The 57,340-nt window shown below is 67.1% G+C and carries 49 protein-coding genes and 1 riboswitch (1 of these 50 cut by a window edge); of the genes, 26 read left to right on the top strand and 23 right to left on the bottom strand.

The features are described from left to right. The 6 genes from DI041_RS06525 to DI041_RS06500 form a co-directional block, all read right to left on the bottom strand. Positions 1-90, bottom strand: partial view of a TonB-dependent siderophore receptor gene (locus DI041_RS06525; protein ID WP_136638486.1) — the 5' end (the start) only. It extends 2,100 nt beyond the left edge of the window; 90 of the gene's 2,190 nt are visible here — the first part of the coding sequence; the start codon lies at positions 88-90; the stop codon falls past the left edge of the window. A gap of 70 nt (positions 91-160) precedes the next feature. After that, a riboswitch (TPP riboswitch) is annotated at positions 161-256 on the bottom strand. Between the two features lie 109 nt (positions 257-365). Further along, positions 366-1,490 carry a phosphotransferase enzyme family protein gene (locus DI041_RS06520; RefSeq protein ID WP_136638487.1) on the bottom strand — a complete coding sequence of 375 codons (1,125 nt, stop codon included), beginning with the start codon at positions 1,488-1,490 and terminating at the stop codon, positions 366-368. Positions 1,491-1,619: 129 nt separating this feature from the next. After that, complete coding sequence (locus DI041_RS06515) at positions 1,620-2,027, bottom strand: glycine zipper 2TM domain-containing protein (RefSeq protein ID WP_005411889.1); 408 nt, start codon at positions 2,025-2,027, stop codon at positions 1,620-1,622. A gap of 247 nt (positions 2,028-2,274) precedes the next feature. Next, positions 2,275-4,266 carry a peptidoglycan-binding domain-containing protein gene (locus tag DI041_RS06510; RefSeq protein WP_136638488.1) on the bottom strand — a complete coding sequence of 664 codons (1,992 nt, stop codon included), beginning with the start codon at positions 4,264-4,266 and terminating at the stop codon, positions 2,275-2,277. 111 nt (positions 4,267-4,377) lie between these two features. Continuing rightward, positions 4,378-5,148, bottom strand: a complete 771-nt coding sequence (locus tag DI041_RS06505; RefSeq protein WP_136638489.1) for a hypothetical protein — start codon at positions 5,146-5,148, stop codon at positions 4,378-4,380. A 377-nt stretch (positions 5,149-5,525) separates the two neighbouring features. Then, positions 5,526-6,164 carry a response regulator gene (locus DI041_RS06500; protein ID WP_046985354.1) on the bottom strand — a complete coding sequence of 213 codons (639 nt, stop codon included), beginning with the start codon at positions 6,162-6,164 and terminating at the stop codon, positions 5,526-5,528. Positions 6,165-6,239: 75 nt separating this feature from the next. Between DI041_RS06500 and DI041_RS06495 the strand changes: the two genes are divergently transcribed. After that, positions 6,240-9,839 carry an ATP-binding protein gene (locus tag DI041_RS06495; RefSeq protein ID WP_136638490.1) on the top strand — a complete coding sequence of 1,200 codons (3,600 nt, stop codon included), beginning with the start codon at positions 6,240-6,242 and terminating at the stop codon, positions 9,837-9,839. Here the strand turns inward: DI041_RS06495 and DI041_RS06490 are convergent. Next, positions 9,833-10,234, bottom strand: a complete 402-nt coding sequence (locus DI041_RS06490; RefSeq protein ID WP_136638491.1) for a c-type cytochrome — start codon at positions 10,232-10,234, stop codon at positions 9,833-9,835. The genes DI041_RS06495 and DI041_RS06490 overlap by 7 nt on opposite strands. 65 nt (positions 10,235-10,299) lie before the next feature. Continuing rightward, entirely contained in the window at positions 10,300-11,976 is a 1,677-nt protein-coding gene (locus tag DI041_RS06485; RefSeq protein WP_046985351.1) for an electron transfer flavoprotein-ubiquinone oxidoreductase, read from the bottom strand. A 306-nt stretch (positions 11,977-12,282) separates the two neighbouring features. Here DI041_RS06485 and DI041_RS06480 point away from each other — a divergent pair, with 306 nt between their 5' ends. Further along, positions 12,283-13,446 (top strand): acyl-CoA dehydrogenase family protein, encoded by a 1,164-nt coding sequence (locus DI041_RS06480; RefSeq protein WP_136638492.1) that lies wholly within the window; start codon positions 12,283-12,285, stop codon positions 13,444-13,446. Positions 13,447-13,563: 117 nt separating this feature from the next. Here DI041_RS06480 and DI041_RS06475 read toward each other — a convergent pair whose 3' ends face one another. Further along, positions 13,564-14,043 carry a tRNA (cytidine(34)-2'-O)-methyltransferase gene (locus tag DI041_RS06475; protein WP_046985349.1) on the bottom strand — a complete coding sequence of 160 codons (480 nt, stop codon included), beginning with the start codon at positions 14,041-14,043 and terminating at the stop codon, positions 13,564-13,566. 69 nt (positions 14,044-14,112) lie between these two features. Then, positions 14,113-14,589: an XAC0231 family protein gene (locus DI041_RS06470; RefSeq protein WP_046985348.1), complete on the bottom strand. Its 477-nt coding sequence runs from the start codon at positions 14,587-14,589 to the stop codon at positions 14,113-14,115. A gap of 415 nt (positions 14,590-15,004) precedes the next feature. Between DI041_RS06470 and DI041_RS06465 the strand changes: the two genes are divergently transcribed. The 4 genes from DI041_RS06465 to DI041_RS06450 all read left to right on the top strand — a co-directional run bounded on the left by DI041_RS06465 (position 15,005) and on the right by DI041_RS06450 (position 20,484). Further along, complete coding sequence (locus tag DI041_RS06465) at positions 15,005-17,854, top strand: M16 family metallopeptidase (protein ID WP_046985347.1); 2,850 nt, start codon at positions 15,005-15,007, stop codon at positions 17,852-17,854. A gap of 177 nt (positions 17,855-18,031) precedes the next feature. Then, the gene (locus DI041_RS06460; RefSeq protein WP_046985346.1) at positions 18,032-18,349 is read left to right on the top strand and encodes a DUF4156 domain-containing protein; all 318 of its coding nucleotides are present in this window, start codon (positions 18,032-18,034) and stop codon (positions 18,347-18,349) included. A gap of 103 nt (positions 18,350-18,452) precedes the next feature. Next, entirely contained in the window at positions 18,453-19,469 is a 1,017-nt protein-coding gene (locus DI041_RS06455; RefSeq protein ID WP_136638493.1) for a 3-oxoacyl-ACP synthase III, read from the top strand. 124 nt (positions 19,470-19,593) lie between these two features. Continuing rightward, positions 19,594-20,484 (top strand): alpha/beta fold hydrolase, encoded by an 891-nt coding sequence (locus DI041_RS06450; protein WP_136638494.1) that lies wholly within the window; start codon positions 19,594-19,596, stop codon positions 20,482-20,484. Between the two features lie 88 nt (positions 20,485-20,572). On the opposite strand, the gene DI041_RS06445 is transcribed toward DI041_RS06450, so the two are convergent. Further along, positions 20,573-21,004, bottom strand: coding sequence for a YkgJ family cysteine cluster protein (locus DI041_RS06445; RefSeq protein WP_046985344.1), 432 nt, complete (start codon positions 21,002-21,004; stop codon positions 20,573-20,575). 104 nt (positions 21,005-21,108) lie between these two features. Here DI041_RS06445 and oleC point away from each other — a divergent pair, with 104 nt between their 5' ends. The 3 genes from oleC to DI041_RS06430 all read left to right on the top strand — a co-directional run bounded on the left by oleC (position 21,109) and on the right by DI041_RS06430 (position 24,028). Continuing rightward, positions 21,109-22,767, top strand: coding sequence for an olefin beta-lactone synthetase (gene oleC, locus DI041_RS06440; protein ID WP_136638495.1), 1,659 nt, complete (start codon positions 21,109-21,111; stop codon positions 22,765-22,767). Continuing rightward, complete coding sequence (oleD, locus tag DI041_RS06435) at positions 22,764-23,750, top strand: 2-alkyl-3-oxoalkanoate reductase (protein WP_046985342.1); 987 nt, start codon at positions 22,764-22,766, stop codon at positions 23,748-23,750. Before oleC ends, oleD begins: the two co-directional genes overlap by 4 nt. A 122-nt stretch (positions 23,751-23,872) precedes the next feature. After that, entirely contained in the window at positions 23,873-24,028 is a 156-nt protein-coding gene (locus tag DI041_RS06430; RefSeq protein WP_004153593.1) for a DUF1328 domain-containing protein, read from the top strand. Positions 24,029-24,145: 117 nt separating this feature from the next. On the opposite strand, the gene ddlA is transcribed toward DI041_RS06430, so the two are convergent. Continuing rightward, positions 24,146-25,240: a D-alanine--D-alanine ligase gene (gene ddlA, locus DI041_RS06425; RefSeq protein ID WP_136638496.1), complete on the bottom strand. Its 1,095-nt coding sequence runs from the start codon at positions 25,238-25,240 to the stop codon at positions 24,146-24,148. A 456-nt stretch (positions 25,241-25,696) separates the two neighbouring features. On the opposite strand from ddlA, the gene DI041_RS06420 reads away from it, so the two are divergent. The 4 genes from DI041_RS06420 (at position 25,697) to DI041_RS06405 (ending at position 29,398) form a co-directional block, all read left to right on the top strand. Next, entirely contained in the window at positions 25,697-26,332 is a 636-nt protein-coding gene (locus DI041_RS06420) for a ubiquinone biosynthesis accessory factor UbiJ (protein ID WP_046985340.1), read from the top strand. Then, positions 26,329-27,984 (top strand): ubiquinone biosynthesis regulatory protein kinase UbiB, encoded by a 1,656-nt coding sequence (gene ubiB / locus DI041_RS06415; RefSeq protein ID WP_136640065.1) that lies wholly within the window; start codon positions 26,329-26,331, stop codon positions 27,982-27,984. The genes DI041_RS06420 and ubiB overlap by 4 nt, the downstream gene beginning before the upstream one ends. A gap of 5 nt (positions 27,985-27,989) precedes the next feature. Continuing rightward, positions 27,990-28,568 (top strand): O-methyltransferase, encoded by a 579-nt coding sequence (locus DI041_RS06410; RefSeq protein ID WP_046985338.1) that lies wholly within the window; start codon positions 27,990-27,992, stop codon positions 28,566-28,568. A gap of 86 nt (positions 28,569-28,654) precedes the next feature. Next, on the top strand, positions 28,655-29,398 hold the full coding sequence (locus DI041_RS06405) for a pseudouridine synthase (RefSeq protein WP_136640064.1): 744 nt from the start codon (positions 28,655-28,657) through the stop codon (positions 29,396-29,398). A 75-nt stretch (positions 29,399-29,473) separates the two neighbouring features. Here the strand turns inward: DI041_RS06405 and DI041_RS06400 are convergent, their stop codons facing one another. Further along, the gene (locus DI041_RS06400; protein ID WP_046985336.1) at positions 29,474-30,001 is read right to left on the bottom strand and encodes a DUF2059 domain-containing protein; all 528 of its coding nucleotides are present in this window, start codon (positions 29,999-30,001) and stop codon (positions 29,474-29,476) included. Positions 30,002-30,135: 134 nt separating this feature from the next. On the opposite strand from DI041_RS06400, the gene arfB reads away from it, so the two are divergent. The 3 genes from arfB (at position 30,136) to dcp (ending at position 33,442) form a co-directional block, all read left to right on the top strand. Next, a complete protein-coding gene (gene arfB, locus DI041_RS06395; RefSeq protein ID WP_004135621.1) occupies positions 30,136-30,567 on the top strand; it encodes an alternative ribosome rescue aminoacyl-tRNA hydrolase ArfB in 432 nt (143 codons plus the stop codon). A 4-nt stretch (positions 30,568-30,571) separates the two neighbouring features. Next, the gene (locus DI041_RS06390) at positions 30,572-31,174 is read left to right on the top strand and encodes a lysophospholipid acyltransferase family protein (protein WP_012509731.1); all 603 of its coding nucleotides are present in this window, start codon (positions 30,572-30,574) and stop codon (positions 31,172-31,174) included. 111 nt (positions 31,175-31,285) lie between these two features. After that, positions 31,286-33,442: a peptidyl-dipeptidase Dcp gene (gene dcp, locus DI041_RS06385; RefSeq protein WP_046985334.1), complete on the top strand. Its 2,157-nt coding sequence runs from the start codon at positions 31,286-31,288 to the stop codon at positions 33,440-33,442. A 355-nt stretch (positions 33,443-33,797) separates the two neighbouring features. On the opposite strand, the gene DI041_RS06380 is transcribed toward dcp, so the two are convergent. Continuing rightward, complete coding sequence (locus DI041_RS06380; RefSeq protein ID WP_004153636.1) at positions 33,798-34,244, bottom strand: 3-dehydroquinate dehydratase; 447 nt, start codon at positions 34,242-34,244, stop codon at positions 33,798-33,800. A gap of 3 nt (positions 34,245-34,247) precedes the next feature. Continuing rightward, on the bottom strand, positions 34,248-34,649 hold the full coding sequence (locus DI041_RS06375) for a hypothetical protein (RefSeq protein WP_136640088.1): 402 nt from the start codon (positions 34,647-34,649) through the stop codon (positions 34,248-34,250). Positions 34,650-34,898: 249 nt separating this feature from the next. On the opposite strand from DI041_RS06375, the gene lepB reads away from it, so the two are divergent. Continuing rightward, complete coding sequence (lepB, locus tag DI041_RS06370; RefSeq protein WP_136640087.1) at positions 34,899-35,525, top strand: signal peptidase I; 627 nt, start codon at positions 34,899-34,901, stop codon at positions 35,523-35,525. A gap of 124 nt (positions 35,526-35,649) precedes the next feature. Next, complete coding sequence (locus DI041_RS06365; protein ID WP_136640086.1) at positions 35,650-36,906, top strand: MFS transporter; 1,257 nt, start codon at positions 35,650-35,652, stop codon at positions 36,904-36,906. A 117-nt stretch (positions 36,907-37,023) separates the two neighbouring features. Here DI041_RS06365 and DI041_RS06360 read toward each other — a convergent pair whose 3' ends face one another. Both DI041_RS06360 and DI041_RS06355 read right to left on the bottom strand, forming a co-directional pair. After that, positions 37,024-37,932, bottom strand: a complete 909-nt coding sequence (locus tag DI041_RS06360; RefSeq protein ID WP_014645561.1) for a LysR family transcriptional regulator — start codon at positions 37,930-37,932, stop codon at positions 37,024-37,026. Between the two features lie 330 nt (positions 37,933-38,262). After that, positions 38,263-39,231: a LysR family transcriptional regulator gene (locus DI041_RS06355; RefSeq protein ID WP_065724111.1), complete on the bottom strand. Its 969-nt coding sequence runs from the start codon at positions 39,229-39,231 to the stop codon at positions 38,263-38,265. A gap of 110 nt (positions 39,232-39,341) precedes the next feature. Between DI041_RS06355 and aceB the strand changes: the two genes are divergently transcribed. From aceB to DI041_RS06335, 4 genes are all read left to right on the top strand, one after another. After that, complete coding sequence (aceB, locus tag DI041_RS06350; protein ID WP_136640132.1) at positions 39,342-40,964, top strand: malate synthase A; 1,623 nt, start codon at positions 39,342-39,344, stop codon at positions 40,962-40,964. 64 nt (positions 40,965-41,028) lie between these two features. Then, positions 41,029-42,330, top strand: coding sequence for an isocitrate lyase (aceA, locus tag DI041_RS06345; protein WP_004153647.1), 1,302 nt, complete (start codon positions 41,029-41,031; stop codon positions 42,328-42,330). Between the two features lie 420 nt (positions 42,331-42,750). Further along, entirely contained in the window at positions 42,751-43,794 is a 1,044-nt protein-coding gene (locus DI041_RS06340; RefSeq protein ID WP_046984329.1) for a GGDEF domain-containing protein, read from the top strand. A 42-nt stretch (positions 43,795-43,836) separates the two neighbouring features. After that, a complete protein-coding gene (locus DI041_RS06335) occupies positions 43,837-46,326 on the top strand; it encodes a putative peptide modification system cyclase (RefSeq protein ID WP_136639971.1) in 2,490 nt (829 codons plus the stop codon). A 4-nt stretch (positions 46,327-46,330) separates the two neighbouring features. Here the strand turns inward: DI041_RS06335 and DI041_RS06330 are convergent, their stop codons facing one another. After that, on the bottom strand, positions 46,331-46,618 hold the full coding sequence (locus DI041_RS06330; RefSeq protein ID WP_136639972.1) for an NHLP-related RiPP peptide: 288 nt from the start codon (positions 46,616-46,618) through the stop codon (positions 46,331-46,333). A gap of 119 nt (positions 46,619-46,737) precedes the next feature. Between DI041_RS06330 and DI041_RS06325 the strand changes: the two genes are divergently transcribed. After that, positions 46,738-47,934: a putative peptide maturation dehydrogenase gene (locus DI041_RS06325; protein ID WP_136639973.1), complete on the top strand. Its 1,197-nt coding sequence runs from the start codon at positions 46,738-46,740 to the stop codon at positions 47,932-47,934. Positions 47,935-47,952: 18 nt separating this feature from the next. Here the strand turns inward: DI041_RS06325 and DI041_RS06320 are convergent, their stop codons facing one another. From DI041_RS06320 to DI041_RS06310, 3 genes are read right to left on the bottom strand one after another with little or no spacing between them, the layout of a single operon-like run. Continuing rightward, positions 47,953-49,953, bottom strand: a complete 2,001-nt coding sequence (locus DI041_RS06320; RefSeq protein WP_430543789.1) for an acetyl/propionyl/methylcrotonyl-CoA carboxylase subunit alpha — start codon at positions 49,951-49,953, stop codon at positions 47,953-47,955. An 8-nt stretch (positions 49,954-49,961) separates the two neighbouring features. Further along, on the bottom strand, positions 49,962-51,572 hold the full coding sequence (locus tag DI041_RS06315) for a carboxyl transferase domain-containing protein (protein ID WP_136639975.1): 1,611 nt from the start codon (positions 51,570-51,572) through the stop codon (positions 49,962-49,964). Positions 51,573-51,582: 10 nt separating this feature from the next. Further along, positions 51,583-52,746, bottom strand: coding sequence for an isovaleryl-CoA dehydrogenase (locus DI041_RS06310; protein WP_136639976.1), 1,164 nt, complete (start codon positions 52,744-52,746; stop codon positions 51,583-51,585). Between the two features lie 159 nt (positions 52,747-52,905). Between DI041_RS06310 and DI041_RS06305 the strand changes: the two genes are divergently transcribed. The 3 genes from DI041_RS06305 to DI041_RS06295 all read left to right on the top strand — a co-directional run bounded on the left by DI041_RS06305 (position 52,906) and on the right by DI041_RS06295 (position 55,879). Beyond that, positions 52,906-53,514, top strand: a complete 609-nt coding sequence (locus DI041_RS06305; protein WP_025875794.1) for a TetR/AcrR family transcriptional regulator — start codon at positions 52,906-52,908, stop codon at positions 53,512-53,514. 205 nt (positions 53,515-53,719) lie between these two features. Beyond that, positions 53,720-54,238, top strand: a complete 519-nt coding sequence (locus tag DI041_RS06300) for a c-type cytochrome (RefSeq protein WP_025875793.1) — start codon at positions 53,720-53,722, stop codon at positions 54,236-54,238. 201 nt (positions 54,239-54,439) lie between these two features. Next, on the top strand, positions 54,440-55,879 hold the full coding sequence (locus DI041_RS06295; protein WP_136639977.1) for an ExeM/NucH family extracellular endonuclease: 1,440 nt from the start codon (positions 54,440-54,442) through the stop codon (positions 55,877-55,879). 48 nt (positions 55,880-55,927) lie between these two features. On the opposite strand, the gene DI041_RS06290 is transcribed toward DI041_RS06295, so the two are convergent. Beyond that, complete coding sequence (locus DI041_RS06290; protein WP_136639978.1) at positions 55,928-56,305, bottom strand: DUF3011 domain-containing protein; 378 nt, start codon at positions 56,303-56,305, stop codon at positions 55,928-55,930. A gap of 156 nt (positions 56,306-56,461) precedes the next feature. Continuing rightward, positions 56,462-57,319, bottom strand: a complete 858-nt coding sequence (locus DI041_RS06285; RefSeq protein WP_136639979.1) for an EamA family transporter — start codon at positions 57,317-57,319, stop codon at positions 56,462-56,464. Positions 57,320-57,340: the final 21 nt, after the last annotated feature.

Genomic DNA, 57,340 nt, shown 5'->3' with positions numbered 1-57,340 from the left:
ATCGGGGGACGCCTCGGCTTCGCTGGCGTGCAGCGGCAGCGCGGCGCAAAGGGCGAGGGAGAGCAGGGTGGGGCGCAGGCAGCGGTTCATTCGGTTCGTCTTCGGACAACAAGGGAGACGAAGCGACGGCGCGCAGGTGCACCGGCCCATGACGGGGGTGTGGCTGCGGCTCAAAGCTCCCTACGCCGGTGCAAACCGGATCAGGTTCCAAGGGACTCTCTCAGCCTGGCAGATCCAGGCACCCCCGCTTCAGGTGACCATTTCACTACAAATGGTACGGATTTGCGAGCCGGTGCCCTTCAGGCAGCGGGGTCAGAGCCCTTTCCGCAGGAAAGGGCTCTGACCCCAACGGTGCGCCAACCGGGTCACGCCGCTGCGTGCAACGCCTGCAGCAGTGCCTGTCCCGGCGCGCTGTGGAACCACGCCGGATGCCCCAGCATGAACGGATGCCACGCCACATCCGCGTTTGCGGTGGAGCCGGTGATGCCTTCGAAGTATTCCACTTCGGACAGTGCGAAGTCGAAATGCACCATCGGCAGCAGGTCGGCCAGCAGCTGCACGCGTGCTTCCGACAGTGGCTGTACCTCGCGGTAGCCGTCGAGCAACGCCAGTGCGATGTCGATGCGCACCGCCTCCAGGCCGCGCTCCAGTTCCAGCCAGGCCACCGCGTTGCGCTCGATCGCGGTGGCGAGGTCGAACAGTGCGCTGGTGGGCGAGGCCAGGCCGAAATCCAGCACGGTGCTGACCTGCCCATCGCGCCACAGCAGGTTGGAAACATGCCAGTCGTTGTGCGCCCACAGCCGCGGTTCGTCGCGCAGGCGCTGGGCCAGGCCGGCGTGCCACGGCAGCACCTCGCGGCGAAGCTGGGTTTCCCACGGAATGCGCGCGAGGTAGCGGGCCAGACCCGGTCGTGTGGGCAGTTCGGCTTTGATCGCGGCGATCGGATCGTCGGCGCGGATCAGGTCGTCGCGCGCCACCAGCAGATGGGTACTGCGTTGTGGCGCGTGATAGCTGGCGGCGGCACAGTGCAGCCGGGCCAGCATGCGGCCGGCTTCGCGGGCCTGCGCGACATCGGTCAGCAACGACCACGACACGGCATCGCGGTACAGGTCCTCGCCCACGCCCACGGCATGCAGCTCGAAGGTCCATTCGCCGTGCTCGACTGCGGTGCGGCCATCGGCTGCCGCAAGCACCTGCACCACCGGTACGCCGGCGGCAGCGAGATGGACGATGAAGTGGTGTTCTTCTTCCAGGCAGGCGGCGCTGCGCACGCTGTGGTGGTGGCGCTTGATGAACACCGGTCCGCGCGTGCCATTGACGATGGCGGCGGCCGACAACGGCCGAGGACTGTGCCAGTGCGGCTGGCTGTCCGCATCCAGCTGCGGAAAGCGCTGGCGCAGCCACGCGAGGTCTGCGGTGCTGATCGGCGGCCAGTCGGCAGCGACCTCGTCGTTGTTGAGGCCCTGCACCCGGTGGGAAGAAGAAGTCATGCCGCAGCCCCAAGGGGGAAAATCACATCCAAGGCTGCGCATTCAACGCCATGGCCGCCCGCAACGCAAACGGGCGGGTCATCGACCCGCCCGTCGTCACATGGTCATCGGCGGTACCGCCGCGCCGGGTTACCAGCCGCGATGGCGGCCGCGGTCGTGGTAGTAGCGGTTGTCGTAGTAGCGCTCGCGCTGCCAGCGACGGTCGTCACCGCGGTCGTAGTAGCCGCTGCGGTAGTAGCCACGGTCGTAACGGCGATCGTAGCGGTCGTCGTAACGGCGATTGTCGTAGTAACGACGGTCGCGGCGGTCGGAGGTGGTCAGGTTGCCGATCGCGCCGCCGGCCACGGCACCGCCGACAGTGGCAGCGGGATCACCGTTGGAGAGCAGGTTACCGGCCACGCCACCGACCACGGCGCCGACCAGGGTGCGCTTGTCCTTCCTCGACATCGCGCTGGCATCGCTGACCACGGCCACACCGGCCACCAGTGCCAGAGCCATCGCCAGACCACGGAAGCTGAGTGCGGAAGTACTGAGCATGTTCGTTCTCCTGTGAGGTGCATGCCACGCTGGGCAGGGAGGGCGCGGGGCGCCCCGGCTGCCGTGATGTCCACGCTGGCGTTCCAACATTGCCGGAACATTGCCTGGTCCACCGTGCGGCTTGCGCATTCATCTAGCGGCAGGCGGCATGAAGCAAGGCTGAAAGCGGCCTCGGCCGCTCAGCTGGCAGAAAGGGAAAAGGGCCACGCGGACGTGGCCCTCCCTTCTCTCCCAAGGCGCCGCGGGCTTAGACGCCCATCGCCTTCTGGGCCTGCCGGGCCTGCTCCTGCTGGGCATCCTGCTGCTGGTGCAGCACGTTCGGGGCGCCCTGCACGGCACCGCTGCTGAGTGCCAGGCTCTGCTCGCTGGCCGTACGGGTGTCCACCGCCGCGCGAATGGCGGCCGGGTCGCCGATGGTGCCCTGCACGGCGAACAAGCGCTCACCGTTCGGACTGGGTACCACCGAATTGATGCGCTGCAGGCCGGCGGCATGCGCCTCCTTGGTCAGTGCCGCGGCGGCGCTTTCCAGCGCATGCCGATCCTTGAAGGTGCCGGCCGGCATCAGCTCCAGGCCCTTGCTGGCCTGGATGAACAGCGGATTGCGCGGGTGCCGCTCGTCGTTCAGCAGCGGCCGCTCGCGAGCCTCCCTGATCGCCTCCAGGGTCTTCGCGCCGACGACGCCGTCAGCGACCAGGCCGTTGTCCTTCTGCAGCTGGCGCACCGCCGCGTCGGTGTTGCGGCCGAAGCGACCGTCTTCGACCAGCGGCTTGCCATCGGCCCCGACATAGCCGAGGTGGCCCAGCTGTTCCTGTACCTTGCGCACGCCCTCGCTGTGTGCGCCCTGCTTGTACAGTTCGGCGTGCGGCGTGGCAGCTGCCTTGTGCTCGGCCGCGGGCCTGCCCTGGGTCTGCTCGTGCGACTGGGTGCGGTTCTCCAGCAGATCGCGGGCCCTGGACAGCGGGTCGGAGGCGTACAGCTTCCAGTTCGGATGGTCCTTCACCTGCTTCAGGTAGTCCTCGACCGGCATGGTGTGCACGCCCTTGCTGCCGGTGGACTGGCTGATCAGCAGCTTGTCGGTGTTGGGATCGCGCACCACCATCACGATGTGGTCGATGCCGTTCCAGTGCTCGTGGCGGGTCTTGGCCGTATCCAGGCCGATGATCATGCCTTCCTTCAACGCATCGGGCTTGAGGATCGCGTCGCGGTCAAGCAGCACGCCGGACTGGTCGAACGCCTTGCGCACGATGCCGCCGGAACCGAGGTTGCCCAGGTCGATGCGATCAGCCTTGCCGAACACCGCGTGCCCGGCCTTCTGGTTGATCTCGTCCATGGTCCGGTTCTGCAGCGTGCCGACCCAGCCGGAACAGTCGATGTAACCCTGCTCGACGTTCTTGCCGGTCTTGCCCGGTACGTACAGCGCGTGGCCCGGAATGTTGATGGCGTACCTTACGTCGTCGTACTTCACGCCGGCCTCGTAGGCGGCCTGCAGTTCAATGCCCGGCTTCGGCGTGGCAGCCGCCGTTGCGGTTGCCGCCAGCGTGGCTGCACCAGCCGCCACGGCTGCGCTGGCCTGTGCAGGCGCTGCCGGGGTCTGGCCCTGGCCCTGCGCCACCGCCTGCGGTTCGATGTTCTTTTCCGGAATGCTGATCGCCGCGTACTTGTGGATGTAGTAGCTGGAGAACGTCCGCGCCAGGTCGCCATCGTCCATGCCGCGCATCTCGGCCAGGGTGTGGCCGGTCAGCGCCTTCGCGTCGGAGCCGATCTGGTTGAGTACGTTGCGGCGCATGTTGATTTCTTCGCCGTGGCTGTTGCGGACCACGCCGAAGGTGCCGGTGGCAATGGCGGTCTGTACCGAGCCATAGCCGGCGCTGCCCTGCTGGTGGGCCAGGTACAGGTCCAGGCCGGTGGGCGTGTTGCCCCCGGACAGGTAGGGATTGCCGGTGCGCTCGTTGCGGCGCGCCATCGAGTCCAGGTTGTCCTGGTACATCTGTGCGGCCGCTTCGGTGTTGCGGGTCGGATCGAACTCGTGGCCGGTCAGGTGGTACTGGCGCGCGGAACCGGGCACGAACTGGAACAGGCCCTTGGCACCGGACGAGGTGTTGTGCGCGCGCTCGTTGAAGCTGCCGCCGGTCTCGATATGCGCGAAGCGCATGAAGTCATCCACGGGGATGCCCTTCTGCCTGGCGACCTGCTCGACGATGTCCAGGACTTCCTTTCTGCTGTAGTCATGCTGTGCCATGACGTTTTCCTCGGGGTTGATGGAGCGGCGGAAGCCGCGAATCGCCAACCGGACTCATCCGTGAGTCAAGAACATGTCGGTCAACAGGTAACCCGCGTGTGCGGGTGGGAATCAGCGCGCCAGGTACTTCTGGGTCACGCTGTCGAAGCGGTAGTGCATGGCGTCGCCGACACCCAGTGCGCGGGTCTTGCCCGGGCTATCGATGGTGGTGCCCTTGAAGCTCACGGTCAGCTGCGGCAGGCCGTTGCCGTCGGCAATGAAGGCCAGTTCGCCATCGCTGTCGGTGCACGGCATCACGTTGCCGTCGTCGCAGGCGGCGCTGTTGTCTTCGCCGGTGCGTACCGAACCGACATAGCGCCAGACCTTGCTGTCCACGTCGTCTTCGCTGCGCTTCGGGTTGAACAGCAGCAGGGCATAGCCGCTGCCGCTGATGCCGCGGTCGAAACTGCTGGTCGGCACCGCCAGCAGCAGGCGGCCATCGGCCGTGCGATGTTCGAGCGGCTTGCGCCGGGTGTCGATGTCGTCGGCCTTGTCGTAGGCGCCGAGCGCGCCGATGGTCCATTCCTGGCCACGGAACTTCCACGGCTTCTTCGCATCGCCGCCGGCCAGCACGAAGGTGGCCTCGGCCAGGTTGGCGCGGTCATCCGGGCCGGCCGCTTGCTGCTCGCCGGGCTTGCCGTAGTGCTCGCGGGTATCCCACGAGAAACCGGTGTAGTAGGTGGTGCCGTCGAGCGTGAACTGATGGCCGAACCAGAAGGTCGCCACGCTGCCGTTCTGGACCTCATAGGAGGTCGCGCCATCGCCGTCCTGCTGGTAGGTGAAATACATCACGGTCGGCGCATCTGGCGGGGTGACGGCGGTATCGGGGGAAGTGTTCTGCATCGGGGCAACATCCTGTCGGGGCGCATTGGCAGCCTGCGCGTGCGCGCCGGGCTGGGAGGACGAGGGGGCCGGGTCGGCGGCGCTGCAGGCGGCAGCGGAAAGAGAGACGAGCAGGCACGCCGCGAATGCGCGCAGGGGCGGCAATGGCAGGGTCCAACGTGGTTTTGGGGGGTGATGCATGCGCCTCTCCATGGTCAGCGTTGCCGGGCCAGACGGCCGGCAGGAAACCGCACCCCATCCACCGGGGACAGGAGCGAGGACATGAGCCGGTCGATTCCTTCGACCTCGCATTGAGAACCCATGCCCGGCAATCTTTGCACAGAATCGCGACGCATCAAAGAGGGCAGCACGCCGCGCCCTCTTATGTGAACGGCATCTCAGATATTGCCATCGCGCAGGTAGTCGAACAGCTCGGCGTCGCCCTTCAGACCCAGTTTGAGCATGGCGTCACCCTTCTGCCGGCTGATGGTGCTGACGCTCTTGTGCAGCTGCAGCGAGATCTCCTTCACCGTCATGCCAGTGCCAAGCAGCCGCAGCACCTCCACCTCGCGCGGCGACAGTGGCTTGCCGTCGCCCTCGCGCATGCGCCAGCTGCCCGCCGCCTCGACCCGCTCGCGCAGGCTGCGGCTGATATAGGGCTGGCCGCGATAGACCGCCTGGATGGCCTGCGGCAGTTCGTCCATCGACGAGCTCTTGTCGACCAGGCCGAGCACACCGCTGTCGAGCACCATGCGCAGGATCGCCAGGTTGTTGGAGACGCTGAGCATGAGTACCGGCAGGTCGGGATGGCGGCGGCGGATCATGCCGATCATGGCGAAGCCGTCGGCCTGTGGGCTGCCCGGCATGGAGTAGTCGGTGACCAGCAGGTCACAGGGCTGGCTGCCCAGCAGGGTCATCAGCGCCTGCGCGCTGTCCGCCTCGCCGACCACGCGGCCCACCCCGCTCGACTCGATGACGGCGCGGGTACCGATACGGACCACCGGGTGGTCGTCTGCGATGATGATGCGCAAGCTCATGCTCTAGTATGGCCACCGGGCACGCCGGACCGCGACCATCGCGGTTCCTGGCAGGATTCTAGGAGATCGACGCCGATGCGTAGCTGGGCTGTTCGCGGGCTGGTCCTGCTGCTGGCCGTGCTGGTGCTGCCTGCCGCACCGGCACAGGCCGTGCCAGGACCGCTGCCGCTCACTCCCCTGCAGCGCGAGTACCTGGCCGCGCATCCAAGCATCGTCGTGGGCCAGTATGACAGCGGCTGGCCGCCGTTCGAGTCCCTCCGTGATGGTCGGCAGATCGGGCTGGGGCCGGATTATCTGTCGCTTCTTGCCCGTCAGCTGGGTGTGAAGGTCGAAGCCCGTCGTTATCCAGATTGGACTTCCGTGCTGGATGCGGCGTGCCGTGGCGAAATCGACGTGGTGATGAATGTCGGTCTCAGTGCCGACCGTACCCGCTGCATGGTCTACACCGCCGCCTATGGCGAGGCGCCGCTGGCCCTGGTCGGACGCCCGGGCGACCTTCGTGCCTCCGACAATCCCGACCTGGATGGGCTGCGGGTAGTGATCGAGCAGGATTTCCTGACCGGCCCGCAGGTACGCGCGCGTTTCCCGCGCGCCCGGCAGCTTGTCGCAAACAGCTCGATTGCGGCGCTGCAGATGGTCAGAGACGACAAAGCCGATGTCTATATCGGCAATGCCTATGTCGCCACCGAGCTGATCGCCAGCCAGCGTCTGCAGGGTGTGGTGCTGCTGCGGCCCAGTGACCTGCCTCCCGAGCGCCTGCACTTCGGCGTTCCCAACAGCAAGCAGCCGCTGGCCGAAGCACTGGACCTGGCCCTGGCCGCGACCAGCCAGGCCCAGCGCGACGCGTTGGTGCAGCGCTGGCTGCCGTTGCCGCAGTGGTCGGCATCGGCACGGCTGGCGCTGAGCCAGGCCGAGAAGCGGGTGCTGGAGCAGCCGCTGAAGATCGGCTTCGCGCCGAACGCGGCGCCGTTGTCGTTCGCCGACAAGGAAGGCAAGCCCAGTGGCCTGGCCGGCGAGTATCTGCGACGGCTGCTGCAGGCCGGTGCCAATCTTCAGCCGGAGAACAGCCACGACTGGTATGAGGTGCGCGAGAAGGCGCGCCGCGGCGAGCTGCAGGCGGTGATGGGCATTCCCGCCGATTCACGCTATCTGGGGCCGGACTGGGTGTTCAGCCAGCCCTTCATCAGCGTACCGAACGTGATCGTCAGCCGCGTCGACAGCCCGGCGCTGCTGGGCCTGTCGGACCTGCAGGGCAAGCGCGTACTGCTGTCCGATCCCGAGCGCATACGCGGCTACGTGCTGCAGCAGGCCCCCAGCGCGCGGATCATCGCCGCACGCAGTACCGAGCAGGCGCTGCAGCGCCTTGCCGCTGGCGAGGCCGATGCCTACGTGGGCAACCTGGCACTGGTTGATCACCTGCTGCGCAGCAGCTTCCCGGGGCACCTGCAGGTGGCCGCCCCTGCAGGCTTCAACGACCAGCTGGTGTTGGCCGTGGAACGCCGCCATGCCGCCCTGGCGACCACCTTCGACCGCCTGCTGCTGCAGATGACGCCGCGCAAGCGCGAGGCGTTGCGGGGCGACTGGCTGGCCGTGGAGTATCGCAATGGCATCGACTGGAGGGACGCGCTGCGCTGGGGGGTGCCGCTGCTGCTGGTGCTGCTGACCGCGCTGCTGGTACATGGCATCGGGTACTGGCGCCTGCGTCGCGAGGTGGCCGGGCGGCGTCATCTGGAGCAGCGCCTGGCCGAGGTCACCGACAACCTTCCCGCCGTGGTCTACCAGGCACGGCGCGATGCCGATGGCACTCTCGGTTTTCCGTTCATTGCCGGTGACCTGCAGGCGTTGTTCGGCATTACCCGGCAGCAGGCCGAGCAGGACGCGAAACTGCTGCTGGAACGCATCGAGGAGGAGGATCGCGAACGCATCCTGCAGGCGGTCGAACAGGCCGCACGCCAGTTCGCGCCATTGATCCTCGAGTTCCGCCTGCGTGCCGATGCGGGCGGCGCGCGCTGGGTCCGCAGCCAGGCCCATCCCTATGCGGCAGAGGCAGGGGCGGTGACCTGGAGTGGCTACTGGGTGGACGTCAGCGAGGCACGTGCGCAGGCCGAGGCCCTGACCGCGGCCAAAGCCGAGGCCGAGCAGGCGGCGGAAGCGAAGTCACGTTTCCTGGCCACGATGAGCCATGAGATCCGTACTCCTATGAGTGGCGTGCTGGGCATGCTGGAAGTGCTGGCGCATTCGCCGCTGGATGCCGAGCAGCAGCGCATCCTCGGCGTGATCGAGGATTCGGCGCAGATGCTGCGGCAGATCCTGGATGACATCCTCGATTATTCGCGGCTGGAGGCCGGTGCGCTGCGCCTGGAACCGGTGCCGCAACCGCTGCGGCCGCTGCTGGAAAGCGTGTGCCGGTTGTTGTCGGCGCAGGCCAGTGCACGTGGGTTGGCGTTGCTGGTGGAGATCGATCCACAGCTGGCACCGGCACACGAAGTGGATGGCGTGCGCCTGCGCCAGATCGTGTTCAACCTGCTCAGCAACGCCATCAAGTTCACGGCGCGCGGCGAAGTGCGGCTGCAGCTGGAGGTGCTGGGGCCTACCGCGGAGGATGGCAGCCAGCCGTTGTGCCTGAGCGTGACCGACACCGGCATGGGCATCGCGCCGGAGCAGCTGCAGCATCTGTTCGCGCCGTTCACCCAGGCCGGTGCCTACATCCAGCGCGACCATGGTGGCACCGGTCTTGGCCTGAGCATCAGCCAGCGCCTGGTGCAGATGATGGACGGCGAACTGACCCTGCACAGCACGCTGGGCGAAGGCACTCGTGCCGAGGTGCGGTTGTCGCTGGTGGAGGCCGGCAGCGGTGATGTCGAAGCGCTGGTGGCTGAGCAGGAACAGGCTTCGCTGCTGCCGCAGGCGCTGCGCCAGGCGCGGGTGCTGGTGATCGAGGACCACCCGACCAACCAGGCGATGATGGCCTGGCGCCTGCAGCAGCTGGGCGTGCCGCACGTGATGGTCGGTGATGGCCAGCAGGGGCTGGATCGGCTGTTGTCGGAAAGCTTCGACCTGGTGATCACCGATTGCCGGATGCCGGTGCTCGATGGCTTCGGCTTCACCCGGCTGCTGCGCGAGCGCGAGGGCCGCAATGGCCAGCCGCGCCTGACCGTGCTGGCGCTGACCGCCAGTGTGTTGGACGACGATGCGCGCCGTTGCCGCGAGGCCGGCATGGACGAAGTGCTGGCCAAGCCGTTGTCACTGGCCACATTGCGCGCGGCGCTGCTGCGTTGGTTGCCGCAGGCACAGGGCCAGTCGTTCGCCGAACCGGTGACGGAGGTGGTTGCCGACGACGGCATGGCGCTGCCGGATCTGTCCACGTTGCAGCAGCGCTTCGGCTCACGCGCAGTGGCAATCCAGCTGCGCGACAGCCTGCTGCAGGCCAGCGAAGGCGATCTTGCCGCCGTGCAGCGCGCGCTGCAGGCCGGAGATCGCGAGGCAGCCGCGCTGCACCTGCACCGGCAGGCCGGTGGCCTGGGCGCAATAGGCGCGACGGTGCTGGCCGGGCAGGCCAATACGCTGGTGGAGCGCCTGCAGGATGCGGCCGACACCGATCCGACCGCGGTGTTCGCAAGCGTGGCGGAATTCGTGGCGCGGCTGCAGCAGCAACTGCAGCGCCTGGCTCACTGAGTCGACTGCTGCTGCAGGTAGGCGATCACCAGCGCACGGCGTTCGGCACTGGGGAAGGCGTTGTACATGCGCGTACCCGGCACCACGTGGGTGGGCGACTGCAGGAAGGCATCCAGGGTCTGCGCGCTCCAGGTGATGTCGGCGCGGCGCATGCCGTCGGAGTAGCCGTAATCGGGCAGGCTGCCGGCACGGCGGCCGATCACTCCATGCAGGTTCGGCCCGAAGCGATGGATGCCGCCGGGCTGCACGGTGTGGCAGCCCGCACACAGTTCAAACGCGCGCTGCATGGCCTGCTGGCGCGCCTGTTCGGGCGTGGCGGGTGCTGACGGCGGGCGCTGGCAGGCCGTGGCCGCAAGGGCCACGACGACGGCAATGAGCAGGCAGGCAGCGCGCATGGGCGGGCAGGATAGCGATGCAACGGGGCAGGTGGGCTGCGACACGCAGTCGCAGCCCGTGGCGATCACATGCCCGAGTAGTTCGGGCCGCCGCCGCCCTGCGGGGTCACCCAGACGATGTTCTGGGTGGGGTCCTTGATGTCGCAGGTCTTGCAGTGCACGCAGTTCTGCGCATTGATCTGCAGGCGCGCGTCGTTACCGTCGCCGACGAACTCGTACACGCCTGCCGGGCAGTAACGCGCTTCCGGGCCGGCGTACTCGGCCAGGTTCACCTTCACCGGAATGCTCGCATCCTTCAGCGTCAGGTGGCTGGGCTGGTCTTCGGCATGGTTGGTGCTGCTCAGGAACACCGAGCTGAGGCGATCGAAGGTCAGCACGCCATCCGGCTTCGGGTAGGCGATGCGGGTGTGCTTGGATGCCGGCTCCAGGCAGGCGTGGTCCGGGATGCTGTGGCGCAGGGTCCACGGCGGGTTGCGCACGCCCAGCTTCGGCAGCAGCCACTGCTCGATGCCGGTCATCAGCGTGGCCACGGTCTGGCCCTTCTTGAACCACTGCTTGAAGTTCTTCGACAGCTTCAGCTCGTCATGCAGCCAGCTGGCTTCGAAGGCCTGTGGGTAGGCGCTCAGTTCGTCGTGCTGGCGATCGGCGGCCAGCGCATCGAATGCGGCATCGGCGCACAGCATGCCGGTCTTGATCGCGGCATGGCTGCCCTTGATGCGGCTGACGTTGAGGTAGCCGGCTTCGCAGCCGACCAGCGCACCACCCGGGAACACCGTCTTCGGCAGCGACATCAGGCCGCCGGCGGTGATCGCGCGCGCGCCGTAGCCGATGCGGGTGCCGCCTTCCAGATGCTTGCGGATGGACGGGTGGGTCTTGAAGCGCTGGAACTCTTCGAACGGGCTCAGCCACGGGTTCTTGTAGTCCAGGCCGACCACGTAGCCGATGGCGACCTTGCCGCCATCTGCGTGGTACAGGAAGGCACCGCCGTAGGTGTCGCTGTCCAGTGGCCAGCCGGCGGCGTGCACGACCAGGCCCGGCTCATGCTTGGCTGGGTCGATCTGCCACAGCTCCTTGATGCCGATGCCGTAGGCCTGCGGGTCCTTGCCGTCATCCAGCTTGAAACGGCTGATCAGCTGGCGGCCGAGATGACCGCGCGCGCCTTCGGCGAACACGGTGTACTTCGCCTGCAGGGCCATGCCGCGTTCGAAGGCGGGGCCGCGCGTGCCGTCCTTCTCGATGCCCATGTCGCCTGTGGCCACGCCGATGACTGCGCCGTCGTCGCCGTACAGCACCTCGGCGGCAGCGAAGCCGGGGAAGATCGCTACTTCCAGCGCCTCGGCCTGCTGCGCCAGCCAGCGGGTCACTTCACCCAGGCTGATGATGTAGTTGCCTTCGTTGTGGAAGCACTCCGGCAGCAGCGCATGGGGCGTGCTGCGTGCGCCGGTTTCGCTGAGGAACAGGAATTCGTCGCGGGTGACCTTCTGCTTCAGCGGTGCGCCGCGCTCGGCCCAGTCCGGGAACAGTTCGGTCAGCGCGCGCGGGTCCATCACCGCACCGGACAGCACGTGCGCGCCCGGCTCGGAGCCCTTTTCCAGTACGCACACCGACAGCTCGCGACCGGCTTCGATCGCGCGCTGGCGCAGGCGGATCGCGGTGGCCAGGCCGGCGGGGCCGGCGCCGACGATCACCACGTCGAACTCCATTACTTCACGCGGGGGCAGGGCGTTGGCTTCAGCGCTCATCGATTGCATGACTCGTGGGTAGTGCCGGCATCGGGGCCACCGGCGGTTGCCTGGGAATCGCGCGTGCAGCCACGAGCGAAACGGTTGTTTGAATGTGTCAGGGTACCGGGCCGCGCGTGATCGAGCTAGATCGCCGATGTTCACATCCGGATTGCTGCAATGCAGCGTAATGCGCGTGGTCTGGTAGGTGCCAACCTTGGTTGGCGTGAGCGGAAACACCAGCGCCGACCAAGGTCGGCCTCTACCCGCACACCAACTCCGCCCGGATGACCGACAATGGTCGGGTCCTGACTGCGTGTGAGTGCCATGGCTTTGGATCCGTACGACCTGTTCGATGTCCGTTCCCTGCTCAGCGAGGAAGAGCGCGCGGTCCAGGAGAGCGTCGCCCGCTTCACCAACGAGCGCGTGCTGCCGATCATCGGCGATGCCTTCGACCAGGCACGCTTCCCTTCAGAGCTGGTGCCGGAGATCGCCGCGCTGGGCCTGCTCGGTGCCACCCTTCCGGCCGAATACGGCGGCGGCGACCTCGGCGCGGTCAGCTACGGCCTGATCTGCCAGGAACTGGAACGCGGCGATTCCGGCCTGCGCAGCTTCGTATCGGTGCAGAGCTCGCTGTGCATGTACCCGATCTACGCCTACGGCAGCGAGGAACAGCGCCGGCAATGGCTGCCGGCGATGGCGCGCGGCGAGCTGATCGGCTGCTTCGGCCTGACCGAAGCGCACGGCGGCTCCGATCCGGCCAGCATGAAGACCCGCGCCGTGCGCGATGGCGACGACTGGCGCATCAACGGCAGCAAGATGTGGATCACCAGCGGCCCGGTGGCCGACCTGGCCATCGTCTGGGCGCAGACCGAGGACGGCATCCAGGGCTTCGTGCTGGAAAAGGGCATGCCGGGGTTCACCACGCAGGAGATCAAGCACAAGATGAGCCTGCGTGCGTCGCTGACCGGTGCGCTGTTCTTCGACGACGTGCGCGTGCCCGACAGCCACCGCCTGCCCAACGTGAAGGGCCTGAAGGGGCCGCTGGGTTGCCTGACCCAGGCCCGTTTCGGCATCAGCTGGGGCCCGATCGGTTCGGCCATTGCCTGTCTGGATGAAGCGCTGGGCTATGCCAAGGAGCGCGTGTTGTTCGGCCGCCCGCTGGCCGCGACCCAGAGCGCACAGATCAAGCTGGCCGAGATGGCCCGCCGCATCACCATGGCGCAGCTGCTGGCGTTGCAGCTCGGGCGCCTGAAGGAAGCCGGCCAGCTGCAGCCGCAGCAGGTCAGCCTGGCCAAGTGGAACAACTGCCGCATGGCCATCGACATCGCCCGCGAATGTCGCGATCTGCTGGGCGGGGCCGGCATCACCACCGAGCATGTAGCGATCCGGCATGCGCTGAACCTGGAATCGGTGATCACCTATGAAGGCACCGAGACCGTGCACCAGCTGGTGATTGGGCGTGAGCTGACCGGCATCAACGCGTTCTGAAACCTGTTCCCGGTGGGTGCCAACCTTGGTTGGCACATTCCTTCAGCGTGCGACGCAACATCTGTGCGGACCAAGGTCCGCAACCACCAGGATCGGTTCACACTTACCTGAGGCGGTTTACGCCCCGCCGGCAAACCCGTGCTGGCGCCACGCTTCGTACATCACCACCGCAACGGTGTTGGAAAGATTGAGGCTGCGGTTGTCCGGCCGCATCGGCAGGCGCAGGCGGCGGCCATCGGGCAATGCATCAAGCACGTCCTGCGGCAGGCCGCGGCTTTCCGGGCCGAACAGGAACGCATCGCCATCTTCGAACGCCACGCTGTCATAGCGGACGCTGGCCCGCGTACTCAGGGCAAACAACCGCTTCGGTGCGACCCGCGCCAGCGTCGTGTCCAGATCGGGGTGCACCTGCAGGCGCGAGTACTCGTGGTAGTCCAGCCCGGCGCGCTTGAGCTGCTTGTCTTCCAGTGCGAAACCGAGCGGCTCGACCAGGTGCAGCTGCGCGCCGGTGTTGGCGCAGAGCCGGATCACATTGCCCGTGTTGGGCGGGATTTCCGGTTGGAACAGGATCACATGGAACTGGGGCGCGGCATTCATCGGCGCAGTGTACCTGCGACGACCGCCGCCTTTACGGCGCACGCCCCGCACGGGGCAGGGCGGCACCGGTTACGGGCGCAGCAGGACCTGGGCGGTTTCGGTGGCCAGGGCCTGCAGGTCGGCGGCGCTCGGGCGAACCTGCAGGGCCGGCAGGTTGGTGATGACCTGGTTGGCGACGCTGGTGGCGGCGGCAGCCAGGGTGGCGGCGTAGCGCTGGGCTTCCTGCTCGGCGACCAGGGCGACACGCTGCTCCAGGCTCGGGCGAACTTCCACCGAGGCCAGGGTGGTGATCGGCATCGCGGCAGCAACCGGGGCGGCGAGGTAGCCGTTGCGCTCGGCCAGCTGGTCGCTGCTCGGGCGAACTTCCACCGTGGCCAGGGTCGGGATGCCGCTGGCCTGTTCCCAGGCCTGCTGGGCCAGCTGGTCGGCGGCCGGACGAACCTGCACGGTGGACAGGGTCTTGATGGATTCGGAGGCCTGCACCGACGAAACAACCGCGGTGCCGGCGATCAGGGCGATGGCGATGGCAATGGTCTTGGCGTTCATGACGGGGCCTGTTTAGTGTTGGTGGGCAGTGGTGTGGTAGTAAGGTAGTACACCAATTCTGGGCATGCAAGGAAAATTTTCCATTTCCTGCATTTGTTCAGTCTTCAGTCAGCTTTTGTCTGAAGCCCTTCTTGGCGCAGGAAGTACCAAGCAATCCCCGTGCCAACTTTTAATGATTGATTTAAAAGGATTTTTGTCGGCCAAAAAGTGTCCGGTGGGCGGACACCTGTCCATTCCATGTGCTGCGGACACTGTCCGGACGATGGCTGCCGGTGCATGTGACAGCCCAGAACTCGGCCGTGAGGGGCCGCGGATGGTGCACAGGGGCAAACACCCCCAGTGACTGGCGACCGATTCCTGCCGTTGCCTGCGCAGGCTAGGATCGGGGTTCACCTATGTGACCAAGGATCCGGATATGTCTCTCGCCCTTCGCCCGCGCGCTGCATTGCTGGCCGTCGCCCTCAGCACTGCCCTGGGTACGCTTGCGCCCACCTCCGCGCTTGCCGCCAAGCCGGCGGCACCGGCCAAGGTCGATATTCCGTTTGAGCAGTTCACACTGCCCAACGGCCTGCGCGTGATCGTGCATACCGATCGCAAGGCGCCGATCGTCGCGGTCAATGTCTGGTACCACGTGGGTAGCAAGGACGAGCCGGCCGGCCGCACCGGCTTCGCGCACCTGTTCGAACATTTGATGTTCCAGAGCAGCGAAAACCACGACGGTGAGTACTTCGAGCCCTTCAAGCAGGTGGGTGCCACCGGCCAGAACGGCACTACCAACACCGACCGCACCAACTACTTCGAGAACGTGCCGACCACCGCGCTGGACATGGCGCTGTGGATGGAGTCGGACCGCATGGGCCACCTGGTCGGTGCGATCGACCAGGCCGCGCTGGACGAGCAGCGTGGCGTGGTGCAGAACGAGAAGCGCCAGGGCGAGAACCAGCCTTATGGCCAGGCCTGGGATCAGCTCAACAAGGCGCTGTACCCGGTCGGCCACCCGTACCACCACGGTGTGATCGGTTCGATGAACGATCTCAACGCCGCTTCGCTGGACGACGTGAAGACCTGGTTCCGCACCTGGTACGGCCCGAACAACGCGGTGCTGGTGCTGGCCGGTGACATCGACCTGGCCACCGCCAAGGAAAAGGCTGCCAAGTACTTCGGCAGCATCCCGGCCGGCCCGAGCATGGCGCAGCCGGCAGTGAACGTGGCCAAGCGCAGCGCCGATACCCGCGAGACGATGACCGACAAGGTGCCGCAGGCGCGCATCTACCGCGCCTGGAACGTGCCGCAGGTCGGCACCGCCGACATCGACCAGCTGCAGTTGTTCGCCGAGGTGTTGGGCGGTGCCAAGTCCTCGCGCCTGAGCCAGCGCCTGCAGCACCAGGACAAGCTGGTGGACAGCATCGGTTCGGGCCTGTCGGCCTCGCAGCTGGGCTCCAACTTCGTGATCGTGGCGACCGTGAAGCAGGGCCAGGATCCGGCCAAGGTCGAGAAGATCATCGACGAGGAACTGGACCGCCTGATCAAGCAGGGCCCGACCGCGGCCGAGCTGGAGCGCGCCAAGACCGGCGCCCGCGCCGGCTTCATCCGTGGCATCGAGCGCATCGGCGGCTTTGGCGGCAAGGCCGATGCGCTGGCCGAGTGCGCGGTGTTCACCGGCGACCCGGGCTGCTTCCGCACCTCGCTGGCCAACATCGACAAGGCCAGTGCCGCCGATCTCAGCCGCCTGGGCGCCCAGTGGCTGGACAAGGGCAGCCATACCCTGGTGATCGCACCGGGTGAGCGCGTGGCACTGAAGGAGGAACCAAGCCAGGCACCGAAGCCGTTCAACGTGCCGGCGGTGGACCCGAAGTACAGCACCCTGCCCGAACAGGTGGACCGCAAGGCCGGCGTGCCGCAGACCCGCGAGTTCCCGCAGCTGAAGTTCCCGGCCCTGCAGCGCGCCACGCTGAAGAATGGCACCCAGGTGATCCTGGCCGAACGCCATGAGATTCCGGTGGTGCAGTTCAGCTACCAGTTCCCGGGCGGCTTCAGCGCCGACCAGGGCCGCAAGCCGGGCACCGCCAACTTCACCATGAGCCTGATGACCGAAGGCGCCGGCAAGCTCGGCTCGCTGGCCTTCGCCGATGCTGCCGATGCGCTGGGTGCCAGCCTGGATGCCTCGGCCGGCTTGGACTCGATGAGCGTGGACCTGTCGGCACTGAAGGAAAACCTGGCGCCGTCGCTGGCACTGTACCGCGACCTGCTGCGTGAGCCGCGCTTCGAGCAGGGCGAGATCGACCGGGTCAAGGCGACCTGGATCGCCGGCATCCAGCAGGAGAAGGTCAACCCGGGTGCGGTGGCGATGCGCGTGCTGCCGCCGCTGCTGTACGGCAAGGGCCACCCGTATGCCATTCCGTTTACCGGCAGCGGTGACGAGGCGGCGATCAACGGCCTGACCCGCGAAGACCTGGTCGACTTCCACCACGATTGGCTGCGTCCGCAGAACGGCACCCTGATCGTGGTCGGTGACACCACCCTGGCCGAGATCGTGCCGCTGCTGGACAAGCAGCTGGGCGACTGGAAGGCTGCCGGCGACGCCCCGCAGGTGAAGGCGGCCACCGACGTCGCATTGCCGAAGGGCCCGCGCGTGTTCCTGATCGACCAGCCGGGCGCGGTGCAGGCCAACCTGTTCGCCGGCCAGGTGGTGGCGCCGTCCAGCGCCACCAGCTCGACCCGCTTCGACATCGCCAACGGCGTGATCGGCGGCGACTTCACCTCGCGCCTGAACATGAACCTGCGTGAGGACAAGCACTGGTCGTACGGTGCGCGCAGCAGCGCGATCAACTCGGTGGGCCAGCGCCCGTGGATGGCCAGCGCGCCGGTGCAGATCGACAAGACCGGCCCGGCGATGGCGGAAATGCGCAAGGAAATTGCCGCGTTCGCCGATGGCAGCAAGCCGGCCACCGCCGCCGAGGTCAACCGCATCCGCAACATCCAGACCCTGAGCCTGCCTGGTGCCTACGAGACCGCCAGCGCGGTGGCGTCGACCATCGGTTCGATCGTGCAGTTCAAGCGCCCGGACGACTACGTGCTGCGTCGCAAGGCCGAGATCGAGTCGATGACCCCGGCACAGGTGCAGCAGGCCGCCGCCGAGATCAAGCCGCAGGCGCTGACCTGGGTGGTGGTGGGTGACCTCAAGCAGACTGAAGCGGCGGTGCGTGCGCTGAATCTGGGTGAGGTGACGGTGATCGACGCCGAAGGCAATCCGGTCAAGAAATGAAATAAGGCAAGACCCGGCCCGCCATGTGGCGGGCCGGCTCCCCTTGGTAGTGCCGGCCGTTGGCCGGCAACTCTGAAGGGGTCAGAGCCCCCTGCGGGGGATCTGACCCCGCCCACGGGCTACCCCCGATTCAGGCTGTTCAGGCAGAATCCCCCCATACCCTTCCAGGATCTGCCCATGCGCGTTCTGCTGCTTTCCTCCCTGCTGCTCACCGTCACCGCCTGTACCTGGGTGCCGATCGAACCGGCGGGCAAGACGACCCGCGTGCTGCCGGCAGGCCCGGTTCCGGCCGGTTGCATCGCCAAGGGCGAGGTGGTGGTCACGGTGAAGAGCAAGGTCGGTTTCTACAACCGCAACCCGCTGCGCGTGCAGGAAGAGCTGGAAACCCTGGCCCGCAACGAGGCCCCGAGCGCCGGTGCCAATGCCGTGCAGGCCGCTGCCGCACCGGCCGAGGGCAGCCAGCGCTTCGCCGCATTCCAGTGCCCGCCGCGCTGAATGCTTCACCATACGGCCAAGCCTGAATTCGTAAAGATGCGGTGAAGGCCCCGGGAGTTATAGAATAGCGCCCCCTTTTGCCTGAGCCTTGGCGCTAACCTCGATGCTCTTCAAGAATGTCTCGATCGCCGGCCTGGCACACGTTGATGCGCCGCATACGCTGACGACCAAGGAAATCAACGAGCGGCTGCAGCCGACGCTGGATCGCCTTGGTATCCGCACCGACGTGCTCGGCGATATCGCCGGCATCCATGCCCGCCGCCTGTGGGACAACGGCGTGCTGGCCTCCGACGCCGCCACCATGGCCGGCCGCAAGGCGCTGGAAGACGCAGGCATCAATGCGACGCAGGTGGGCCTGCTGGTCAACACCTCGGTCAGCCGCGACTACCTGGAGCCGTCCACTGCGTCGATCGTCTCCGGCAACCTCGGCGTCAGCGACGAGTGCATGACCTTCGACGTCGCCAATGCCTGCCTGGCCTTCATCAACGGCATGGATATCGCGGCGCGCATGATCGAGCGCGGTGACATCGACTACGCGCTGGTGGTGGACGGCGAGACCGCCAACCTGGTGTACGAGAAGACCCTGGAGCGGATGACCGCCCCGGACGTCACCGCCGACGACTTCCGCAACGAACTGGCCGCCCTGACCACCGGTTCGGGTGCCGCCGCGATGGTGATGGCGCGCTCGGAGCTGGTGCCGGATGCACCGCGCTACAAGGGCGGCGTGACCCGCTCGGCCACCGAGTGGAACCAGCTGTGCCTGGGCAACCTGGACCGCATGGTCACCGACACCCGCATGCTGCTGATCGAGGGCATCAAGCTGGCCCAGAAGACCTTCACCGCCGCCAAGATCGCACTGGGCTGGGCCGTGGAAGAGCTGGACCAGTTCGTCATCCACCAGGTCAGCCAGCCGCACACCGCGGCGTTCATCAAGAATTTCGGCATCGACCCGAAGAAGGTCATGACCATCTTCGGCGAGCACGGCAACATCGGTCCGGCCTCGGTGCCGATCGTGCTGAGCAAGCTCAAGCAGCTGGGCAAGCTGAAGAAGGGCGACCGCATCGCGCTTCTGGGCATCGGCTCGGGCCTGAACTGCTCGATGGCTGAAGTGGTCTGGTAAAAAAGTCACCGCTGACCTGCTGCGCGCCGTCCGCACGTGCCAGCCAACCGCTCGCGACGGGCAGCGATGATTTTCCAAGTGTCCAAGGGCCGGTTCTACCGGCCCTTTCTACAGGTGCGATCCGATGTCCCAGCTTCCCGGTTACCCCGCCCACCCGCAGCGTTTCGAGGTCCGCCCTGGCCTGTCGATGAACTATCTCGACGAAGGTCCGAGCGATGGCGAGGTGGTGGTGATGGTGCACGGCAACCCGTCGTGGAGCTATTACTGGCGCACGCTGGTGTCCGGACTGTCGGACACGTACCGCTGCATCGTGCCGGACCACATCGGCATGGGCCTGTCGGACAAGCCCGATGACAGCCGCTACGAGTACACGCTGCAGTCGCGCGTGGATGATCTGGACGCGTTGCTGAAGCACTTGGGCATCACCGGTCCGGTGACGCTGGCCGTGCACGACTGGGGCGGCATGATCGGCTTCGGCTGGGCGCTGTCGCACCATGACCAGGTGAAGCGCCTGGTGGTGCTCAACACGGCCGCGTTCCCGATGCCGGCGGCGAAGAAGATGCCGTGGCAGATCGCGCTGGGCCGCCACTGGAAGATCGGCGAGTGGATCATCCGCACCTTCAACGCGTTCTCGTCCGGTGCCTCGTGGCTGGGCGTGGAGCGGAAGATGCCGGCCGATGTGCGCCGCGCCTACGTGTCGCCGTACAACAACTACGCCAACCGCATCAGCACCATCCGCTTCATGCAGGACATTCCGCTGTCGCCGGCCGACAAGGCCTGGTCGCTGCTGGAACGCGCCGGCAAGGCGCTGCCGTCGTTCGCCGACCGCCCGGCCTTCCTCGGCTGGGGCCTGCGCGACTTCGTGTTCGACCACCACTTCCTGAAGGGTTTCCAGGCCGCGCTGCCGAAGGCCCAGGTGCACGCCTTCGAGGATGCCGGGCATTACGTGCTGGAAGACAAGCACGACGTGCTGGTGCCGGAGATCCGGGCGTTCCTGGACGCCAACCCGATCTGATCGGATCCCGGTAGTGCCGGCCGCTGGCCGGCAAGCGCGCAATGCGCGCCGGGTTCATGAAGTTGCCGGCCAGTGGCCGGCACTACCACTACGCCGCGATCGGCGCCTGCGGCGGCGAAGACGGGCTGTTGCCGTTGTCGTCCGGATGGTCGTCGTCGTTGCCCGCTTCGTCGCGCCAGCGCCAGTCGGCCAGGGTCAACGGATCCAGCCCATAGGCGATACGGGCCTTGTCGCACTGCGGGCTGGCCTTGCCGTATTCCCACGACGCATCCACCTCGCGGCACACGCTGGGCCGGTTGGGGTGGATGGTGCAGCGTGAATACACGCCGATCTGCGCATCCAGCGCCACGCAGCGCACCGGCTTGGAGTGGGTGCCGCGCATGCACAGCCGGTGCGGATCGAGCACCTCGGTCAGCTGGTGGGGGACGCCACCGGGAGTGACCTCGTCCGATTCCATCCAGTGGAAGGCCACGCGGTATTGAGTGCAGCAGGCGCCGCAGGTCATGCAGGGATGTTGCATGGGCAAGCCGCCCCGGGCGGCAGTCGGAATCAGGAACGAGGGTGCGGATTTTCCACGAAGTGGGCCGCCGCGCAAGAAATTCCGTAAGCGGCGACAATGAACGGATGAACCGACCCTGCAATATTTCGGCCCGTTTGCCTGAACTGGCGCGTGAACGCCCCGACCAGATCGCCATCCGCTGCCCTGGCCGCCGCGGCGCCGGCAACGGCATGGCCGCCTACGATGTGACCCTGGATTACCGCCAGCTGGACGCCCGCAGCGACGCCATGGCCGCCGGCCTGGCCGGCTATGGGATCGGCCGCGGGGTGCGCACGGTGGTGATGGTGCGGCCGTCGCCGGAGTTCTTCCTGCTGATGTTCGCGCTGTTCAAGCTGGGCGCGGTGCCGGTACTGGTCGACCCGGGCATCGACAAGCGCGCGCTGAAGCAGTGCCTGGACGAGGCGCAGCCGGAAGCCTTCATCGGCATTCCGCTGGCCCATGTGGCGCGGCTGGTGCTGCGCTGGGCACCGTCGGCAACCCGTCTGGTCACCGTCGGTCGGCGCCTGGGCTGGGGCGGAACCACTCTGGCCGCGCTGGAACGCGCTGGCGCCAACAGGGGGCCGATGCTGGCCGCTACCGATGGCGAGGACATGGCCGCGATCCTGTTCACCAGCGGCTCGACCGGCGTGCCCAAGGGCGTGGTTTACCGCCACCGCCACTTTGTCGGCCAGATCCAGCTGCTGGGCAGCGCCTTCGGCATGGAAGCGGGCGGCGTGGACCTGCCGACCTTCCCGCCGTTTGCCTTGTTCGACCCGGCGCTGGGCCTGACCTCGGTGATTCCGGACATGGACCCTACCCGGCCGGCGCAGGCCGACCCTGCGCGGCTGCATGACGCGATCCAGCGCTTCGGGGTGACCCAGCTGTTCGGCTCGCCGGCGCTGATGCGGGTGTTGGCCCGCCACGGCCGGCCCCTGCCAACGGTGACCCGGGTGACCTCGGCCGGTGCGCCGGTGCCGCCGGATGTGGTCGCTACCATCCGCAGTCTGCTGCCCGCCGATGCGCAGTTCTGGACCCCGTATGGCGCCACCGAATGTTTGCCGGTGGCGGTGGTGGAGGGCCGCGAGCTGGAGCGCACCCGTGCTGCTACCGAGGCCGGCGCCGGTACCTGCGTGGGCAGCGTGGTCGAGCCGAACGAGGTGCGCATCATCGCCATCGATGACGCACCGCTGCCGGACTGGTCGCAGGCGCGTGTGCTGGCGGTGGGCGAGGTGGGCGAGATCACCGTGGCCGGACCGACCGCCACCGACAGCTACTTCAACCGCCCGCAGGCCACCGCGGCGGCGAAGATCAGCGAGACCTTGGCTGATGGCAGCGTGCGCGTCGTGCATCGCATGGGCGACGTCGGCTACTTCGATGCGCAGGGTCGTCTGTGGTTCTGCGGCCGCAAGACCCATCGGGTGGAAACCGCGCATGGGCCGCTGTACACCGAGCAGGTCGAGCCGGTGTTCAATACCGTGCCCGGGGTTGCGCGCACGGCGCTGGTCGGTGTTGGTCCGGCCGGTGCGCAGGTGCCGGTGCTGTGCGTGGAACTGCAACGTGGTCAGTCAGACAGCCCGGCGCTGCAGGAAGCGCTGCGTGCGCACGCAGCAGCCCGCGCGCCAGAAGCCGGCCTGCAGCACTTCCTGGTGCATCCGGCGTTCCCCGTTGATATCCGTCACAACGCCAAGATCGGCCGCGAGAAGCTCGCCGTCTGGGCCAGCGCCGAACTGGAGAAGCGCGCATGAAGATCCTGGTCACCGGTGGTGGTGGTTTCCTTGGCCAGGCGCTGTGCCGCGGTCTGGTCGAACGTGGCCACCAGGTGCTGGCGTTCAACCGCAGCCACTACCCGGAACTGCAGGCCATGGGCGTGGGCCAGATCCGCGGCGATCTGGCCGATGCGCAGGCGGTGCTGCACGCGGTGGCCGGCGTCGATGCGGTATTCCACAACGGTGCGAAGGCCGGCGCCTGGGGCAGCTATGACAGCTACCACCAGGCCAACGTGGTCGGCACCGACAACGTCATCGCGGCCTGCCGTGCACATGGCATCAGCCGCTTGGTCTACACCTCCACGCCCAGTGTTACCCACCGCGCCACCCATCCGGTGGAGGGCCTGGGTGCCGACGAAGTCCCGTACGGCGAAGATTTCCAGGCGCCGTATGCGGCGACCAAGGCGATTGCCGAACAGCGCGTGCTGGCGGCCAACGACGCCTCGTTGGCGACGGTGGCGCTGCGCCCGCGCCTGATCTGGGGCCCGGGCGACCAGCAGCTGGTGCCGCGCCTGGCCGAACGTTCACGGCAGGGCCGCCTGCGCCTGGTCGGCGATGGCAACAACAAGGTGGATACCACTTACATCGACAACGCCGCGCTCGCGCACTTCCTCGCTTTCGAGGCATTGGCCCCGGGTGCAGCGTGTGCGGGCAAGGCCTACTTCATTTCCAACGGCGAACCGCTGCCGATGCGCGAGCTGGTCAACAAGCTGCTGGCCGCTGTGGGTGCACCGACGGTGGACAAGGCGATCAGCTTCAAGACCGCTTATCGCATTGGTGCGGTCTGCGAACGGCTGTGGCCGCTGCTGCGCCTGCGCGGCGAGCCGCCGTTGACCCGCTTCCTGGCCGAGCAGCTGTGCACGCCTCACTGGTACAGCATGGAACCGGCGCGCCGCGATTTCGGCTACGTGCCGCAGGTCAGCATTGAAGAAGGGCTGCGCAGGCTGAAGGCTGCGTCATGACGTCAGGCTCACGGCGCTGAAGACTTCATCACGCGCAGAGCCTGCCATCACTGGTTGCACACCGCCGAATCGGGAGGATGGACCCACGCCATCCAACGGCCCGGACATCTGCGAGGAGCACCATGCTGCATTACGCCGTTATTTTCTTCGTCATCGCCATCATCGCCGCCGTGCTCGGCTTCTCCGGCATCGCCGGTGCCGCCAGCAACATTGCCTGGATCCTGTTCGTTGTGTTCCTGGTACTGGCAGTGATCTCGATGTTCCGCAAGCGCGGTTAGAAGACCGCAGGGTAGTGCCGGCCGCTGGCCGGCACTGCTCTTTCCGGTGGGTGCCGACCGTTGGCCGGTACGCTCCTTTGTAGAGTCGAGCCATGCTCGACTCTACAGAGAGCGCCCCTACACGGCGCTGTGCAATCCGCGATCGGCTTCATGGCGCTCCAGCGCCAGTTCGATCAGGCGCGTGATCAGCGTGGTGTAGTCCACACCGCTGGCGCCCCACAGCTTCGGGTACATGCTGATGCGGGTGAAGCCCGGCAGCGTGTTGACCTCGTTGATGACGATCTCACCGTCTGCGGTGAGGAACACATCCACGCGCGCCATGCCCGCACACTCCAGCGCCTGGTAGGCCTGCAGCGCGATCTGCTGGATGCGCGCCTGGGTTGCGGCATCGATATCCGCCGGCACCACCACCTCGGCGCCATCCTCGTTGATGTACTTGGTGTCGTAGGCGTAGAACTCGTCGTGTACCACCACCTCGCCGCACAGGCTGGCCTGCGGCAGTTCGTTGCCCAGCACCGCGCACTCGATCTCACGGCCGACCACCGCCGATTCCACCAGCACTTTGTGGTCATAACGCAGCGCCAGTTCCAGTGCCCCGGCGAAGCCCGCCGCATCCTTGACCTTGCTCACACCCACCGACGAACCCTGGTTGGCCGGCTTCACGAACAACGGCAGGCCGAGCTGCGCGATCACCGCATCGACATCGACTGCCGCCGCCTGATGGCGACGGATGCACAGCCACGGTGCCACCTGCAGCCCGGCGTCGCGCAGCAGGCGCTTGGTCACGTCCTTGTCCATCGCCACCGCCGAGCCCAGTACCGGCGAACCGACGAAGGGCAGGTTGGCCATGCGCAGCAGGCCCTGCAACGCACCGTCCTCGCCCAGCGGCCCATGCACGATCGGCAGCACCACATCGATCTGTCCCAGCGCACTGGCTGCATCGGACGGCTGCAGTTGTGACTGCTCGGCACCCGGGCGTACCGCCAGCGACGTGCCGGACCGATGCAGCGCGATGCGCGACGGATCATCGGCATTGATCAGGAAGGTATCCGGCTGGCTCAGATGCCACTGGCCCTGCTTGTCGATGCCGACCAGCACCGGCTCGAAGCGCTCGCGATCAAGCGCATCGAGGATGTTCTTCGCCGACTGCAGCGAAACTTCGTGCTCGGAAGACTTGCCACCGAAGATGATGCCGACCCGGGTCCGTGCCATGGTGTTGCGATGTCCTTTGCGTTGCGTGGCCGTACAGCATGAACCTTCCATTGCCGCTCAGGTGAGGCACAGATGAACCGCCTGGCGGCCGGCTCAAGTAGCGGCCAACCTTGGTTGGCTCCCGGAAATCCAGCGCCGACCAAGGTCGGCATCTACCAACGCGAGATGCCATCAGCATTGGGCTCAGAGCCCGTTGCGCAGCAACGGGATCCGACCCCGGATAGCCTGACAGATCGCAGGAACCTGTCGAAGGCGGGGTGGGGCCGGTTGCGGGGGCGTGAGCCGCATGGATGCGGCGACCGAGCTTACATGGACGTACTTGCAGCGTCCCCCGCAACCGGCCCCACCCCGCCTCCCACAGGAAGCCAGCCTTTGATGTTGCTCTGGCAGTGGCCTCTGCGGGTGCCGGGCAGCAGCCCGGCCCAAGCCCCCCACCCACGCAGGTAGAATGCACACATGGCTCTCTCCCTGCTCAAGTCCCTCAAGCCGGTCGCCGGCCGCGCCCTGCAGATCGCCCTGAACCGCGCGCTGGCGCTGGATCCGGATACCCGCCACGCGCTGGCCAGCCTGGATGGCCGGCATATCGACCTGACCCTGGAAGCGCCCTCTCTGGCGATGCGCATCAGTGTCGATGGCGACCAGCTGCGGGTCGGTCCAGTGGACGCACAGGAAGCCGATCTGGCCGTGCGCAGCAGCCTGGCCGGCGTGCTCGCGCAGCTGCCGTTGCTGGCCAGTGCACGGCGCGCCGACAACAACGGCAAGGGCCGCGTGCGCGTGGCCGGCGATGCCGAACTGGCGCGCCGCCTGCAGCAGCTCGCCAAGGGCTTCGATCCGGACTGGCAACAGCCCTTCGTCAGCGTGTTCGGCGAGGTGCTGGGCGTGCAGGTTGCCAACACCCTGCGCAGCGCTCTGCAGCACGCGCGGCAGGGCGCGATCGACCTGGCCCACAGCGCCGCCGAATTCATCACCGAGGAATCGCGCGACGTGGTGCCGCGCGCTGAGCTGGATGCCTTCCATGATGATGTGGACGTGCTGCGCGATGACGTCGAACGTCTCGGCGCGCGCGTACAGCGCCTGCGGGGTGCCGCATGAAGGCTGTGCTGCGCGCCAGCCGCATTGGCCGGGTGATCCTGCGCTACCGCCTGGACGACCTGCTGCAGGGCACCCCCGCCGAGCGCTGGCTGCGCCTGGCCAAGCCGTTCGTGCCGCGCGCTTCGGCCGACATCGCTGCTCAGTCGCGCGGTGCACGCCTGCGCCTGGCACTGCAGGATCTCGGCCCGATCTTCGTCAAGTTCGGCCAGATCCTGTCCACCCGCCGCGACCTGGTGCCGCCGGACGTGGCCAATGAATTGACCCTGCTGCAGGACCGCGTCAAGCCGTTCGATGGCGAGACCGCACGCCGCATCGTCGAAGAAGCGCTCGGCCTGCCGGTCAGCGAGGCCTTCGCCAGCTTCGACACCGAGCCGCTGGCCTCGGCGTCGATCGCACAGGTGCACGCGGCCACGCTGGCCGATGGCCGCCAGGTGGTGGTCAAGGTGCTGCGCCCGGGCATCGAGAAGCAGATCGACGCCGATATCGCGTTGCTCAATTCGCTGGCTGCCCTGGTCGAGCGCACCCATCCGCGCGCCGACAAGATCCGTCCGCGCGAAGTGGTGGCCGAAGTCGAAAACACCCTGTCCGCCGAGCTGGACCTGCAGCGCGAAGGCGCCAATGCCAGCGTGCTGCGCCGCTTCTGGGAAAACAGCGACGACCTGTACGTGCCGGAAGTGATCTGGAGCCACACCGCCGAGCGCGCGCTGACCCTGGAGCGCGTGTGGGGCATCCCCTCCGATGACATTGCTGCACTGGACAAGGCGGGCATCGACCGCAAGGCACTGGCTGCCAAGGGGGTGCGGGTGTTCTACACCCAGGTGTTCCGCGACAACTTCTTCCATGCCGACGCGCATGCCGGCAACATCTGGGTCGACACCGATCCGTCGCGCCGCGCCAACCCGCGCTTCATCGCGCTGGACTTCGGCATCATGGGCCAGCTCTCCCAGGAAGATCAGTACTACCTGGCCGAGAACTTCATGGCCATCTTCAACCGCGATTACCGCCGCATCGCCGAACTGCACGTGCAGGCGCGCTGGATGCCGGACAACGTGCGCATCGATGATCTCGAGGCCGCCGTGCGTTCGGTGTGCGAGCCGTACTTCACCCGGCCGCTGTCGCAGATCTCGCTGGCCGAAGTGCTGATGAAGCTGTTCCGCGTGGCCCAGCGTTACCAGCTGACCCTGCAGCCGCAGCTGATCCTGCTGCAGAAGACCCTGCTGAACATCGAAGGCGTCGGCCGCCAGCTCGACCCGCAGATCGACATCTGGGCAGTGGCCAAGCCGGTGCTGGCGAAGATCCTGCGCGAGCGCTACAGCCCGCGCCGCGTGGTGCGCGAGATCGGCAAGCGGCTGCCGGAAATCATGACCCACGCGCCGGACATGCCGCGCCTGGTACACGCCTGGCTGACCCAGCAGGTGGAAGGACGCCACGAACTGTCGATGCGTTCGCGCGACCTGGCCGCACTGGATGCCAGCGTGCAGCGCCTGCAGAAGCGCGCGGTGGGTGCGATCACCGGTGTCGGCCTGCTGGCCATCGCCGCACTGATGTATGTGGTGCAGCCACCGGGCTGGTACTGGGGTGACCTGCCGATGTGGAGCTGGCTGTCCGGTGCGGTCGGTGCGGTCGCGCTGCTGTGCGCGTGGTGGAAGTAGGCCCCGTGCTGAAAGCGCTCAAGGACGAGCTGGTCCGCTTCGGCGCCGACAACGACGCACGCGAAAGCGAGCGCGGCCGACGCATGCTCAACATCACGCCTGACACCGGTGAGTTCCTGTCGGTTCTGGTGCGATTCGGCAACACTCACCGGGTGCTGGAAATCGGTACGTCCAACGGCTATTCCACGCTGTGGCTGGCCGAGGCCGCCGCCGCCATCGGCGGCCACGTGACCACGCTGGAGTACGCCGACGACAAGGTGGCGATGGCGCGAGCCACGTTTGCACGGAGTGGCCTGGGTGATCGCATCAGCCTGGTCCATGGCGATGCCGGGCTCTGGCTGGCGCAGGCCGCCGATGCCTGCATCGACCTGCTGTTCCTCGATTCGGACCGCGGGCAGTACGCCGGCTGGTGGCCGCAGCTGCGCCGCGTGCTGCGCCCCGGTGGCCTGCTGGTGGTGGACAACGCCACCTCGCATGCGGAAGAGATGCAACCGCTGCGCGTGCTGCTGGATGCTGATCCGGACTTCAGCACCAGTCTGGTGCCGGTGGGCAACGGCGAGTTGCTGGCCGTGCGCAACGCCTGACCGGCGCATCTGCCTACCTGGGGTCAGATCCCTTTTCCACAGGGAAAGGGATCTGACCCCGATCAGGGCACCCGTATAATCCCGCGGTGAGCACCGAACCCGATACCCTCGCCGCGGTCGAGACCGACACCGCGCCCCTGCAGCTGCTGTACCTGGATGAGCGCCTGGCCGTGGTCAACAAGCCTGCCGGGCTGATGGTCCACGACAGCAAACTGGCCCGTGGCGAAGACGACTTCCTGGCCGACCGCCTGCGCGAGCAGCTGGGTCGCCCGATCTTCCTCGTGCATCGCCTGGACCGGGCGACGAGCGGCTGTCTGCTGCTGGCTTTCGACCGCGAGACCGCCAGCACGCTGGGCAAGGCGCTGATGGGCGGTGAAGTGGCCAAGGACTACCTGACGGTCTGCCGTGGCTGGCCGGCCGAGTTGTCCTGGCGGGTCGACCACGACCTCGACGGTGGCCCGGGCAAGCCGGTGAAGAAGCCGGCAGTGACCGACTTCCAGCGCCTGGCCACCGGCGAGCTGTCAGTGCCGATCGGAGAGTTCACCAGTTCGCGCTATGCATTGCTGCGCTGCCAGCCGCAGACCGGGCGTTTCCGGCAGATCCGCCGGCACCTCAAGCACCTGTCGCACCACATGATCGGCGACACCAGCCACGGTGATGGTCGGCACAACCGCATCTTCCGCATGCAGGGCGTACACCGCATGCTGCTGCACGCCGAGCGCCTGCGCTTCCCGCATCCGGACGGTGGCACGGTGGACGTGCGTGCGCCGTTGGACGGCGGGTTCCAGAAGGCGCTGGACCTGTTCGGCTGGCAGGTGGATACCGCTTGACGGTAGTGCCGGCCGCTGGCCGGCAGCTACGCGATTCCAGATGTACTGGGGAGCCGGCCAGCGGCCGGCACTACCTCACTTCTTTTCCGGCTCGTTGACGATCGCTTCCAGGTCCTTCTGCAGGTCCGCGAACAACGGCTGCATGCGGGCCTGGATCGCCACCATCACGTTCTGCATCAGGGCCGGGGTCTTGTCCAGCAGGCTCTGGCCGGCCGCGCTCTCGTAGAACTCGGCCATCGCCAGCACGTCTTCCTTGCTGAACGTCTTCTTGTACAGGTCCACGTACATCGGCCGCAGCTGCTGCCACGACAGGGCCTGGCGCAGTGTCTGGCTGGTCCGCGCCTGGATCCGCTTCAGCTGCTCCTGCTGCTGGGCGTTGAGCTGGCGCTGCGCGGCCACCTGCTGGAACTGCTGCTGCTGCATCGCCTCGATCTGCGGCAGCATGGTGTCGATCATGCTCTGCGCGCGCGAGGCTGACAGCAGGCGGTTGATGTCGCCATCGGTCGGCGGGGCGGCCAGTGCCGGAATGCTGGCCACGGCCAGCGCCAGCAGCAGGGCGGCGCGGCGCAGCAGGGACGGCAGGGCGGGTGTGGTGCGGGTCATGCGGGGCTTCCTGCAGTACATGGGACGGCCAGCATACCGGCAGCCGAGGCGAAGGCGGCGTGTTCGGTACCTGATCGGCGGCATACGGTGCGCAATGACGTACTCCATCGCGTGGCTGCCGCTACAATGCGCGGATGGGCAGTGGACCGGTCACCATCAGCGCGCAGCTTGAAATCCCCGACGGCGAGATCGTCGAGCGGTTCGTGCGTGCCAGTGGTGCCGGTGGCCAGAACGTCAACAAGGTCTCCACCGCGGTGGAACTGCGTTTCGATGTGGCCGGCTCGCCCTCGTTGCCCGAACCGTTGCGCGAACGCTTGCTGGCGCGGCGCGACCGGCGCATGACCGGCGAAGGCGTGCTGGTCATCGACGCGCAACGATTCCGTACCCAGGATCGCAATCGCGAGGATGCGCGCGATCGGCTGGCGGCCTTCATCCAGGCCGGGCTGCACGTGCCCAAGCCACGCAAGGCCACCAAGCCGACCCTCGGGTCGAAACTGCGTCGTCTGGACGCCAAACGCGGGCGCGCGCAGGTCAAGCGCGGGCGCTCATCACGTGACTGGGAGTGATTGCTTGAACAACCCGACGCCGTTGCTGCCGGCCATTCCGCCGAACATGCCGCAGGTCAAACCCAACCGCTTCCTGCGCTGGCTGGCGCGCTGCACGCTGCGCATGGGCGGCTGGAAGGTTACCGGCACCCTGCCCGACATCCCGAAGCTGGTCTTCATCATCGCCCCGCATTCGTCCAACTGGGATGGCCTGTGGGGTATGGCGGCCAAGATCGCACTGGGCATGAAGGTCAAGGTGCTGGGCAAGGCCTCGCTGTTCTGGTGGCCACTGGGCCCCCTGTTGCACAAGCTGGGCGTGATCCCGCTGGACCGCAGTTCGCCGCAGGGCACGGTGGGCCAGGCGGTGGACCTGCTGCGCAACAACGAGAAGATGTGGTTTGCCATCACCCCGGAAGGCACGCGCAAGGCGGTGAAGGACTGGAAGGCCGGTTTCCTGAAGATCGCGCGGATGGCTGATGTGCCGGTTCTGGCGGCGTATTTCCATTACCCGGAAAAGATCATCGGCATCGGCCCGGTGTTCCATCCCAGCGGAGACGACGCAGCCGACATGGCGGCGATCCGCGAGTTCTACCGGCCCTGGATCGGCAAGACCCGCGGCACGGTCTGAGCCGGCCGCGCGCCGCTGCCTAGACGCCACGTCCGGCACATGCCGGGCGTGCGCGACAGGAGTAGGGTGGACGGCTGGTATCCCATACCGTCTGCCCAAGGAGCGTTTTACATGTCGCGTACCGTAGTCCTGGCCGCCGCCATCAGCCTGGCGCTGGCGGCCTGTTCCGGCAAGGAGTCCACCCCCGTGTCCGATGCCCAGAAAGCCCCGGCCCAGCAGCCGGCCGAAGCCTCCACCAACCCGCTGCTGAGCGCCAGCACGCTGCCGTTCCAGGCCCCGCAGTTCGACAAGATCAAGGACAGCGACTACCTGCCGGCCTTCGAAGAAGGGATGCGCCAGCACCTGGCTGATGTCCGCAAGATCGCCGACAACCCTGAGCCGGCCACCTTCGACAACACGCTGGTGGCGATGGAGCGCAGCGGCGAGACCCTGAACCGCGTGTCGCGCATCTTCTTCGGCCTGGTCCAGGCCGACGGCACCGAAGCGCGCCAGAAGATCCAGGAAGACATCGCACCGAAGCTGGCCGCGCACCAGGACGAGATCAACCTCGACCCGAAGCTGTTCGCGCGTGTGAAGTCGCTGTACGACCAGCGTGACACGCTGGAACTGGACCCGGTGCAGAAGCGCCTGGTCGAGCATTACTACGACGGCCTGGTGCGCGCCGGTGCCCAGCTGTCCGACGCCGACAAGGCGAGCCTGCGCAAGCTCAACGTGGAAGAGACCACCCTCTCCACCCAGTTCCACACCCGCCTGGTGGCCGCTACCGCCGCTGCCGCCGTGGTCGTCGACGACAAGGCCAAGCTGGCCGGCCTGGACGACAATGCGATCAACAACGCTGCGTCTGCCGCCAAGGACCGCAAGCTGGATGGCAAGTTCCTGCTGCCGCTGCAGAACACCACCCAGCAGCCGGTGCTCGGTTCGCTGACCGATCGTGACCAGCGCGCCGCGGTGCTGAAGGCTTCGGAAACCCGCGCAGAGCGTGGCGATGCCAACGACACCCGGCAGACCGTACAGCGCCTGGCACAGCTGCGTGCGCAGAAGGCCAAGCTGCTCGGCTTCGACACCTTCGCCGACTACCAGCTGGGCGACCAGATGGCCAAGACCCCGGCCGCTGCGCTCAAGCTGCTGACCGACACCGTGCCGGCCGCGACGGCCAAGGCGCGTGCCGAAGCCGGCGAGATCCAGAAGGTGATCGACGCGCAGAAGGGTGGTTTCCAGGTCGCTGCTTCGGACTGGGATTTCTACGCCGAACAGGTGCGCAAGGCCAAGTACGATCTGGACGAGTCGCAGATCAAGCCGTACTTCGAACTGGACAACGTGCTGCAGAACGGCGTCTTCTACGCCGCCACCCAGCTGTACGGCATCACCTTCAAGCCGCGTACCGACATTCCGACCTACAACCCGGACATGAAGGTATACGAAGTGTTCGACAAGGACGGCACTTCGCTGGCCCTGTTCTACACCGACTACTTCAAGCGTGACACCAAGTCCGGCGGCGCATGGATGGACGTGTTCGTCGAACAGGACGGCCTGACCGGTGCCAAGCCGGTGGTCTACAACGTCTGCAACTTCACCAAGCCGGCCGACGGCCAGCCTGCGCTGATCAGCTTCGACGACGTCACCACGATGTTCCATGAGTTCGGCCATGCGCTGCACGGCATGTTCTCGAACGTGAAATACCCGTCGATCGCCGGCACCGCCACTTCGCGTGACTTCGTCGAGTTCCCGTCGCAGTTCAACGAGCACTGGGCGCTGGATCCGAAGGTGTTTGCCAACTACGCCAAGCACTACAAGACCGGCGAGGCGATGCCGCAGGAACTGGTCGACAAGATCCTCAAGGCACGCAGCTTCAACCAGGGCTATGCGACCACCGAGTACCTGTCGGCCGCGCTGCTGGACCTGGCCTGGCACACGCAGAAGGCCGATGCGCCGCTGCAGGATGTCGGTGCGTTTGAAGCCAGCGCACTGAAGAAGTTCAAGGTCGACCTGCCGCAGGTGCCGCCGCGTTACCGCACCACCTACTTCGACCACATCTGGGGTGGTGGTTATTCGGCCGGTTACTACGCCTACTTCTGGGCCGAAGTGCTGGACCATGACGCCTACCAGTGGTTCACCGAACACGGTGGCCTGACCGCCGCCAATGGCCAGGAATTCCGCGACAAGATCCTCTCGCGCGGCAACAGCGTGGAGCTGTCGACCCTCTACCGCGATTTCCGCGGCAAGGACCCGTCGGTGGAGCCGCTGCTGAAGTTCCGCGGCCTGAAGTAAGCGCGGCCTGAAGTACGAAAGAAAGAACGGCGGGGGCAACCCCGCCGTTTTTCGTTGTGTCGCTCATCCACGCATGGCGTGGATCCATGTGTCGACCAAGGTCGACACCCACCCAGAGCAGGCCATGCCATTCCGATAGGTCGCGGAAACGTGTCGAAGGCGGGGTGGGTCCGGTTGCGGGGGCGTGAGCGCCATGGATGGCGCGACCGAGCTTACATGGACGTACTTGCAGCGTCCCCCGCAACCGGACCCACCCCGCCATCCCAAGCAATGCCAGCCTCCGCTGTTGCTGTTGTTGTTGAGGTTGCCGGCCAGCGGCCGGCACTACCCCCGGGTGCCGGGCGCAGCCCGGCCATCACGTCCCTACATGCACCCGGTTCGCCTGCTCGGCCAACCCCAGGTGGTCCAGCGCGATGTCCAGCGCCAGCACATAACTCTGCGCGCCATACCCCGCGGCGATGCCCAGGCGCTGGCCGACACCGGCCGGCAGGCACGGCTCGGCCACCGCGCCGTCGTCATGCACTTCCACGTAGGCGTTGTGCAGGTACGGCAGCAGCCGCTGCAGGCGCAGGCTGTTGGCACACGCACCCGGATCGAGCAGCGTCACCTCGCCACGGCTGTGATCGGCCACGCGCAGCGCATCCAGCAGTTCCTGTTCCGAACCGCAGGCACGGATCGCGACGCTGGTGCCGGCGTCGATCGCGCGATGCACCAGCGACTTCAGTACCGGCGCCGGCAGCGGCATTGCCGTGCGGATCAATGCACCGGCCGCTTCCGGGCCGCGGATGATGAAGATCGACATGGCTCAGCCCTCCTGCGCCAGACGGCGGCCAACGATGGCCAGCGACAACGGGTAACCGGCCTGCTGGCTGCGCTGGTCGACCACCACTGCGGCGGGACCGTGCTGCAGGCGCAGGCGTGCCTCCAGGCCGGGCTCGTTGGGGGACTGCAGCTCGATGTACTGCGCCGGCAGCCGTTCCAGCGCCGCCTGCAGCGCGCCACCTTCGGCCTGCCATTGCGCCTCGTCGGCGGCGCCGACATCCAGCAGTACCCAGTCGGCCGAGCGCGCCTGTGGCTGGCACAGGCACTGGCGCACCTCGGACAGGCTGGCGCAGTCGCTGCACAGCACGCGATGGCCGCTCAGCTGCGCCGGCAGCTGCGGGTGCGGCGCCGACGGAGACGCGTGGCGGATCACCAGGAGGGTCATACAACACCTTGCGGAATGCGCCCTGCGGCGCGGTGGGCACACGATGCGCGTGCTGCCCGTAAAGGTGCGATGCCCGCGGCCGGGTCGGGGCGTAAAACCTGCGTAACCCGTGCATCGGTAGCGCGGGGCCATGCCCGGCGGCGTGTTGGAACGGCCACGCTGCGCGCTCGCCGGGCGTGGCCCGGCGCTAACGGAACCTCCTGCGCCCGGATGTGGTCTGATGCAGCTACCAATCACCCGGAGCCTGTCATGGATGCTGTTGCCCGTCCCCCGTTTTCCGAACGCGCACTTGCCTGGTTGAAGAAGGAGGCGCTGCCGTTGCTGGTGATGCTGGGTCTGCTCGCCGCCGCCCGCGATACCCTCGCCAACCACTACGTGGTGCCCAGCGGCTCGATGCAGCCGACCCTGCAGCCCGGCGACCGGGTGGTGGTGGACATGCGGGCCTATGGCCTGCGCCTGCCGTTCACCGGCAAGGAACTGATGTCCACCGGCGTTCCGCAGCGCGGTGAAGTGGCGGTGTTCGATTCACCGGCCGACGGCACCCGCCTGATCAAGCGCGTGGCTGCAGTGGCCGGTGATCACGTGCAGCTGCGCGACGGCCATCTGAGCATCAACGGCCAGCCGCTGCAGATTGCCGACCTGCAGGACGTGGAAGCCTTCGGCGACCGCCATGCCAGCCTCGACCTGGACATGGGCGGCGGCCCGGACATCGCCGACCTGGTGGTGCCGGACGGCAAGGTGCTGGTGCTGGGTGACCACCGTGGCAACAGCTTCGATGGCCGCTTCTTCGGCTTTGTCGACGCCGACAAGGTCTACGGCCGCGCCGTGGCGGTGTATTACCGCCGAGGCGCTGGCTTCGAGTGGCAGCGCCTGTAAGCTGAATTGATACTTCCTGTGTATCAATCCTGACCTATCAGGTTATGGATCGACTGGATGGGCGGGCCTAGTCTGAGGCCCGTTCCCTCCCACGCCCGGCCGTCCCCACCGGCCCTTCGATTCCATGACTGGCGAAACCACGGCGGCCGTCGAGCACCGCCTACACACCGTCGACTCCGACGCCGAGACCCGCATCCAGCAGGGCACACCGGCTTTCCGCCGCAGCGCGCTGGCGCTGTTCCTGGCCGGCTTCTCCACCTTCGGCCTGCTGTACACGGTGCAGCCGCTGCTGCCCGAGTTCAGCCGCCACTTCGGCGTGTCCGCCGCCGGCAGCGCGATGTCGCTGTCGCTGACCACCGGCACGCTGGCGGTGGCAATGCTGCTGGCCGGCCTGCTGTCCGACGCGGTCGGCCGTCGCCCGTTGATGATCGCTGCGTTGCTGGCCTCGGCCATGCTGTCGCTGAGCACTGCGCTGGTGGACGACTGGACCACGCTGCTGGTGCTGCGCACCCTGCTTGGCCTGGCGCTGAGCGGCGTGCCGGCAGTGGCGATGACCTACCTGGTCGAGGAAATGGACAGCCGCGCGCTGGGCCTGGCGATGGGCCTGTACATCGGCGGCAATGCCATTGGTGGCATGAGCGGGCGCCTGCTGGCCGGCATCATCGCTGACCACTGGGGCTGGCGCTGGGGCATCGGTGTGGTCTCGATCATCGCAGTGGCCAGCACCGTGCTGCTGTGGCTGCAGCTGCCGCCGTCGCGCCACTTCCATCCCCGCCGTGATGGCCTGCGCCAGTTGCCGTCGCGCTGGCGCACGCTGTTCGCCGACCCGGGCCTGCCGTGGCTGTTCGCTACCTCGTTCGTGCTGATGGGTGTGTTCGTCACCCTCTACAACTATCTGGGCTACCACCTGCTGGCGCCGCCGTACCACCTCAGCCAGACCGTGGTCGGACTGATCTTCAGCGTGTATCTGGTGGGTACCTTCAGTTCGGCATGGATGGGGCAGCAGGCCACGCGCTACGGACGCGGCCGCATCCTGTCGATCTCGTTCGCACTGATCGGTGCCGGCATCGTGCTGCTGGCGATGCCATGGCTGAGCACGATGGCGCTGGGCATCGCGCTGGTGACCTTCGGCTTCTTCGGTGGCCACTCGGTGGCCAGCAGCTGGGTTGGCAGCCGTGCCGGTGCGATGCGCGCGGAAGCCTCAGCGCTGTACCTGTTTGCCTACTACCTCGGGTCCAGTGTGCTGGGCGGAGTCGGCGGCCTGGCCTATGCGGCCTGGGACTGGCTGGGCGTGTGCCTGTTCGCTGCCGTGCTGACTTTGATCGGTGGTGGCATCGTCTGGGCGCTGCAGCAGCGCACCCCGCAGCCGGTGACGGCGTGACCCAACGCGCGCTCCACTTGGGCGCGGCGCTGCTCTGGTAGATGCCGACCTTGGTCGGCGCTCTGGCAGGGGGGCCAACCAAGGTTGGCATCTACCAAAGCTGCATGGTCGGCCGTATCACCCCTCCGCGAACGCCCCGCGCAGCAGCCCAGCAAAATTGCGGATCAACGGCGTCACCCCCTCGCGATGCCACGCCAGCTGCACCTCCGAATGCGCGCCGGCGTCTGCAAGCGCCACGAAGCGCGCACCCTCCACGCGGATGTGGTCGCACGACGACGGCAGGATTGCCGCACCCAGCCCGGCGGCGGCCAGACTGATCAGCGTCGAAGCCTCACCGGCTTCCTGCACGATGCGTGGAGTGAAGCCGGCGGCGGCACACAACGCGATCATGTGGTCATGGATGCCGGCGCCGGCGCTGCGCCGGAATGCCACGAACGGTTCCTGCGCGAAGTCGCGCAGCGACAGCGTGCCCTGCTTCGACAGCCTGCGCAGGGCAGGGTGGTCGGCATGCACGATCAACGCCAGCGGATCGACGAACAGGCTGTGGGCCACCAGCTCCGGCGGCAACGCGCGCTTGCGGATGATGCCCACGTCCAGGCTGCCATCGAGCAGCGCATCGATCTGCTGCAGGGTGTTCATCTCGCTCAGCTGCAGTCGCACCTGCGGGTACTGCTGGCGGTAGCGCAGGATCGAACGCGGAATCTGCGGTGACAGCGGCGTGGCCCGGGTCAGGCCGATGCGCAACTCACCCTGCTCACCGCGCTGCGCGCGCTGCACCTCATCCACCGCCGTTTCCACCTGCTGCACGATGGCGCGTGCACGTTCCTGCAGCAGCTCACCGGCAGGCGTCAGTTGTACACGACGATGGCTGCGCACGAACAGGCGCGCACCGATCAGGTCCTCCAGCTGGCGGATCTGCTGGCTGAGCGGCGGCTGCGACATACCCAGCCGCTCCGCCGCCTGTCCGAAGTGCAGCGTATCGGCAACGGCGAGGAAGTAGCGCAGGTGGCGGAGTTCGATGGACATGGGTGCAGTCTATCCAGCCCGACGCCGGGAATCGTCATCCACGCATGGCGTGGACCAACCGTGTCGACTAAGGTCGACACCCACCAGGAGCAGGCCATGCCGTTCCGACAGATCGCGGGAATCTGTCAGAGGTGGGGAGGTGTGGGTGGGCAGGACCGTTGGCGCCATGGATGGCGCCATCGAGCCCCCAAGGACGGGTTTACGGCGTGTCCTGCCCACCCACACCGCCCCGCCATCCCACGGAATCCCCGCTGTTGCCTTTGACGTTGCCGTTGCCTCTGCCGTTACCGTTGATTCGGCAGGTGCAGGGCGCAGCCCTGCCGCACACCCTCACCGCTCCGAATGCCCGCTCTGGTCGTAATCGCGCGGACTGAACAACTCCGGCTGGATCAGCTCGATGAACGCCCGCGCCTGCGCCGACAACGCCTTGCCACGCCGCACGATCACCCCGTAACTGCGTTCGGGGAACCAGCGTTTCATCGAACGCGCCGCCAACCGCTCGCGGTCAGCCTCGTTCAGGCACAGCGCCGGCACGATGGAAATGCCCATGCCCATCGCCACGTACTGCTTGATCACCTCCCAGCCGCCCACCTCCAGCGCGACCGTGTACGCGATGCGGTGGCGCTGGAACACCTGGTCGACCAGCCGGTAGGTGATCTGCCGCTTCGGCGGCAGCACCAGCGGGTAGCGCGCGATGTCGGCCAGCTCCAGCTCGCCGCCACTGGCCAGCGGATGGTCGTGCGGGGCGATCAGGACCTGCTCGAAGCGGTAGGCCGGGGCATAGCTGAGGTCGGCCGGTACATCGGTCATCGAACCGATCGCCAGGTCGGCGGCGTCCTCGCGCAGCAGGTCGGTGCCGTCGGCGCTGATCGCGTTGTGCAGGGTCAGGCGCACGTCCGGATGATGCAGGCGGAAGCGTTCGACGATCTTCGGCAGCAGGTACAGGATGGTCGAGCTGTTGGCGGCGATGTTCAGCTCGCCCGCGTCCAGGCCACGCACCTTGTCGCGGAAGCGCGCCTCCAGCCCGTCCAGGCTCTCCACCAGTGGCTGCGCCATCTCATACAGCAGCTGGCCCTCGCGGCTGGGTACGAGGCGCCGCCCGCTGCGCTCGAACAACGGCACCCCCAGCTCCCGTTCCAGCGCCTGAAGCTGCAGGCTGATCGCAGGCTGGCTGACGAAAAGTGCCTCAGCGGCCCGTGAGACAGACCCCAGGCGTACGGTCTGGCAGAACGCGCGCAGCGGCTTCAGCCGGTCGGATTTGTAGGAAAAACGCGGACTTGTCGGGGGGCGTGTGGTCATCGCGTCACAAGTATTAGCATAATTTATGTAGAACATTGCAAAAACTGTTTTGCCAAATACTCGGCCCCGACGGCACCGTGGAGACGTTCCCCCACCGCTGGAGTCGCCTCATGTCCGCCGTCGCTTCCGCTGTTCCCACCCCCGCCGCCAAGGCCACCCCCGGCATCGCCCTGGCGACCCGCGTGGCCGGCCAGGACACCCTGCTGCCGGCGCCGCTGCTGGCCCTGCTGGTGTCCCTGCACCGTGCGGTGGAACCGGGCCGGCAGGCACGGCTGCAGGCGCGCCGCGAGCGCCAGGCGTTCTTCGACCAGGGCGGCCTGCCGGACTTCCGCGAAGACACCGCCGCGATCCGCAGCGGCGACTGGCGCGTTGCCCCGCTGCCGGACGCGCTGCAGGACCGCCGTGTCGAGATCACCGGCCCGACCGACCCGAAGATGGTCATCAACGCGCTGAACTCCGGCGCCAAGGTGTTCATGGCTGACTTCGAGGACTCGACCTCGCCGACCTGGCGCAACCTGCTGGCGGGTCAGCAGTCGCTGGCTGCCGCAGTGCGTGGCGATCTCGAATACACCGCACCCAATGGAAAGCACTACGCCCTGCGCCCGTACGACGAGCAGGCGGTGCTGATCGTGCGCCCGCGCGGCTGGCACCTGGACGAGAAGCACGTGCGCATCGATGGCCAGTTCATTGCCGGCGGCCTGTTCGATGCGGCGGTGTTCGCCTTCCACAACGCCCGCACCCTGCAGGCCAAGGATCGCGGCCCGTACTTCTACCTGCCCAAGCTGCAGAGCATGGAAGAGGCGGGGTTGTGGGAGACCGCGCTGTCGCACATCGAAGGCATGCTCGGCCTGCCGCACGGCCAGATCAAAGTGACCGTGCTGATCGAAACGCTGCCGGCGGTGTTCGAGATGGACGAGATCCTGCACGCGCTGCGTGATCGCATCGTCGGCCTGAACTGCGGGCGCTGGGATTACATCTTTTCGTACCTGAAGACCTTCCGCCGCCACGCCGATCGCGTGCTGCCCGAGCGCGGCCAGGTGACCATGACCCAGCCGTTCCTGAAGGCGTATTCGGAACTGCTGATCCAGACCTGCCATCGCCGTGGTGCGCATGCGATGGGCGGCATGGCCGCGCAGATTCCGATCAACAACGATGCCGCCGCCAACGAACAGGCGATGGCACGCGTGCGCGCCGACAAGCTGCGCGAAGTGAGCGCTGGCCACGATGGCACGTGGGTCGCCCATCCGGCGCTGATTCCGGTGGCGATGGCGATCTTCGACGAGCACATGCCAACGCCCAACCAGCACCACGTGCTGCGCCAGGATGTGCGCGTGGGTCGCGATGAACTGATCGCGCGGCCGCCGGGCACGATCACCCGCGCTGGCTTCGAAGGCAACGTGGAAGTCTGCGTGCGCTATCTGGCGGCGTGGCTGGATGGCAACGGCTGCGTGCCGATCCACCACCTGATGGAGGATGCGGCCACCGCCGAGATCAGCCGCAGCCAGCTGTGGCAGTGGCTGCATACGCCGGGCCAGCAACTGGACGATGGCACTGCGATCGACCCGGCGCTGCTGGATTCCACCCTTTCGCAGCTGCCGGCAAGGATGGGCGATACCAGCGCGCTGCCCGGTGGCGCACGCATCGGCGAGGCCATCGCCCTGCTCGGCGAACTGAGCCGCAGCGAAGAACTGACCGATTTCCTGACCCTGCCGGCCTACGCGCGCATCGACTGATTGCCGCCCGCGTATCCCGCCGTTTCCCTCCCCGCTGCACGCACGAACCGAACTGGAGAAAGACATGAGCAAGCTGCCCACTGCCGAACAGATCCAGCACGACTGGGATACCAACCCGCGCTGGGAAGGCATCCAGCGCAACTACAGCGCCGCCGACGTGGTGCGCCTGCGCGGCACCGTCCACATCGAGCACTCGCTGGCCCGCCTGGGTGCGGAGAAGCTGTGGGCGTCGCTGCATGAGCGCGAGTTCGTCAACGCGCTGGGTGCACTGACCGGCAACCAGGCCATGCAGCAGGTCAAGGCGGGCCTGAAGGCGATCTACCTGTCCGGTTGGCAGGTGGCGGCCGACGCCAACCTGGCCGGTCAGATGTATCCGGACCAGTCGCTGTACCCGGCCGATTCGGTGCCGGCGGTGGTCAAGCGCATCAACAACACGCTGCTGCGCGCCGACCAGCTGCACCACGCTGAGGGCAAGGACGACATCGACTTCCTGCAGCCGATCGTGGCCGATGCCGAAGCCGGTTTCGGTGGCGTGCTCAATGCGTTCGAGCTGATGAAGGCGATGATCGAAGCCGGCGCCGCTGGCGTGCACTTCGAAGATCAGCTGGCCTCGGTGAAGAAGTGCGGCCACATGGGCGGCAAGGTGCTGGTGCCGACCCGCGAGGCGATAGAAAAGCTCAACGCTGCGCGCCTGGCCGCGGACGTGCTGGGCGTGCCGACCCTGCTGGTGGCGCGTACCGATGCCGAGGCTGCCGATCTGCTGACCAGCGACATCGACGGCAACGACAAGCCCTTCGCTACCGGCGAACGCACCGTCGAGGGCTTCTACAAGACCCGCAATGGCCTGGACCAGGCGATCAGCCGCGGCCTGGCCTATGCGCCCTATGCCGACCTGGTGTGGTGCGAGACCGGCAAGCCGGATCTGGAATTCGCTCGGAAATTCGCGGAGGCAATCCATGCGAAGTTCCCAGGCAAGCTGCTGGCCTACAACTGCTCGCCCAGCTTCAACTGGAAGAAGAACCTGGATGACGCCACCATCGCCAAGTTCCAGCGTGAACTGGGCAGCTACGGCTACAAGTTCCAGTTCATCACCCTGGCCGGTTTCCATGCGCTGAACTACGGGATGTTCAACCTGGCCCATGGCTACGCGCGTCGGCAGATGAGCGCGTTCGTGGAACTGCAGGAAGCCGAGTTCGAAGCGGCCGAGCGCGGCTTCACCGCAGTCAAGCACCAGCGTGAGGTCGGCACCGGCTACTTCGATGCGGTGACCCAGGCGATCCAGCAGGGCCAGTCGTCGACCACCGCGCTGACCGGCTCGACCGAGGAAGAGCAGTTCCACGGCGGGCGCAGCGAACGCGCGGCGTGATGCGGTAGTGCCGGCCGCTGGCCGGCAACCACGCGATCCTCCGGGCACCACGGGGAAGCCGGCCAGCGGCCAGGCTCTACCGAAGCCTGGAGATCCGATCAGGGTGGCCAGGGAAGGGCCAGACAACGCCGGCCGGTCGGGGGACCTGCCGGCGTTGTTGTATCGATGCAAAGGCGTGGTCAGCAAGCAGCGTCAATCAGGCGCACCCCCGCGTACCGGCAACTTGGCCGAAAGCCTGTGAAGAGTGCCATCGGGTTGATCCAGCAGGACTTTTGCCCGGACACCCGTGACCAGAACGGCCACCACGCATCCTCACATCAGGCAAGATCGCCGGGGCATTAAAAATGAGATAGGGCGCACACTTTAAAGCGGTGCTATGCTCCGCGGCTCACCAGGGGACGCTGGCGGCGGGTGCAGGGAATGACCGGCAGGGGTGCGGCCGAGAACAGTGATGTGACGTCAGGTATCGCCCGGGTGGCGATGGCCGAGATCGTGCACGCGCTGCTTTCCGCTGCCGAGGTTGCATTGTTTGCCAGATTTGCCCGCCCATGCAAGCTTCATGCCGGACAGTGGTTGTTCCAGCGTGGCCATCGCGGCGAACGGATGTATGTGATCCTCCAGGGCCAGATCGAACTGGACTTCGGCGAGGACCTGGTGATCAAGACGCTCGGCCAGCATGAGTTCTTCGGTGAGCTTGGCCTGCTGGTCGGCGATCACCTGCGCAGCGCCAGTGCACGCGCGCTGGCCGACTGTGAAGTGCTGGAGCTGGGCCCGGCTGACTTCCATCGCCTGGTGGAATCCGATCCCGGCCTGGTCGCCTACTTCCTGCGCCGCACGATCATGCGCGTGCTGACCAACGAGCAGGCCCTGATCAGCCAGCTGCGCCGGCGCAACCACGATCTGGAAACCGCGCTGGACAACCTGTACATCACCACACACCAGTTGACCCACACCCGTGAACTGGTGCGTACCGATGAACTGACCGGGCTGCACAACCGTCGCGGCCTCACCCTGTACCTGCAGGAGTGCCGCGCCGATGGTGACGGGTTGCCGCAGGCACTGCTGCTGATCGACTGCGACCGCTTCAAGCAGATCAATGATCGTCACGGCCACCAGGCCGGCGACCGAGTGCTGCAGAGCATGGGCAACATCCTGCGCTCGATGGCCGGTGAGCAGGACCTGGCCTGCCGCCTCGGCGGCGATGAGTTCTGCCTGATCCTGCGCCGTGGCAACCATGAGATCGTGCAGCACGCGGCCGAGTTCATCCTCAGCGCGGTGCATGGCCTGCTCGAACGCAGTCATGGCACGCCGCATGTCAGCCTGGTCAGCATCGGTGCCAGCCTGCTGGTGCCGGAGGCAGGCTGGAGCGAGTGGTATGCCTGTGCGGATCGTGCGCTGTACCAGGCCAAGCGCGATGGCGGCAACTGCCTGCGCTGGGGCGGCGACTCCGAAAACGGACAATGAGCAGCAGAGGTGGCAATGGACGGCATTCCGGATTTCCTCCCGATGCAGAGTTCGCAAGTGCGGACCCTGCTGTTCACCGATCTGTGCGATTCGCTGCAGCTGGTCGAGCGGATCGGTGACGTTGCCGCCGCTGAGCTGTTCCAGCAGCATGACCGTCTGGTGCTGGGCCTGCAGCAGCGCTGGAACGGCCAGCTGATCGATCGCTCTGACGGATTGTTCATCCTGTTCGAACGTCCCATCGATGGCATCGGCTTTGCCCTTTCCTACCAGAACGCCGTTGATGCACTGGGGCGTGAACGTGGCGTCGTCCTGCGTGCACGCGCCGGCCTGCACGTGGGTGACGTGCTGCTGTGGAACAACAGTGCCGAGGCCGTTGCTCACGGCGCAAAGCCGGTGGAGGTGGAAGGCCTGGCCAAGCCCATGGCTGCGCGCCTGATGCAGCTGGCGTGGCCTGGACAGGTCCTGCTGTCTTCGGCTGCCGAACAGATGGCGCGTCGGGCAGCCAGCGAACTGCCCTGGGCGGCCGATGAGCTGCGCTGGAAGGATCACGGCTGCTGGCGCTTCAAGGGCATCGGCGAACGCCAGGAAGTCTTCGAGGTGGGACTGCGTGGCAGCGCCCCGCTACGTCGCCCGCGCTCGGGCGAAAAAGCGTGGCGGGATCTGCCGCTGTGGCGTCGCCCAGCCGCGCTGGTGACCGAGGCGGCGCTCATGCTGGCGCTATGCGGAGTGCTGTGGACACTGTTTCGGCCGGCACCGGCCATCGCCTTCGCCGAACGCGATTGGGTGATCGTGGCGGCGGTGCACAACGCCACGGCTTATCCGCAGCTGGACAGCAGCCTGGAGCAGGCGCTGTATATCAGCCTGGGACAGTCGCGCTTCGTCAACATCCTCAGCGAGCTGAAGGTGCGTGACACGCTGCAGCTGATGCAGCGCCCTCCGCAGGCGCGGCTGGACCGCAGGCTGGCCATCGAGGTCGCGCTGCGTGACGGAGTTCGTGCGGTATTGATCCCCAGCGTGCTGGAGCTCAACGGCAAAGTGCGGGTCAGTGTCGAAGTCGTGGATCCGCGTAGTGGACAGACCGTTTACACGCGCTTTGCCGACGGCCGCGGGCTGGACTCGATCCTCGCCTCGACCGATCACGTGGTTGCGGCGTTGCGTACCGACCTTGGCGAAGCGCTTCGTGACGTCGGCGCTGACCAGCGACCGTTGCCTACCGTGGCTACCGCCAATCTGGACGCACTGCATGCGTATGCCAAGGGCGTGGATGCAACGGCTGCGGCGCGCTACGACGATGCGTTGATGTTCTTCGAGCAGGCAACCCGGCTGGATCCTGCCTTTGCCTTCGCCTACGTCGGGCAGATGAACATCCAGCACGCCAAGGGCAACCTGGAGCAGGCCGCGGCGCTGTACCACAAGGCGGTCAGCCAGCGTACGCACCTGACCGCGCGCGACCAGCTCTATCTCGATGCCTGGGCGGCCGATTTCGAAGGTGCACCGCCTGCACGCATCGCTGACAAATGGCGCATGCTGACCGAGTTGTACCCGGACGACCCGGCCGGCTGGATGAACTACGCGCTGGTGCTGTTCGCGCAGGGGGACTATGACGGCGCCCTGGCAGCTGCCCAGCCATTGCTTGGCCGCCAGCACTCGCGTCGTGCATTGGTGCTGGCGTTCGTCGCACGGATCCAGCTGGCACGCGGAGAGACGGGCGCCGCAGATGCCGCGCTGCGGGGCGCCCGGCTGCATCCGGGCTGGAATGGCGATGGCATGGAGCCGGTGCTGGCAGCACTGACCGGTGATTTCGCTGCAGCCAACGCCAGTTTCGAAGCCATGGCACCGCTCGGGCTTGGCACGCGCATGGAGCGCGCGGCGGTGCTGGCCATGCAGGACCGCAGGACGGAGGCGGCCGCTGACATGCAACAGCTGGCGTCGCAATGCAGAACTCGCGGCGGCATGTGCGACATCCTGGCCCTGCAGGCACTGGCTTGGCGCGGACAAGCCGGTGCCCCGGCTGTGGAACAGCAGTACCAGCAGGTACTGGACCGGGCATTGGCGGCCATCGATCGCAGTCAGCCGGCGCCCGCGCGCCGCAACGCATTCATTGCCTTGGCGACGGCCTACCATGCCGTACGTGCCGGACAGGCGTCCGTGGTGGCCAATCGGCAGGACGCGCTGCAGGCCCTGCCGGAACGGGATGGTGATCCTCGCCTGCGCGAACTGTGGAACCTGCTGCAGGCGCGTATCGCATTCGACCAGGGCAAGTTGGCGCATGCGCAGTCACTGCTGGCCCAGCGACCCGATGCAAGCCTGTTCCAGTGGCGGGTGTTGCAGCTGGACCTGTTGCGTGCTCGCGGCGACCACGATGCTGCCGCTCGACAGGCGCATTGGCTGCAGCGTCATGCGGGCCTGGCCTTCGCCGAAAGCATCGGCGACTACGCGCTGCTGCCGCTGAACGTCATGGACGCACAGCGGCTTGCCCTCCAGAAGGGCACAACCCTCGCCGCTGGCACAGGCGCGCCGGTCGCACCCTGATCGATCAATCGTGCTTCAGGCCGGGCAGGCCGTCCTCGAACAGGAACGGCACGTTGAAGGCCGCGCGTGCGCTCAGCAGGCTGCTCATGCGCGAGGCCGCCTCGGCGAACTCCTGCTTGCCCCCCAGCGTCGCCAGCGGCGCGCGGCAGGCATGCACGGTAGCTTCGTCGGCACCCAGCGCCAGCAGGGCCTTGCCCGGGTCGGCACTGAAGGCTACGCGGAAGTCATCGTCGTGGGACAGGCGCTCCAGCAGCTGCTGGACGACGTCGGCGGAGAGGGGGGATGCAGACATGGGGCACTACCAGAAGGTGGAAAGTACAAGTATCGGCTGCCGTACAGGGGAGTTGATGGCCGCCTGCGGGCCGCGCGCTATCATCGTCGACCATGCAGGCCCTGGGATGACAGATCCACATGAATTTCCGCCGTTGCCTGATGATGATGGTGGAGCCGATCGAGCGCCCCAGGTTCGACCTGGCTGGCGTACTGGGTGGCGGTACCGGCGTTGATTTCGAGCGTTCGCTGCAGGTCCGTGCCGCGCACCTGCGGGAACCGCGTGTGATCGATGCAGCAAGCTGCATGTGGCTGCTTCAGTGCAGTGCAGAGCAATGGCAGCCGCTTCCTTCGGATCCGCAGGCGCGCGCTGATGTCCTGACGCTGCTGGAACTGGGGTTGCTGGTCAGCGATGATCCTGCCCACGCGCAGGCCTTGGCAATCGAGCAGCAGGTACGCGACAGTCACTGGTGGCCATTGTCGGCGCTGCACTACCAGCAGTCGTGCTGGGACGAGGTGGACAGCGTGCAGGACATGGAGCAGCACCAGCTGGTGACCGCACGCGATCTGGTGCGCAGCTACGGCAGTCCGCCGCCCGAGGCACCTCCGCGTATACATGGCGCGCGGGCACTGCCTTGCTACGAGGATGATCCGATGCAGCCGCAGCTGCAGGCACGGGCTACCTGCCGCAACTTCGATACCGGGCGTGCGCTGCCGTTGCCACTGCTGGCCCGCGTGCTGCAACAGGTGCTGATGGCACAGGCCGAGGTGGAAACCGATCCAGGTGTCCGGTTCCTGAAGAAGAACGTGCCTTCAGCCGGCAGCCTGCATCCGCTGGAGGCCTACTTACTGGTACGCAACGTGGAGGGAATGGCCCCGGGGCTGTATCACTACCATGCGGTGGCGCACGAGCTCGGCCGGCTGTCGGCACAGCCACAGGACCTGGAGTCGCTGTGCCAGCGCTTGCTGGCCGGGCAGCATTGGTTCGCCGATGCACACGTGCTGCTGGTGCTGGTGTGCCGCTTCGAGCGCAACTTCTGGAAGTATCGGAACCATGCCAAGGCCTACCGTGCCGTCACGCTGGATGCCGGCCATGTTTCACAGGCACTGTATGCGTCGGCCACCGCACTGGGCCTGGGCGCTTTTGTTACAGCGGCCATCAACGAAGCCGAGGCCGGGCGTGCATTTGGCCTGCAGCCGATGGCCGAAGGTGCGTTGGCGATCTGCGGGCTGGGCTGGCGCAGTGGCACAAAGACCACCGCGGAGCTGGACCCGGATGGCCACGTGTGGCCACGTTCGGACCCACGCGCGGGGGATGCCGACGCAGCCGGGCCCTAGGGCCCGGCGCGTCATCGTTCACGCCGCCTCGAAGTCCACCAGCACCGCGCCATCACCTACCTGGTCGCCGGCCTTGGCGCGGTAGCCCTTCACCGTGCCATCGGCCGGTGCCTGCAGGGTGTGCTCCATCTTCATCGCCTCCAGCACCACCAGCGGCGTACCGCGCTTGACCTCGGTACCGGCCGCGACCAGCGTGGCCACGATCTTGCCCGGCATCGGGGCCAGCAGGCTGCCGGCGTCGGCTACGGCAGTGTCCGATTCGCCCACCGGATCATGCAGGGTGAAGCGGTGCTGGCCATCGGCGCCGAACAGGTACAGCTGGTCGCCCTCGCGCAGCAGCTGCAACGTCCAGCGACGCTCGCCCAGCTGTACCGTCAGGCCCTGTGCATCGGCCGCACCGATCACCTGCACCGGTGCTGCGTCATCGCTCTGCACACGCCAGCCATCGGCCTGCGCCCATACCTTCAGCGTGTGCGTGCGTTCGCCCTGCTGCAGCGGCAGCACGCGCGGGGCGGAGGCACCAAGACGCCAGCCATCCTGCGCCTGCCACGGCGAATGCGGGTCGCGCGCATCGCTGCCGGCGCGCGCGGTAGTGGCCACAGCGGCAACCGCTGCCATCTGCCACAGCGCATCGTCGCTGTCGCCGAACGCGTTCAATGCCGCCTGTTCGCGTTCGATCAGCGCGGTATCCAGCTTCGCGTGCGCGAACGAATCGGTGTTCACCAGCCGACGCAGGAAGCCGGCATTGGTGGTCACGCCCACCACCTGGCAGTCGGCCAGGGCCTGGCTCATGCGGCGCAGGGCCGCCTCGCGATCGACGTCCCAGACGATCAGCTTGGCGATCATCGGATCGTAGTACGGGGTGATGCTGTCGCCTTCCTCCACGCCGGTATCCACGCGCACATGGGCCGACGCAATCGGCAGGCGCAGGCGGCGCAGGGTGCCGGTGGAGGGCAGGAAGCCACGGTCGGCGTCCTCGGCGTACAGGCGCGCTTCGATCGCATGGCCATGGATGGCCAGCTGCTCCTGGCGCAGCGGGAGCGGTTGGCCCGAGGCCACGCGCAGCTGCCACTCCACCAGATCGGTGCCAGTGATGTATTCGGTTACCGGGTGCTCGACCTGCAGGCGGGTGTTCATTTCCATGAAATAGAAATCGCCGTCCGGGCCGGCAATGAACTCCACCGTGCCCGCGCCCACGTATCCCACCGCGCGCGCGGCATCGACCGCGGCCTTGCCCATCGCGGCGCGGCGTTCGGCGCTCATGCCCGGTGCGGGCGCTTCTTCCAGCACCTTCTGGTGGCGGCGCTGCACCGAGCAGTCGCGCTCGAACAGGTAGACCGCATCGCCGTGGCTGTCGCCGAACACCTGGATCTCGATATGGCGCGGACGCTCGACGTACTTCTCGACCAGTACGTGGTCGTTACCGAACGCCGATGCCGCCTCACGCTGGCAGCTGGCCAGTGCATCGACGAAGTCCTCGCTGCGATCAACCTTGCGCATGCCCTTGCCACCGCCACCGGCGCTGGCCTTGATCAGCACCGGGTAGCCGATGCCGTCGGCCTGCGTGCGCAGGAAGTCCGGTTCCTGCTGGTCGCCGTGGTAGCCCGGCGTCAGCGGTACACCGGCCTTGGCCATCAGCGCCTTGGCCGCGCTCTTGTCGCCCATCGCGCGGATCGCGGTGGCCGGCGGGCCGATGAAGGTGATGCCGGCGGCGGCACAGGCATCTGCGAAATCGGCGTTCTCGGACAGGAAGCCGTAGCCGGGATGGATCGCCTGCGCCCCGCTGCGGCGTGCGGCGTCCAGCAACACGTCGCCGCGCAGGTAGCTCTCGCGCGCGGCCGCCGGGCCGATGTGGATGGCTTCGTCGGCCAGCCGCACGTGGCGCGCATTGCGGTCGGCATCGGAATACACCGCCACCGTGGCGATGCCCAGGCGGCGGCAGGTGGCGATGACGCGGCAGGCGATCTCGCCGCGGTTGGCGATCAGGACTTTGCTGAACATGGCAACAGACTCGGTCATGGCACGGGTTACATGCGGAACACGCCGAAGCGCGTCTGCTGCGGGGCGGCGTTGAGGCTGGCCGACAGCGCCAGGGCGAGCACGCGGCGGGTATCGACCGGATCGATCACACCGTCGTCCCACAGGCGCGCGCTGGCGTAGTACGGGTGTCCCTGCTGCTCGAACTGGTCGCGGATCGGTGCCTTGAAGGCGTCTTCCTCCGCTGCCGGCCACTGGCCGCCCTTGGCTTCGATGCCATCGCGCTTGACCGTGGCCAGCACGCTGGCGGCCTGCTCGCCGCCCATCACGCCGATACGCGCGTTCGGCCACATCCACAGGAAGTTGGGCGAGTACGCGCGGCCGCACATGCCGTAGTTGCCGGCGCCGAACGAACCACCGATCACCACGGTGAACTTGGGCACCTTGGCGCAGGCCACCGCCATCACCAGCTTGGCCCCGTCCTTGGCGATGCCGCCCTGTTCGTACTTGCGGCCAACCATGAAGCCGGTGATGTTCTGCAGGAACACCAGCGGAATGTTGCGCTGGGTGCACAGCTCGATGAAGTGCGCGCCCTTCAGTGCGGATTCGGAGAACAGGATGCCGTTGTTGGCGATGATGCCGATCGGGTAACCGTTCAGATGCGCAAAGCCGGTGACCAGCGTGGCGCCGTAGCGTGGCTTGAACTCATCGAAGCGCGAGCCATCGACCAGCCGTGCGATCACTTCGCGCACGTCGTAGGGCTTGCGCGTGTCGGCCGGAATCACCCCGTACAGCTCGTGTGCCGGCAGCAGCGGCTCTTCCGTTGCCTGCACCGCCATCGCCGGTTCCGGCTTGCGCCAGTTGAGCTGGGCGATGATCGCGCGCACCCGTGCCAGCGCCTGCAGATCGTTGTCGGCCATGTGGTCGGCCACGCCGGAAATGCGCGTGTGCACGTCGGCACCGCCCAGTTCCTCGGCCGTCACCACTTCACCGGTGGCGGCCTTCACCAGCGGCGGGCCGCCGAGGAAGATCGTGCCCTGTTCGCGCACGATCACGGTCTCGTCGCTCATTGCCGGTACGTAGGCACCGCCGGCGGTGCAGCTGCCCATCACGCAGGCGATCTGCGGGATGCCCTGCGCGGACAGGTTGGCCTGGTTGTAGAAGATGCGGCCGAAATGATCGCGGTCCGGGAACACCTCATCCTGCAGCGGCAGGAAGGCACCACCGGAATCGACCAGGTAGATGCACGGCAGGTGGTTCTGCTCGGCAATCTCCTGCGCGCGCAGGTGCTTCTTCACCGTCATCGGGTAGTAGGTGCCGCCCTTGACCGTGGCGTCGTTGGCCACGATCACGCATTCCACGCCGCTCACGCGGCCGATGCCGGCGACCACGCCCGCAGCAGGCACGGCATCGTCGTACATGCCATGCGCGGCCAGCGGCGCGATCTCAAGGAAGGCGCTGCCAGGGTCGAGCAGGGCGTCGATGCGGTCGCGCACCAGCAGCTTGCCGCGTGCGGTGTGCTTGGCACGCGCTGCTTCGCTGCCACCCAGCGCGGCGCGGGCGAGGGTGGCATGCAGGTCGTCAACCACGACCTGCATCGCCGCGCGGTTGCTTTCAAACGTTTCGCTGCCCGGTTGCAGCTGGCTGTTCAGGACGGTCATCGCGATAGCCTTACAGAGTGCGCTGGAACAGTTCGCGGCCGATCAGCATGCGGCGGATCTCAGAGGTGCCGGCGCCGATTTCATACAGCTTGGCGTCGCGCCACAGACGGCCGGTCGGGTACTCGTTGATGTAGCCGTTGCCGCCCAGGATCTGGATCGCCTGGCCGGTCAGCCAGGTGGCCTTTTCAGCGGCGTACAGAATGGCACCGGCGGCATCCTGGCGGGTGGTGCGGCCCTGGTCGCAGGCGCGCGCGACGGCGTACACATAGGCGCGACAGGCGCCCAGGCCCACGTACATGTCGGCGATCTTGGCCTGGATCAGCTGGAAGCTGCCGATCGCTTCACCGAACTGGTGGCGCTCATGCACGTACGGCATCACCACGTCCATGGCGGCGGCCATCAGGCCCAGCGGGCCACCGGACAGCACCACGCGCTCGTAGTCCAGGCCGGACATCAGCACACGCACGCCGCCGCCAACCTGACCCAGCACATTCTCTTCCGGTACTTCGCAATCCTGGAACACCAGCTCGCAGGTGGGCGAGGAACGCATGCCCAGCTTGTCCAGCTTCTGCGCGGTGGAGAAACCCTTCATGCCCTTCTCGACCAGGAACGCGGTGATGCCCTTGGCGCCTGCGTCCATGTCGGTCTTGGCGTAGACCACCAGCACGTCGGCGTCCGGGCCGTTGGTGATCCACATCTTGTTGCCGTTGAGCACGTAGCGGTCGCCGCGCTTGTCCGCGCGCAGCTTCATCGACACCACGTCCGAACCCGCACCCGGTTCGCTCATCGCCAGCGCGCCGACCTTGGCGCCGCTGCACAGGTCTGGCAGGAAGCGCTGCTTCTGCGCTTCGGTGCCGTTCTTGCGCAGCTGGTTCACGCACAGGTTCGAGTGCGCGCCGTAGGACAGGGCGATGCCGCCGGAGGCGCGTGAGATCTCTTCCATCGCCACCACGTGGGCCAGGTAACCCATGCCAGTGCCGCCGTATTCTTCTTCCACGGTCAGGCCCAGCAGGCCCTGTTCGCCCAACTTGGGCCATAGTGCCAACGGGAACTGGTTGGTTGCATCGGCCTCGGCCGCGAGCGGCGCGATCTCGGCAGCGGCAAAATGGGCCACGCTCTGGCGCAGCAGGTCGATATCTTCGCCGAGGTCGAAGTTCAGGGATGGCACGTGCATTGCGATGGCTCCACGAGGGAAGGTGGGGAATGGACGCACCCGGAAGGGGAAGCGGGCGGCCGTTCACAGCAGCGGCCCGCGCGGGCGATTGGAGCCCAGCGTAGCGGGGTTCGGGTAAGAAGTGAATACAAATTCAAAAATTGAAACCAGACTCAGAACATGGCCTACAAACGCTCAGCATTGATGGAAGAACGCCTGGCCGGGGCCCGTGAACGGATCCTGCTGGCCACCCGCGAACTGGTCGCCACCGGCGGCTGGCGCAACGCGCCGGTAACCGCCGTGGCCACCCAGGCCGGGGTCTCCACCGGCCTGATCTACCGCCACTTCCCGTCCAAGGCCGAGCTGTTCGTGGAAGTGCTCAACGCTGCCGTGGCCCATGAGGTGGCGATCATGGAACGCATCGCCAGTGCGCCGCAGCCGGCCAGCGTGCGCCTGCGCCAGGCCATCACCGCCTTCGTCCGCCGCGCCCTGGCCGGCCCGGGCCTGGCCCATGCCTTCATCGTCGAACCGGTGGACCCGGACGTGGAAGCCGAGCGCATGCGCGGCCGCCGTGCCTTCGGTGACGTGTTCCTGCGCCTGGTGGAAGAGGGCGTGGCGGCCGGTGAACTGCCGGCACAGGACGCGCACGCTGCCGCTGCCTGCCTGGTGGGTGCCTTCACCGAAGCGATGGTGGGCCCGACCGCACCCAGCCGCGAAGCGCACCGCGACGAGGACGCTCTGGTCGAGGCCATCTGCAGTTTCTGCCTGCGGGCTGTTGGCGCAGGGTGATGCCGCCGTTGCGGGTGCCGGGCGGCTTCTACCGCGCTTCGCGCTCGCCGGGCGCGGTCCGGCGCCACCCGCACGCGGCCACGGCCGCATGCTGCGCCGCACCAGCTGTGATGCCTGTTGTCGTGCGCGGCGTGCGTTCTATACTCGGCCCATCACGCAGTCGCTCAGCCGTGGTCCAACGACTATCAGCCAGGGGTAACGAAGAGTGCGGAATTACGATCTGGAGTTCCTGAAACGCTTCTCCATGGTGATCGCGCTGTTGATGGCCATCACCCTCGGTCTGATCCTGCTGGCCGCGTTCATCCACACCCGGATTCCGCCCGAGGTGTCGCCCACCGCCGCCAAACGCACTGAACAGCGCATCTCGCCCACTGGCGCGGTATACGCCGGCAGCACCGGCGCCGCCGCGCAGGCCGCGGCCAAGGCCGCAGCGCTGGCCAAGGCCGCCTCGCAGGTGGCCTACGGCGGTACCAAGGATGGCAAGGTGATCTTCGACAACCTGTGCACCGCCTGCCATACCACTGGCGTGGGCATGGCGCCGACGCTGGACCACTCGCACTGGGACAAGCGCCTGGCGCAGGGCAAGGACACCCTCTACAAGCACGCCATCGAGGGCTACACCGGCCCCGACGGCGGCATCATGCCGCCCAAGGGCGGCAACCCGGCGCTCACCGAGGAGCAGATCCACGCCACCGTGGACTGGATGCTGGGCAATCTGAAATAGCGGACGCCGCCGCGTCCACTGGTAGTGCCAGCCGCTGGCCGGCAGCCACGCATCGCATGAAGGTCATGAGGTTGCCGGCCAGCGGCCGGCACTACCCGGCTTTGCCCACCAAGGCCTGATCGCCCCTATGCCCCCGCTGCGCAGGCGGGGTTTCGCATTTCAGGGTTAGTCTGTGCGCCTCTTCCGTGGAGTCGTCTGTCGATGCGTCGCCGTTCCCTCGCCCTTGCACTGTCCCTGCTGATGCCGGCATCCGCTTTCGCCCAGGCCCAGCCACAGGTTGCGCCGACCTCGGCGCCTGCGCCACGCAGCGCAGCCACTGTCACCCTGGCCGCCGCGCCGGCCGACTGGCGTGCACTGGATGGGCAGCACGTGCGCATCGCCGCGCCGCTCACCCTGGCCGGAACCGATGGCCTGGAACGCTTCGGCCAGCTCACCGTCGCCTTCGATGGCCGCCTGTGGCAGCCGACCGAAGTGGCCGCGCCCGGCAGTGCCGGGATCGAACAGGTGATGGCCGACAACCAGCGCCGCCGCCTGCTGCTGGACGATGGCAGCGATGTGCGTGATCCGGCCAGCGTCGCCTACCTGCCGGGCAACCCGGTGCTGCGTACCGGCATGCAGCTGCGCAACGTGGAAGGCACCGTGCGCGTGGACGCGCAGGGCCGGCCCAGCCTGCAGGTGGATGGTGTACTGAAGCTGCCGGACCTGCAGCGCCCGGCCGTGCCCAGCGTGCCCGGCCGCCTGCACATCGCTGCGTTCAACCTGGAGAATTTCTTCAATGGTGACGGCAAGGGCGGTGGGTTCCCGACCCTGCGCGGCGCGCGCACGCTGGACGAGCACAAGGCGCAGGTCGGCAAGCTGGTGGCCACCGTCAACGCGCTGGGCGCCGACATCGCCGCGCTGATGGAACTGGAGAACGACGGCTACGGCCCGCAGTCGGCCATCGCCGAGCTGGTGGATGCGCTCAATGCCGGCCTCGCCGCAGACAAACAGTGGGCGTTCGTCGATGCCGGCCAAGGCCCCGGCAGCAATCCGATCCGCGTCGGCATCATCTACCGCAAGAGCGAATTCAAGCCGCTCGGCACGCCGCTGACCAAGCTCGACGGCCCCTTCGTCGAACACAGCCGTGCGCCGCTGGCACAGGCCTTCCAGGGCAAGGGTGCGCCGTTCATGGTGGTTGCCAACCACTTCAAGTCCAAGGGCTGCCGCGATGCCAGCGGCGCCGACGCCGACCGCAATGACGGGCAGGGCTGCTGGAACGCCACCCGCGTGGAATCGGCCAGGCAGCTCAACTCCTGGGTGCGGGCCGAAGCCGCGCGCCTGAAGGTGAAGGACGTGGTGCTGATGGGCGATTTCAACGCCTACGCCATGGAAGATCCGATCCGCACCCTGCACGACCTCGGCTGGCAGGATGCCTTCAAGGTGGCCAAGGTCGAACAGCCTTACAGCTACGTCTACAACGGCTACACCGGCCGCCTCGATCATGCGCTGCTCAGCCCGACCATGGCCAAGCGCCTCGCCGGCGCCGCTGAGTGGCACAGCAATGCCGACGAGCAGGACGCCAGCGGTTACCAGGGCCGCAACGTGCAGGGCCCGTGGCGCAGCTCCGATCACGACCCGCTGCTGCTGGGCTTCGATCGCTGAGTGGGTGCCCGGCCGGTCCCTGTGGGGGCCGGCCGGACGGCCCGCTGCTCATCGCCAGTAGTAGCGCTCGATGCGGAAGGTTGCACGGCAGCCGTTGTCGACCCAGATCGTGCCGCGGTCCACGCCCCAGTCGCGTCCCTGCAGGCAGGAGGCACGTGACTCGCGGTTGATCAGGTGCACGCTGTCCTTCTGTGAGACCTGTACCTGGCAATGCGCGCGACGCTGGTCGCGGCTGCTGCAGCTCACCACTTCCGAGCTTGAATCGCCGCGATGGGTTTGCATGGGGGGCGGATAGGCGGGATAGCGCGGATAGGCCGGTTCATGTGATGGATAGCTGATCCCGCCGCTGAAATCGGGATAACCTCCGATGCTGCTGCAACCGGTCAGGGTTGCGGCCAGCAGCATGAGAGCGCACACGTGTTTCATCACATTCTCTCCAGATGCAGGTCCGTTCGAGTCTAGGCAGCGGGATGCCCATCACGACGGAACTGCACTGTGAGCGGCGTCAACGTATCAATCGAAATGCGCAGCAGGATCGGAATCTTCTGCACCGGCTATCGGCAACGGCGCGAACTGTGCGCATCACCCCAGTGCGATCAGGGTGATCGCGACTACCGCCAGCGCCAGTCCGAGGCGGTTCCACCGGCTCATAGGCTCGCCGAAGGCGAATACGCCAACCAGCGCACCCAGCACCACCACGCCGATGTTCATGCCGGCGAACACGGTGGCCGGGCTGTCCGGCATCGACTGGTGCGCATGCACATAGAAAAGGATGTTGCCGCCGTTGAGCAGGCCCAGCAGTGCACCCGCACCCAGGTTGCGCCAGGCCAGGCGGCTGCGCCCACTGAAATGCCGCCATAACTGCAGCGCCAGCATCAGCACGAAGGCCACGCTGAAACTGGCCAGCACCGCCGCCATCGACGGCGTGCCCGACAGCGCCACCTGCTTGAGCAGCACATCCACCACCGCGAAGCCGGCCCATACGCCCAGCAGCCAGCCCCAGCCACCGGGCGAGGCCGCCACTGCCGGGCCGCGCGGACGCAGGCTGATGGCCACCATCGCCAGCAGGCCCAGGCCCAGCCCCACCAGCTTCCACGTACTGGCGCTCTGGCCGAAGAACAGGAACGCCGCCGCCAGCGACAGCAGCAGCGACAACCGCTGCGCCACATCACTGCGGACGATGCCGGCCACCGCCACCGCGCGGCCCAGCACCAGGAAGATCGAGGGCAGCACCACCGCCAGCGCCAGCAATGACAGCCACGGCGCATGCGGTCCGCGCAGTGCGTCCAGTGGCGGCTGCAGCACCACCGCCGTCATCGTCGCCGCCACCAGATAGTTCCAGGTGACCATCTGCGCAACATCCAGCTGGCGGCGGCTGGCCAGCTTCAACAACACCGAAACCAGCACACTGCAGATCACGGCCAAGGACAGGTAGAGCATGGGGCGGGCACAGGGCAGGGG

The organism is Stenotrophomonas maltophilia (assembly GCF_004920835.1).
Classification (GTDB): Bacteria; Pseudomonadota; Gammaproteobacteria; order Xanthomonadales; family Xanthomonadaceae; genus Stenotrophomonas; species Stenotrophomonas maltophilia_AQ.
The sequence above is the reverse complement of the archived record's forward strand: the minus strand, read 5'-3'. Positions and strand labels throughout refer to the sequence as shown.

Coding starts and splice junctions, on each gene's coding strand:
- ddlA (WP_136638496.1), bottom strand. CDS start 25,240: ATGGCACGGACCCGGGTCGGCATCATCTTCGGTGGCAAGTCTTCCGAG.
- DI041_RS06460 (WP_046985346.1), top strand. CDS start 18,032: ATGCGCGTTCTGCTGCTTTCCTCCCTGCTGCTCACCGTCACCGCCTGT.
- DI041_RS06310 (WP_136639976.1), bottom strand. CDS start 52,746: ATGCACGTGCCATCCCTGAACTTCGACCTCGGCGAAGATATCGACCTG.
- DI041_RS06445 (WP_046985344.1), bottom strand. CDS start 21,004: ATGCAACATCCCTGCATGACCTGCGGCGCCTGCTGCACTCAATACCGC.
- arfB (WP_004135621.1), top strand. CDS start 30,136: ATGGGCAGTGGACCGGTCACCATCAGCGCGCAGCTTGAAATCCCCGAC.
- DI041_RS06465 (WP_046985347.1), top strand. CDS start 15,005: ATGTCTCTCGCCCTTCGCCCGCGCGCTGCATTGCTGGCCGTCGCCCTC.
- DI041_RS06330 (WP_136639972.1), bottom strand. CDS start 46,618: ATGTCTGCATCCCCCCTCTCCGCCGACGTCGTCCAGCAGCTGCTGGAG.
- oleC (WP_136638495.1), top strand. CDS start 21,109: ATGAACCGACCCTGCAATATTTCGGCCCGTTTGCCTGAACTGGCGCGT.
- DI041_RS06340 (WP_046984329.1), top strand. CDS start 42,751: ATGACCGGCAGGGGTGCGGCCGAGAACAGTGATGTGACGTCAGGTATC.
- DI041_RS06490 (WP_136638491.1), bottom strand. CDS start 10,234: ATGCGCGCTGCCTGCCTGCTCATTGCCGTCGTCGTGGCCCTTGCGGCC.
- DI041_RS06450 (WP_136638494.1), top strand. CDS start 19,594: ATGTCCCAGCTTCCCGGTTACCCCGCCCACCCGCAGCGTTTCGAGGTC.
- dcp (WP_046985334.1), top strand. CDS start 31,286: ATGTCGCGTACCGTAGTCCTGGCCGCCGCCATCAGCCTGGCGCTGGCG.
- DI041_RS06510 (WP_136638488.1), bottom strand. CDS start 4,266: ATGGCACAGCATGACTACAGCAGAAAGGAAGTCCTGGACATCGTCGAG.
- DI041_RS06515 (WP_005411889.1), bottom strand. CDS start 2,027: ATGCTCAGTACTTCCGCACTCAGCTTCCGTGGTCTGGCGATGGCTCTG.
- DI041_RS06305 (WP_025875794.1), top strand. CDS start 52,906: ATGGCCTACAAACGCTCAGCATTGATGGAAGAACGCCTGGCCGGGGCC.
- DI041_RS06480 (WP_136638492.1), top strand. CDS start 12,283: ATGGCTTTGGATCCGTACGACCTGTTCGATGTCCGTTCCCTGCTCAGC.
- DI041_RS06290 (WP_136639978.1), bottom strand. CDS start 56,305: ATGAAACACGTGTGCGCTCTCATGCTGCTGGCCGCAACCCTGACCGGT.
- aceA (WP_004153647.1), top strand. CDS start 41,029: ATGAGCAAGCTGCCCACTGCCGAACAGATCCAGCACGACTGGGATACC.
- DI041_RS06355 (WP_065724111.1), bottom strand. CDS start 39,231: ATGACCACACGCCCCCCGACAAGTCCGCGTTTTTCCTACAAATCCGAC.
- DI041_RS06495 (WP_136638490.1), top strand. CDS start 6,240: ATGCGTAGCTGGGCTGTTCGCGGGCTGGTCCTGCTGCTGGCCGTGCTG.
- DI041_RS06400 (WP_046985336.1), bottom strand. CDS start 30,001: ATGACCCGCACCACACCCGCCCTGCCGTCCCTGCTGCGCCGCGCCGCC.
- DI041_RS06500 (WP_046985354.1), bottom strand. CDS start 6,164: ATGAGCTTGCGCATCATCATCGCAGACGACCACCCGGTGGTCCGTATC.
- DI041_RS06485 (WP_046985351.1), bottom strand. CDS start 11,976: ATGAGCGCTGAAGCCAACGCCCTGCCCCCGCGTGAAGTAATGGAGTTC.
- DI041_RS06365 (WP_136640086.1), top strand. CDS start 35,650: ATGACTGGCGAAACCACGGCGGCCGTCGAGCACCGCCTACACACCGTC.
- DI041_RS06455 (WP_136638493.1), top strand. CDS start 18,453: ATGCTCTTCAAGAATGTCTCGATCGCCGGCCTGGCACACGTTGATGCG.
- DI041_RS06475 (WP_046985349.1), bottom strand. CDS start 14,043: ATGAATGCCGCGCCCCAGTTCCATGTGATCCTGTTCCAACCGGAAATC.
- DI041_RS06520 (WP_136638487.1), bottom strand. CDS start 1,490: ATGACTTCTTCTTCCCACCGGGTGCAGGGCCTCAACAACGACGAGGTC.
- oleD (WP_046985342.1), top strand. CDS start 22,764: ATGAAGATCCTGGTCACCGGTGGTGGTGGTTTCCTTGGCCAGGCGCTG.
- DI041_RS06295 (WP_136639977.1), top strand. CDS start 54,440: ATGCGTCGCCGTTCCCTCGCCCTTGCACTGTCCCTGCTGATGCCGGCA.
- DI041_RS06315 (WP_136639975.1), bottom strand. CDS start 51,572: ATGACCGTCCTGAACAGCCAGCTGCAACCGGGCAGCGAAACGTTTGAA.
- DI041_RS06285 (WP_136639979.1), bottom strand. CDS start 57,319: ATGCTCTACCTGTCCTTGGCCGTGATCTGCAGTGTGCTGGTTTCGGTG.
- DI041_RS06470 (WP_046985348.1), bottom strand. CDS start 14,589: ATGAACGCCAAGACCATTGCCATCGCCATCGCCCTGATCGCCGGCACC.
- lepB (WP_136640087.1), top strand. CDS start 34,899: ATGGATGCTGTTGCCCGTCCCCCGTTTTCCGAACGCGCACTTGCCTGG.
- DI041_RS06430 (WP_004153593.1), top strand. CDS start 23,873: ATGCTGCATTACGCCGTTATTTTCTTCGTCATCGCCATCATCGCCGCC.
- DI041_RS06505 (WP_136638489.1), bottom strand. CDS start 5,148: ATGCAGAACACTTCCCCCGATACCGCCGTCACCCCGCCAGATGCGCCG.
- DI041_RS06380 (WP_004153636.1), bottom strand. CDS start 34,244: ATGTCGATCTTCATCATCCGCGGCCCGGAAGCGGCCGGTGCATTGATC.
- DI041_RS06375 (WP_136640088.1), bottom strand. CDS start 34,649: ATGACCCTCCTGGTGATCCGCCACGCGTCTCCGTCGGCGCCGCACCCG.
- DI041_RS06325 (WP_136639973.1), top strand. CDS start 46,738: ATGAATTTCCGCCGTTGCCTGATGATGATGGTGGAGCCGATCGAGCGC.
- DI041_RS06360 (WP_014645561.1), bottom strand. CDS start 37,932: ATGTCCATCGAACTCCGCCACCTGCGCTACTTCCTCGCCGTTGCCGAT.
- DI041_RS06420 (WP_046985340.1), top strand. CDS start 25,697: ATGGCTCTCTCCCTGCTCAAGTCCCTCAAGCCGGTCGCCGGCCGCGCC.
- DI041_RS06320 (WP_430543789.1), bottom strand. CDS start 49,953: ATGACCGAGTCTGTTGCCATGTTCAGCAAAGTCCTGATCGCCAACCGC.
- DI041_RS06335 (WP_136639971.1), top strand. CDS start 43,837: ATGCAGAGTTCGCAAGTGCGGACCCTGCTGTTCACCGATCTGTGCGAT.
- ubiB (WP_136640065.1), top strand. CDS start 26,329: ATGAAGGCTGTGCTGCGCGCCAGCCGCATTGGCCGGGTGATCCTGCGC.
- aceB (WP_136640132.1), top strand. CDS start 39,342: ATGTCCGCCGTCGCTTCCGCTGTTCCCACCCCCGCCGCCAAGGCCACC.